Raw genomic sequence first — 57,255 nt, 5'->3', positions numbered from 1 at the left:
ATCCCAGTCGTAGCGACCGTCCCAGCCCGGCGACGGCACCAGCCCCAGCCCCTCGCGACGGTTGGGGAAGCGCCCGGTCACCTGCCAGCCAATGCCCTGCTGGTCGGCGAACACCAGATTGAGCGCGGCGGCGCGAATCTCCCGGGTCGCCTCGAAGGCCTGGTCCACCGACTGCGCGCGGGACAGGTCGAAGAAGGCGTCCAGCGTGCGATCGGCTTCCAGCTGCGTGGTCTTCAGGGCCAGGCCGTAGCCACTACCGAGCTGCAACGGTTGCAGCGGGTGCTTGCGCTCGCCGAGTACGCTGTTGAGCAGCGGGCCGTTGCGGGTCTCGAAAATGGTCTCGCGGATCGGCCGCTCGCCCTTGACGAAGTAGGTCTCGTGGCGCTCGCGGGCCGGCAGCCATTTGCCGTCGGCCAGGTACATCAGCCGCGAGCCTTCGCGACGCACCTGCTCGAGATAGAGGTCCTGGTTGTCGCCCATGACCATGGTCATGCCCCAGCCGAGCTTGCCGTTGAAGCCCGCCACCACGGCGGGGACGCCTGCGATGGTGACACCCGCCGCCTGGAACTTCGGTGCGCGGATCTGCATGAAATTCCAGTACGAGGGCATCGACAGCGGCAGGTGCGTGTCGTTGGCCAGGATCGGCTTGCCGCTGCGTGTGTTGCTGCCGGCGATGGCCCAGTTGTTGGAAGCCGCCATGCCGGCCGGCGTCAGAGCCGCCAGCGGCTGTGTGGCACGTTCGAGTGCCGCCAGCCCGGGCACATTGCCACCCAGCTTCAAGCCCTTGAGCTTGTCCGCCTCGTCGAACGGCAGCACCTCGTCCGGGTAGATGGGCAACAGCCAGGCCAGCTTGTCGCTGCCCACTTTCTGCGCCATCAGCAACGCGGCGACCTCTTCCTGCAGGTTCTGCGAAAGGCCGAAATTGAGCAGACAGAACACCAGCACCGAATCCTCGGGCTTCCAGTACTCCGGTTTGTAGCCGGACTCGGCGAGGTCCATCGGCAGCTTGTCGCGATGACGATACAGGTAGGCGTTCACGCCACGGGCGTACACCTCGAAGAACTTTTTCATCCTCGGCGAGGATTCACGGTACAGCAGCTCGGCGCTCTGGCGCAGATTGACCGCCCGCATGAAACGGTCGGTCTCCAGCACGCCCGGGCCGACCATTTCCGCCAGGCGGCCCTGGGCCATCAACCGAAGGCTGACCATCTGGCTCAGTCGATCGGTGGCGTGGACGTATCCCATGGCAAACAGCGCATCGTGAAACGACGAGGTTTCGATCAGCGGCATGCCCATGGAATTGCGCCGGATGCTCGCACTGCCCGCCAGTCCGGTCAGCGGTTGAATGCCCTGTGCCGGCGGCAGACTGGCGCTGTAGCGGTTATCGAGATAGGCCTGACAACCGCCGAGGCCGGCCAGGCCGAGCGCGGCCCCCAGCGTCAGGCGAACCAGGGCGTACGGCAGACGCAGAGACATCGAAGACTCCTGTGCGGGCTTGGCGAGGATGGTGCTAACAGATTAGAGGGCGTACGGCGAAGAAGGTCGGTCAGGCCGCGTCGCGCGATTTTGGCAGAGCCTCGTCGAGCAGCCAACGGGCCGAGCGGCGCGCCTCTGCCTTGTGCCGCAGTTCCAGCGCGCTGAACTGCGCTTCGTGGCGACGGCGCTCGCTCTTGTCCAGGGCCTTCCAGGCGGCATGGGTCGGCACCTGTTCGGTGGCCTCGAACAACTGCTGGAACACCTGACAGCGCGGATGTTGCCCGAGCTCGGCGTCGTAATTGTCGAGCAGCACCTTGATGCGGATGGCGCCCTCGATGAGCGGCAGCTGCTCGTCCAGCAGACAGCTGGCGAGAATCCGCAGATCCTCCGCCAGCGCCGTCTGCTGTTTTTCCTTCAGCTCGGCTTGCTGCCGTTCATTGCGCCAGACACGGCGCCAGAGATACAGCGCATAGCCCGCCAGCGCGGCGATCAGCAGCGTGGCGGCGGCGAACAGGCTCATGGAAAGTGTCATGACAGGCTCAGGCGCCGTGGCACTTCTTGTATTTCTTCTGGCTGCCGCAAGGGCACGGGTCGTTGCGTCCGACGTCCTTCAGCGGATTACGCACCGGCTCGTGGCCATGATTGCAATGCGGACCGTGAACGTGGTGATGGTCATGGTCGTGATCGTGGTTGCAGTCGGGACCATGCACATGGGGCTCGTGACTCATCTGGGTACTACTCCGGAATAAAGTTGCCCGGGATTATCTCGCCATTGCTGGAAATGTGCACGCGTCGCCCGGCCATCAGCCCGGTCTTGAGCTCGCCGGCCAGTCGGTAGTTGATTGGTCGATCCGGTTTTTCCAGCAGCCGCACGATGTACTTCATATGCCGCCACAGGTTGGTATGCACCGGCACTTCGTAATATTCGAAACTGTTGGCGGGAACGGTCAGCCAACCGCTGGACTCGCCGCTGGCCAGCTCCACGTCGTTGAGATGGACGGTATAGATGAGGCCGCGTACAGGCAGGCTGCGATCGTTGGGGTTGTCGATGCGAAAACGCAGCATGAACTGCTGTTCCAGCAGCCGCGCCTTGATGATATCGACCTTGGTGAGTTCGACTTTCGGGTCCTTGAAGTTACCCGAGAACCAGGTCGAACAACCGGCCATGCCGCCAAGCAGCGTCAGCAACACGACCGTTCTTAGAATTCTTATTGTGTGTGCCTGGCAAGACATTCCGGTACTCCAAAGGACGGCCAAGTGTAGCAAGCAGCATCTTCACCGCAATGGGGTGCCGCCGCAAAAATACCAGTCTCAGGCCGCATTATGACAACGTCGTGGCAGGCAGCCGCCCGGACCGCGCGCACCGGCCTGAAGAGCAGTCAACCGGCCAACATCCGCGCCAGGACCAGTCGGGCCTTGCCGATGCCCGCAGCGAGCGCCGCCTCGATCTGCGCCATGGTGATCACCCCGCTCGCCTTGCCCGCAGCCGGATTGACCACCAGCGCCAGGCAGGCGTACGGCAGTTCCAGCTCGCGGGCTAGAGCCGCCTCGGGCATGCCGGTCATGCCCACGATGTCGCATCCGTCGCGCTCCATCCGAACGATTTCCGCCACGGTTTCCAGGCGCGGGCCCTGGGTGCAGCCGTAAACACCGTGACTGCTGAAGGCGAAACCCTCTGCCGCCAGCGCGCCGATCAGCCGTTCGCGCAGCGCTTCGTCGTACGGATAGCTGAAATCGATATGCGTCACATGATCGATGTCACCCTCGAAGAAGGTCTGCTCACGACCATAGGTGTAATCGATGATCTGGTGCGGCACGCAGAAATGCCCGGACCCCATCGCCGCGTGAATGCCACCCACTGCATTGACCGCGAGCACCGCGTCAGCGCCCGCCTGCTTCAATGCCCAGAGGTTGGCGCGATAGTTCACCTGGTGAGGCGGCACACGATGCGGATGGCCGTGCCGCGCAAGGAACAGCACCTCGCGACCGCCATACTCGCCCCGCAGGATTTCCGCAGAGGGACGTCCATAGGGCGTATCGATCAGCTGTGCGCGGTGCAGCTTGAAGCCGGTCAACTGGGTCAGGCCGGTGCCGCCGATGATGGCATGGACAGTCATGGGGATTCCTTGAAAAGAGAACGATCAGTCAATCAGATCGGCAGCCTTCAGCGCGCCGATGGCGTCCAGCCAGCGAGGGTTCTGCTTGTAGTCCGCCGGGCAACCCGCCCGGCCACGCATTCCCGCCAGCGCGGTCGACGGCGTGACCTTCAAGCGCTGCAGCGCAGTCAGCGCCAGCTCTGCGGCCGCACGATCGTTGCAGACCAGCCCCATGTCGCAACCAGCGCCCAGAGCGGATTCGATCCGCTGCGCCGCGTCGCCTGCGACATGCGCTCCGGCCATCGAGAGATCGTCGCTGAAGATCACGCCTTTGAAGCCCAGCTCGTTGCGCAGGATGTCCTGCAACCAGCGCCGGGAAAAACCGGCGGGCTGCTCGTCGACCTGAGGATAGATGACATGCGCCGGCATGATCGCATCGAGCGTGCCACTCAGCGCCATAAAGGGAATCAGATCACAGCGGCGCAGCTCGTCGAGGCTGCGCTCATCCACCGGTATCGCGACATGCGAATCGGCCTCAGCCCAGCCGTGCCCGGGGAAGTGCTTGCCAGTGGCGGCCATGCCGGCGGCATGCATGCCGCGAATAAAGGCGTCGATCAGCGTCACCGCGACCTGCGGTTCACCCTCGAAGGCGCGCGCACCTACCACCGCGCTGCGCTGATGATCCAGATCGAGAACCGGCGCGAAGCTGAAATCCAGGCCCACCGCAAGCACCTCGCTGGCCATGACCCAGCCACAGGCTTCGGCCAGCCTGGGAGCGTCGGTGCAACGCGCTAGTTCGCGCATCGCCGGAAGCCGTACGAAACCCTGGCGCAGCCGCTGCACGCGGCCGCCTTCCTGATCCACCGCCAGCAGCAGATCGGGGCGCACGGCGCGGATCGCACGGCACAGTTCCTCCACTTGTCGCGGACACTCGATATTGCGAGCGAAAAGAATGAGCCCACCCACTTCGGGTTGGCGCAGCAGGTGCCGATCCTCGGCAGTCAGCCAGGTACCGGCGATGTCCAGCATCAATGAACCGTGCATACAGACGCAGATCCTTATTCGAGTTCAGCGGCAACCCAGTTCGGGCAAGGTGCCTCGGTGATGCGCACCTGACAGTGAGGCGGCACCCTGGGAAAAAGTTGCAGCAGATCGGCATTGCGCATACGCACGCAACCGTGGGAAAGCGGCACACTCATAGGTTCGCAATCGGGCGTGCCGTGGATGTAGATGTAGCGGCGGAAGGTGTCGACCTGCCCCATCCGGTTGACGCCCGGCTCGCAACCGCTGAGCCAGAGGATGCGGGTCAGGATCCAGTCGCGCCCGGGAAACGCCGCATGCAGCTCGGGCGTCCAGATTTCACCGGTCCAGCGGCGCCCGCGCAACACCGCCCCTTCGGGCAGGCCATCACCGATGCGCGCACGCACCTGATGCACGCCGCGCGGCGTACAGCCGGAACCATTCTGTTCGCCGACACCGTTACGAGCGGTGGACACCGGAAAGCGCAGACGCAGCTGCCCGCCGGCAAAGCCGTAAAGCTGCTGGTCAGCGATGGAGATATGCAGAAGATCGAGAAAGGCCATGGGCGGCTAGCTTAGCCGATCACCCGGCAGGCTTGTAGCTCAAGCCTTCGCCGGGATGGCCACGGCGTTGCGCCGCGCGATCGGTTGCGCCGCCGCCAGGGTATTGTCATCGATACCGCTGTCGGCACGCATGCCGGCGGCCAGGAACGGCACCATCATGCGCATCACCTGCTCGATGGAAGTCCGAACGCCGAAATCGTTCTCGGAGATCGCACGCAGCGCCTTGATACCGGACATGCTGAATGCCGCAGCCCCGAGCATGAAGTGCACGCGCCAGAACAGCTCGATGGGCGGAATGGCCGGCGCGGCGTCGTGAACCTTGAGCATGTAACGACGGAACACCTTGCCGTACATGTCTTCCAGGTAGCGCCGCAGGTGGCCCTGGCTCTGACTGAAGGACAAGCCCAGCAGGCGCATGAAGATCGACAGGTCGTCGCCGCTACGCGGCTTGACCGCCAATGCCTGCTCCACGAGGATTTCCAGGAGCTCCTCGAGCGTGTCCTTCTTGTCGGTGAGCGCCTCGCGGCGATCCAGCTCACGCTCCAGGCTGGCACAGAACGGCCCGAGGAAACGCGAGAACACCGCCTGGATGAGCGCCTTCTTCGAACCGAAGTGATAGTTGACCGCCGCGAGGTTGACCCCAGCCTTGCTGGTGATCAGACGAAGCGAGGTCTCGGCGAAGCCTTTTTCCGCGAACAGCTGTTCCGCTGCATCAAGAATGCGCTCAACTGTTTCCGACTGCGCCATGCCCCCTCCGAAAGACAAACAACTGTTTGAAACTTACGTTTCACCGACCGGCAAGTCAACCACGAAACGCCGCGTGGCACTAGCGTCATTGTCGCAGACGCACTGCCCAGCCCGCCGGCTGACCCGACATGAAACATTCATTGCCAAGGCCGGATCACTGTATATAATCCCAGTCACTGTATAAAAGAACAGAGACCGACATGATCAAGCTGACGCCTCGCCAGACGGAAATTCTCGCCTTCATCAAGCGCTGCCTGGAAGACAACGGTTATCCGCCAACCCGCGCGGAGATCGCTCAGGAGCTCGGCTTCAAGTCGCCCAATGCCGCGGAGGAGCACCTCAAGGCGCTCGCCCGCAAAGGCGCCATCGAGATGACGCCCGGCGCCTCCCGCGGGATACGTATTCCCGACTTCGAGCCCGCACCTGCCGAAACCGGCTTGCCCATCATCGGCCGCGTCGCTGCTGGCGCACCGATACTGGCCCAGCAGCATGTCGAGGAATCCTGCCAGATCAGCCCCGCCTTTTTCCATCCGCGCGCCGATTATCTGCTGCGTGTGCACGGCATGAGCATGAAGGACATCGGCATTTACGACGGTGACCTGCTGGCCGTGCACACCACCCGTGAGGCCCGCAACGGCCAGATCGTGGTGGCGCGGGTCGGCGATGAGGTGACCGTCAAGCGTTTCAAGCGCGACGGCAAGAAGGTCTGGCTGCTGGCGGAGAACCCGGAATTCGCCCCCATCGAAGTCGACCTCGAACATCAGGAATTGGTTATCGAAGGCTTGAGTGTCGGCGTCATACGCCGCTGAGGAGAAGGTTATGCAGTACCAGACCAGCACTTCCCGGCCCCAACTATCGCTGTTCGACGGTGTCATCGCACAAAGCCTGGCACCTTTCGGCAGCCTTGCACCGCGCAGCAAACCCGAGCAGGAGAAAAAGGATCACCTGAGCGAGTTGAGCCTCAGCGGCAGCAGTCAGCACTGCCATCTGCTGCTCACGCCGATCCTGCGCGAACTCGGCGACGCGACGGACAGCCGCTGGCTGACACTGATCGCGCCGCCCGCCTTCCTTTCACAGAGCTTCCTGCGCAAGTGCGGCCTGAACCGCGAGCGCATCATCCTGCTGCAACCACGCAACGCGGAAGGCGCGCTGGAACTCGCGTGCAAGGCGCTGGCGTCCGGCTGCAGCCATACCGTCATCAGCTGGCTCGGCCAGATCGACGACGCGACACGCAGCAAGCTGCGCAACGCCGCCAGCCTGGGCGGGGCGCAGAGCCTGAACATTCGTCTGGGTTGTTGAGTGGCGGCGGGCACAAGGACGTGCTGCCTGTTGTGAAGTGAAGGCCGAGCCCCGGAGCAGCTGCGCTCAGTGCAGAACGCGCGGCTCGTCTGCATCGTGGTCGAAATCGCCTTCTGTCATCCGACCCGCCATCTGAACGCCAACATTAAACATCGCCTTGGCAATCTCCACATGCTGCCCCTGCAGGAAGAGCTTGGCGTCGTCGGAAAAGTCGAGCGTGACCAACACCTCTTCGTCCTCGGCACGACGAAGCACGATGCGCCCGTCTGGTAGCTCGACGATTTCCAGAAAAGATGTAGGCATGGATCAGCTCCGCGTGAAAGGCCGCCATTGTAGCAGCCGGTCGCCGTCGCGGCAGCCTTTGGCGCTTCAGGCCACCAGTCCGGCGCGCTGCTGGGCGCACACCTCGTGCGTTGCGCCCCGAAAATGACGTGCCCAAGGCGGATCGGCAACGTAGCATGCGCTGAAAAAAGCGCGCGCATCTCTGCGCCGGGACAAGGAATCGTGCATGACCACCCGCACCTTGCTGCTCACCGCTCTGGCCATGCTGGCGTTCGCCGGCAACTCGATCCTCTGTCGGATCGCGCTGCGGGACACCGCCATCGATCCAGCCAGCTTCACCGGCCTGCGGATAGTCGCCGGAGCGCTCACTCTATGGCTGCTGTTGCGCGTCGACAGGGCCGACCAGCCCCTAGGGGGTGACTGGGTCGGTGCCATGGCGCTGTTCGTCTACGCGGCCTGTTTTTCCTTTGCCTATATCGACCTGGACGCTGGCGCCGGCGCACTGCTGCTGTTCGGTGCCGTACAGCTGAGCATGCTTGCCTGGGGCTTGCTGAGAGGCGAGCGTTTCAGCGCCGGGCAGCTCGCCGGCCTGCTGCTGGCGGTCAGTGGATTGGTGATCCTGCTGCTCCCGGGGAGCAGCACCCCGCCCTTGGATGGCGCTTTGCTGATGATCCTGTCCGGCATCGCCTGGGGCGTCTATTCGCTCCGTGGACGTGGTGCAGCCACACCGCTTGCAGCCACTGCGGGTAATTTTCTCCGGGCGGTTCCATTGGCGGCGGTGCTCTGCCTGCTTTCGCTGGGCCAGCAGACGTGGGATTGGCCGGGCGTGGCCTACGCGCTGCTTTCCGGGGCGCTGACGTCAGGGGTCGGCTATGCCATCTGGTACGCCGCCCTGCCCGGTCTGGCGGCGATACAGGCCGCCAGCGTGCAACTCAGCGTTCCGCTACTGGCGGCCATTGCCGGTGCCGTGCTGCTGGGCGAAGCGATGACCACAACGCTACTGTTGGCCGGCACCGCGATTCTGGGCGGCATCGCCCTGGTCCTGCGCATCAGGCATCGCCATTAGCCCGGCGTCGCCGGTTACCACTCAGTGAGCGATTCGCGAAAGCGCAGCGCCAGCCCCTTGAGGTTCTGCCGCCACGCTTCCAGCTCGGCGCGGGTCAGCGGCGGAGTCTCGTCCTCGACGGTGACCGCCTCGATCAATGGCTGCCGCGGATCGGTCTTGGCCTTGGCCGGGGCGCGCGGCGGCTGGAACAGCTGACGATAGGCGGCCAGCAACTGCCCGAGCCAGGTACTCGGCTGTTCCGACAGTTCCAGCAGCTCGGCGAGCTCCGGACTCGGCGCGGCCTCTAGAACGCTGCGCGTCAGGAACGCCTCCACCACCGGCGCATCGGCGCCCGGCGAGCGATAGTAGCCGGCGATCTCGTGGCAAAGGCCGAGCAACGCGCCGTACAGGTGAAACAGACACGCCTCGCGCTCGGCCTGGATAAGCCCCTGAGAGTTCATCGAGGCAGTCTCTTCGGCCTTGCGCCAGCTTTCCAGCGAGAGGCCTGCAAAGAAGATCTTCTGGTTGGTACGGGTGTAGAGCTCGTGAGCCATGGCATGCTCTCCGGAAGAGAATGTGCAGAGAATGGACCTTCGACGAACGCCGCACCAGAGCGAACGACGAACAGACGGCGTGGGCGTGAGGCAATCAACCCGACCGACTCGCCTGGCGAGTCGGTCGAGCCAGGATCAGCGCTTGTCTTCGACCTGCCACTTGCCGCCGTCGTAGAACGCCTTCCAGCCGGTGGGCTTGCCATCCACTTCGCTCTGCACGTACTGCTCCTTGGTCTTGCGGCTGAAGCGGATCACCGCCGGGCGGCCGTCCGGGTCCTGCTGCGGTGCCTGGAGCAGGAAGTGGTACTTGGGATCGATCTCGTCCTTGTGGGGAATCAGCTCTCGCACCAACGGCGCGCGGGTCTCGCGATTCTTCGGGAACTGGCTGGCAGCCAGGAACAACCCGGAAGCGCCATCGCGCAGTACGTAGGTATCGTCGACCTTCTCGCACTTGAGCTCCGGCATCTTCACCGCATCCATCTTCGGCGGCGCCGGCTCGCCATTCTTCAGCAGCTTGCGGGTGTTCTTGCATTCGGCATTGGTGCAGCCGAAGAACTTGCCGAAACGACCGGTCTTGAGCTGCATCTCGCTGCCGCACTTGTCGCATTCCAGGCTTGGCCCCTCGTACCCCTTGATACGGTACTGACCTTCCTCGATCTCGTAGCCGGAGCAGTCCGGGTTGTTGCCGCAGATGTGCAGCTTGTGCGTCTCGTCGAGCAGGTAGGCATCCATCGCGGTGCTGCAGATCGGGCAGCGATGCTTGCCCAGCAGCACGCGGGATTCGGACTCACCCTCGTCATCCGCGGCGATCTCGTCACCCGGAATGAGGTTCACCGTGGACTTGCAGCGCTCCTTCGGCGGCAGGCTGTAGCCGGAACAACCAAGGAACACGCCGGTGGACGCGGTGCGGATCATCATCGGCCGGCCGCAGACCTTGCACGGGATGTCCGTCAGGGTCGGCTGGTTGGCACGCATGCCATTCTCGCTGGACTCGGCGACCTCGAGCTTCTTGCGGAAATCACCGTAGAACTCGTCCAGCACATGCTTCCAGTCGCGCTCGCCCTGGGCGACGTCGTCCAGATGCTCTTCCATGCCAGCGGTGAAGCCATAGTCCATCAGGTTGTTGAAACTCTCGGAGAGGCGTTCGGTGACGATGTCGCCCATCTTTTCCGAGTAGAAACGGCGATTGTGCAGCGAGACGTAGCCCCGATCCTGGATGGTGGAAATGATCGCCGCATAGGTGGATGGCCGGCCGATGCCGCGCTTCTCCATCTCCTTGACCAGACTGGCTTCGGAATAGCGGGCCGGCGGCTTGGTGAAGTGCTGGCTCGGGTCGAGCTTGAGCAGCTTCATGGCGTCGCCCTTGCTCATTTCCGGCAGCACGTCGTCCTCGCCAGCCTTGCTCTGCTGCGGCATGACCTTGGTGTAGCCGTCGAACTTGAGGATGCGCCCCTTGGCACGCAGCTCGAAGTCACCGGCCTCGACCGTCACGCTGGTGGACAGGTACTGCGCCGGCGGCATCTGGCAGGCGACGAATTGGCGCCAGATCAGCTCATACAGGCGCTCGGCATCGCGCTCCATGCCGGACAGCTGGTTCGGCCGCAGGTTGACATCGGACGGGCGAATCGCCTCGTGCGCTTCCTGGGCGCCCTCCTTGCTCGAATACAGGTTCGGCTTTTCGGGCAGGTACTTGTTACCGAACTCGCCTTCGATGAAACCGCGCACCATGCTGATGGCGTCGGCCGACAGGTTGGTCGAGTCGGTACGCATGTAGGTGATGTAACCGGCTTCGTACAAGCGCTGGGCCATCATCATGGTCTTCTTCACGCCGAAGCCGAGGCGATTGCTCGCCGCCTGCTGCAGGGTCGAGGTGATGAAGGGCGCCGAAGGCTTGCTGCTGGTCGGCTTGTCCTCACGCTTGGTCACGCTGTAGCTGGCGCCCTTGAGCTTCTCCAGCGCAGCATTGGCCTGCGCCTCGTTCAGCGGCTTGAACGCCTCGCCCTTCTCGCGGGCGACTTCGAAGCGCACCTTGGCCTGCTGGGCAGTCGCCAGGTCGGCATGAACTTCCCAGTATTCTTCCGGGACGAAGGCGCGGATCTCGCGCTCGCGCTCGACCACCAGTTTCACCGCCACCGACTGCACGCGACCGGCAGACAGGCCGCGGGCGATCTTCGCCCAGAGCAGCGGCGAAACCATGTAGCCAACCACCCGATCGAGGAAGCGCCGCGCCTGCTGGGCGTTGACGCGATTCAGATCGAGCTCGCCCGGTTGGGAAAAGGCCTCCTGAATCGCCTTCTTGGTGATCTCGTTGAACACCACGCGCTTGTAACGGCTGTCATCGCCACCGATGGATTCACGCAGGTGCCAGGCGATGGCCTCCCCTTCTCTATCCAAGTCGGTCGCGAGATAGATGGTGTCGGCTTCCTTGGCCAGGCGGCGCAGCTCCTCGATGACCTTTTCCTTGCCGGGCAGGATCTCGTACTTGGCCTTCCAGCCATGTTCCGGATCGACGCCCATGCGCGCGATCAGTTGACGCTTGGCCTTCTCCTTGGGCGACAGCGCAGGCGCTTCGGCCGCCGCAGCCTTGCCGCGCTTGACCGGCTCCTTGTTGGCCGAGCCGCTGGTGGGAAGGTCGCGGATGTGGCCGATACTCGACTTCACCACGTACTGGTTGCCCAAATACTTGTTGATTGTCTTGGCCTTGGCCGGTGATTCCACGATGACCAGCGATTTACCCATGGAGAGGAGAGTTCCTGAATCTAGAGGTGAACAGAGGCGGCGCCTCCGGCAGTTTGAATACCCGTGCCGTCGGTAATCGGCAAGGCATCAGCGAACGTTCGTGCGCGTTTTGCGAACGGGGCGGCTCTGCAGGATATTCCTGCTCGGCTCGGCCTGGCGCGGACCAGAGCGACGATTCGAGGCCATGAACCGGACGCCGGGGTTAGCGCTCTGTCTAAAAAGCACCGCTATATATAGTGGCGATGGAGCTGAGGTCAAGCGCGGCACTGGTAGCCCTGTGCCAGCTCAATCCCGAAAAACGCTGGGCTCGGCTTCGATCAGCGCGAACCTCGGCACCGTTTCACCGTTGACCTCGACCGTCTCGGTAAACATCGACAGTGGCCGCACCCAGAGTCCGCGCTCGCCATACAGCGCCTGGTAGAACACCACCAGCTCCTCCGTCTCGGAGTGCCGGGCCACGGCGAATACGCGATACTCCGGCCCCTTGTAATGGCGATAACGCCCCGGCTGCAACTGCATGCCTACCTCCACACAAATACAAAAAAGAAAAACCGGGGCACCAGGCCCCGGCTTCCATGCACCGGCTGACAATCATATTCCCGCTCAGTCGCGAGATTGGCTGTCAGCCTAGCGCAGTCATTTGCATCTGTCTGTTAGACGCGTTCGAAGACCGTACTGATCCCCTGGCCCAGACCGATACACATGGTGGCGACACCGAGCGTACCGTTGTTCTGCTTCATCACGTTCAGCAGGGTGCCGGAGATACGCGCACCGGAGCAGCCGAACGGGTGACCCAGGGCGATGGCACCGCCGTGCAGGTTGACCTTCTCTTCCATCTTGTCGAGCAACTTGAGGTCCTTGAGCACCGGCAGGGCCTGTGCGGCGAAGGCTTCGTTCAGCTCGACGTGGCTGATGTCGTCCATGGTCAGACCGGCACGCTTGAGGGCCTTCTGGGTCGACGGAACCGGGCCGTAACCCATGATCGCCGGGTCCACGCCCGCCAGTGCCATGGCACGAACCACGGCCATCGGCTGCAAGCCGAGGTCCTTGGCGCGTTGGGCCGACATGACGATCATGCAGGACGCACCGTCGGTGATCTGCGAGGAGGTACCAGCGGTCACGGTGCCGCCCTTCGGGTTGAACGCCGGCTTGAGCTCGGCCAGACCCTCGAGGGTGGTTTCCGGGCGAATGGTCTCATCGTAGTCGAAGACCTTGAGGAAGCCGTTCTCGTCGTGACCTTCCATCGGGATGATCTCGTCCTTGAACTTGCCTTCCTGAGTCGCTTTCCATGCCAGCTGGTGCGAGCGGTAACCGAACTGGTCCTGGGCTTCACGCGTGATGCCGTGCATCTTGCCGAGCATCTCGGCGGTCAGACCCATCATGCCCGACGCCTTGGCCGCGTGCAGCGACAGCTGCGGGTTCGGGTCGACGCCATGCATCATGCTGACGTGGCCCATGTGCTCCACGCCACCGATGACGAACACGTCGCCGTTGTTGGTCTGGATCGCCTGCACGGCGGTGTGCAGCGCGCTCATGGACGAACCACACAGACGGCTCACGGTCTGGCCGGCGCTGGTGTGCGGAATGCGGGTCAGCAGCGACGCCATGCGGGCGATGTTCCAACCCTGCTCGAGGGTCTGGTTCACGCAGCCCCAGATCACGTCCTCGACCTCGGCCGGGTCGATCTTCGGATTGCGCGCCAGCAGGCCGTCGATCAGCTGTGCGGACATAGTCTCGGCGCGGGTGTTACGGTGCATGCCGCCCTTGGAGCGCCCCATCGGGGTGCGACCGAAGTCGACGATGACTGCATCTCTTGGATTCAGGCTCATGAATTCTCTCTCCCTCGATTAACCGTAGAAGCGCTGGCCGTTGGCAGCCATCTCGCGCAGCTTCGCGGTCGGGTGGTACAGCGGGCCCAGGTCGGCGTACTTGTCGGCCATCGCGACGAACTCGGCGACGCCGATCGAATCGATGTAGCGCAGCGCGCCACCACGGAAGGGTGGGAAGCCAATGCCATAGATCAGGCCCATGTCGGCTTCGGCAGCGGTCTCGACGATGCCGTCTTCCAGGCAGCGCACGGTTTCCAGGCACAGCGGGATCATCATGTAGTTGATGATGTCCTCGTCGGACAGCTCGCGCGTCTCGGCGACGATCGGCTTGAGCAGCTCGTAGGCCTGCGGGTCGACGACCTTCTTCGGCTTGCCCTTCTTGTCCATCTCGTAGGCATAGAAGCCCTTGCCGTTCTTCTGACCGAGGCGGTTGGCGTCGTACATGACGTCGACGGCGGTGCGGGTATCGTCCTTCATGCGATCCGGGAAGCCTTCGGCCATCACGTCACGGCCGTGGTGGCCGGTGTCCATGCCGACGACGTCCATCAGATAAGCCGGACCCATGGGCCAGCCGAACTTCTCCATCACCTTGTCGGCACGAACGAAGTCGACACCGTGCGCGATGGCGCGGGCGAAGCCGCCGAAGTACGGGAACAGCACGCGGTTGACCAGGAAGCCCGGGCAGTCGTTGACCACGACCGGGCTCTTGCCCATTTTCTTGGCGTAGGCGACGGTGGTGGCGATGGCGGTTTCGCTGGTCTTCTCGCCGCGGATCACCTCAACCAGCGGCATCATGTGCACCGGGTTGAAGAAGTGCATGCCGCAGAAGTTTTCCGGACGCTTGAGCGCCTGGGCCAGGTAGCTGATGGAAATGGTGGAGGTGTTGGAGGCGATGATCGCGTCCTCGCGTACGTGCCCTTCCACCTCGGCCAGCACGGCGTGCTTGACCTTCGGGTTCTCGACCACGGCTTCCACGACGATGTCGACATTGCCGAAGTCGCCGTAGGACATGGTCGGACGAATCGCGTTGAGCGCCTGCGCCATCTTCTCCGGCGTCAGACGGCCCTTCTCGACACGCTTGCCGAGCAGCTTGGAGGCTTCGTCCAGGCCCATCTGGATACCCTCTTCGCGGATATCCTTCATCAGGATCGGCGTGCCCTTGACGGCTGACTGGTAGGCGATGCCGCCACCCATGATGCCGGCGCCGAGTACGGCTGCCAGTTTCACGTCGCGGGCCTGCTTGTCGTAGGCCTTGGCCTTCTTCTTCAGTTCCTGATCGCTGAGGAACAGGCCGACCAGGCTCTGTGCAACCGAGGTCTTGGCCAGTTTGACGAAGCCGGCGGCCTCGACTTCGATGGCCTTGTCACGGCCGAAGTTGGCGGCTTTCTGGATGGTCTTGATAGCTTCGACCGGAGCCGGATAGTTCGGGCCGGCCTGGCCAGCCACGAAGGCCTTGCTGGTTTCGAAGGCCATCATCTGCTCGATGGCGTTGAGCTTGAGCTTGTCCAGCTTCGGCTGGCGCTTGGCCTTGTAGTCCAGCTCGCCGGAGATGGCGCGCTTGACCAGGTCCAGGGCAGCTTCCTGCAGTTTCTCCGGAGCGACGACGGCATCGACCGCGTGCACCTTGAGGGCGTCTTCGGCACGGTTTTCCTTGCCGGAGGCGATCCACTCGACGGCGTTGTCCACACCGATCAGGCGCGGCAGACGCACAGTACCGCCGAAGCCCGGGTAGATGCCCAGCTTGACTTCCGGCAGGCCGACCTTGGCGGTGGTGGACATGACGCGATAGTCGGCAGCCATGCACATCTCGAAACCGCCACCCAGGGCGATGCCGTTGATGGCGACCACGGTGGGTACGCCCAGGTCTTCGAAATCGCTGAAGATCTTGTTCGCTTCGAGGTTGCCGGCAACCAGCTCTTCATCGGGCAGCTTGAAGTTGTCGACGAATTCGGTGATGTCGGCACCGACGATGAACACATCCTTGCCGCTGGTGACGATCACGCCCTTGACCGAAGCGTCGGCCTTGATGGCATCGACAGCCTGGCGCAGATCGTTGAGAGTGAGGCGATTGAATTTATTGACGGACTCACCCTTGAGGTCGAAATTCAATTCGACGATGCCGCTCTCAAGAGCCTTAACCGTGATGGCTTTACCTTCGTAAATCATCAACTGATCTCCAGGTATGGAAGCTGAACGTTACGTGTCTCACGTCTTCGGCCCTGACTCGACCGCGCCTCACGGCGAACGACACCCACCGACACGATAATCCGGGTGACCGGCATCTGCTCTGGCAAACGCTCGATTCATACGCCCGTTTGATTTGGGTCGGCACACCTTCGGGGAAAAGCGCAGCATTGTCAATCGGCTGCTTTGCCTAACCGAAAGTGACCTGCAAGCGGACATTTCGCGACTACCCGGTCATCATCGACAGCGCCGATCCGCCTGCATTCACCCTATCCATGGCCGCGTTGCTCGGCGGTCGGCCCGGCGGAAACCGTGCCGTACCAACCGGGTCAATCCTAGACGCAGCCGAGCAGGTACACTGCCGCATTTCGTTGCATGCCATGTGCGGCCAACGCACCACCCAATCCGGAGTACTGCATGTCCCAAGCCCCCATCGCCCGCGCCGACACCGGCACCGACCCTTACCGCTGGCTGGAGAATCGCGACGCCGAGGACGTGCTGGCCTATCTCAAGGCGGAGAATGCCTATCTCGAGGAGCAGCTCGCCGATCAGGCCGAACTGCGTGAAGCCCTCTTTCAGGAGATCAAGAGCCGCATCCGCGAAACCGATCTGTCACTGCCCTCCCCGTGGGGGCCGTGGCTGTACTACCAGCGCACCACCGCAGGCGACGAGTATCCGCGGCACTACCGCTGCCCGCGCCCGCTGGATGGTTCGCTGACCGTCGATGAAAGCGCCGAACAGCTGCTGCTCGACCCCAACGAGCTGGCCGGCGGCGGCTTTCTTTCGCTGGGTGCCTTCAGCGTCAGCCAGGACCACAGCAAGCTCGCCTACAGCCTCGACCGCGAGGGCGACGAGATCTACCGGCTGTACGTCAAGGACCTGGCCAGCGGCGCGGTCACCGAGCTGCCCTTCGACAACTGCGACGGCAGCATGACCTGGGCCAACGACAGCCAGACCCTGTTCTACGGCGAGCTTGACGACACCCACCGCCCACACAAGATTTACCGCCACCGCCTTGGCGATACGGACAGCAGCGAGGTTTATCACGACCCGGACGGGCGTTTCTTCGTGCATTGCTACCGCGCCAGCTCCGAGCGCCAGCTGGTCATCCTTTCCCACAGCAAGACCACCAGCGAAGCCTGGGTGTTGTCGGCGGACCAGCCGGAGGGCAGCTGGACCTGTCTGGCGCCGCGCCAGGAGGATCACGAGTACTTCCCCGATCATGGCCTTTACGAAGGCCAGTGGCGCTGGCTGATCCGCAGCAACCAGGCGGGCATCAACTTCGCCCTTTATCACGCCAGCGAGGCCGAGCCAGGCCGCGAGCACTGGCAGGAGCTGGTCCCGCATGATGACGCGGTGATGCTCGAGGATGTCAGCCTGAACGCCGAGGCGATCACCCTGACCCTGCGCGAAAGCGGCCTGCCGGTGATCGAGGTACGACCGCAGGGCGTCCAACCCTATCGCCTGCAATTGCCCGATGCGGCCTACAGCCTGCACGTGCAGAACTCGCTGGAATTCACCAGCACGGTGATCCGCCTGCGCTACGAGGCGCTGAATCGCCCTGCGCAGGTCCGCCAGCTGACCCTGGCCGACGGCACGCAGGAGGTGCTCAAGGAAACCCCGGTGGAAGGCCCCTTCGATGCGGACGCCTATGAAAGTCGGCGCATCTGGGCCACAGCCCAGGACGGTACGCAGGTTCCCATCAGCCTGGTCGGCCGCCGCGACAGCTTCGGCAAGCCCGCACCGCTCTACCTCTACGGTTACGGCGCCTACGGCCATAGCCTGGACCCCTGGTTCTCCCACGCGCGGCTGTCGCTGCTCGACCGCGGCTTCATCTTCGCCATCGCCCATGTGCGTGGCGGCGGCGATCTCGGCGAGGCCTGGTACCGCGCCGGCAAGCTGGAGCACAAGCCGAACACCTTCAACGACTTCATCGCCTGTGCCGAGCAGCTGTTGGCCGACGGTTACACCACATCGCCACGCCTGGCCATCAGCGGCGGCAGTGCCGGCGGCCTGCTGATCGGTGCCGTGCTCAACCTGCGCCCGGAACTGTTCGGTGCGGCGATCGCCGAGGTGCCCTTCGTCGACGTGCTCAATACCATGCTCAATGCCGACCTGCCGCTGACGGTGACCGAGTACGACGAATGGGGCGACCCGAACCAGCCCGAGGTGCACGAACGCATCCGCGCCTATGCGCCCTATGAGAACGTCCGGGCCCAGGCCTATCCGCCACTGCTTGCCGTGGCCGGCTACAACGACAGCCGCGTGCAGTACTGGGAGGCCGCCAAGTGGGTCGCCAAGCTGCGTGCCACCCGCACCGACGACAACCTGCTGCTGCTCAAGACCGAGTTCGGCGCAGGTCACGGTGGCATGAGCGGACGCTACCAGGCGCTCAAGGACGTGGCGCTGGAGTACGCCTTTGTGCTCAAGGTGTTCGGCATGGCCTGATCGGACCATGCCTGCCGACCTGCGGTGGCGAACAGGCGGCTCCGGCAAGAGTCATTCATTGAGAATGTCTTCGTCGGAGCCCCCCCCATGAACAACTCTTCCAAGCACCTCGAACAGAACGTCCACGGCTGGGAGCGCGCCATGTCCCTGGCCGGCGGCCTGTACTTCCTCGCCAAGGGTCTGCGCCGTGGTGGCCTCGGCGGCCTGCTGCAACTGGGCATCGGCGGGATGGCCGTTGCCCGGGGCGTGACCGGCCACTGCGAGGCCAAGCGCGTGTTCAATGAAGTCAGCGAACAGGCGGGCATGGCCGAAGGGCGCTCGCACCATATGCCGTTCGAGCGTTATGACTCGAGCAAGGAGCAACTGCAGGCCAACGCCGCAGCTGCCACCAACGGCACCACGGTCACCGGCAACGACGATCTGAAAAGCCCGCCCGCCGGCGTCTGAACATCGCCCTGCGGGCCTGTGGCAAGCGGACTTGTCCGCGAACGAAGCTGCCAGGCGACCATGAGCCCGGCGAGTCGACCGCTCGCCGGACGCCGCGAGTTCAGCGCTGCTTCACCGCCTCATGGGCAGCGATCAACTGGTCGACGACGCCGGGGTCGGCCAGCGTCGAGGTATCGCCCAGAGTGTCGTAGTCGTCCGTGGCGATCTTGCGCAGCAGGCGGCGCATGATCTTGCCGGACCGCGTCTTCGGCAGCCCCGGCGCCCATTGGATGGTATCCGGCACCGCGATCGGACCGATCTCGTGCCGGACCCACTGCTGCAGCTCCTGGCGCAGCGTGTCGCTGGGCTCGGTACCAGCAACCAGAGTCACGTAAACATAGATGGCCTGGCCCTTGAGCGGATGCGGCACGCCAACGGCCGCGGCTTCGGCCACCTTCGCATGCGCCACCAGGGCACTCTCGATTTCGGCGGTGCCCATGCGGTGTCCGGAGACGTTGAGCACATCGTCGACGCGCCCGGTGATCCAGTAGTAACCGTCCTCGTCGCGGCGGGCGCCGTCGCCGGTGAAGTACATGCCGCGGAAGGTCTTGAAGTAGGTATCGACGAAACGGTCGTGGTCACCGTAAATGGTGCGCATCTGCCCTGGCCAGGAGTCGAGAATCACCAGATTGCCCTCCGCCGGGCCTTCCAGCAGGTTGCCGAGATTGTCCACCAGCCCCGGCACTACGCCGAACAGCGGCCGCGTCGCCGAGCCGGGCTTGAGCGCCGTGGCACCGGGTAGCGGGCTGATGAGGATGCCGCCGGTCTCGGTCTGCCACCAGGTATCGACGATCGGGCAGCGCGACCGACCGACCGTCTCGTAGTACCAGTGCCAGGCTTCCGGATTGATCGGTTCACCCACCGTGCCGAGCAGGCGCAGGCTCGAACCGTCGGCACCCTCCATCGCCGCCGGCCCCTCGGCCATCATCGCGCGGATTGCCGTCGGCGCGGTGTAGAGGATGTTGACCCGGTGCTTGTCGATGATCCTGGCGATGCGGGTGACGTCCGGATAGTTCGGCACGCCTTCGTACATCAGGGTCGTCGCACCGTTGGCCAGTGGGCCGTAGATCAGATAGCTATGACCGGTAATCCAGCCGATGTCAGCAGTGCACCAGTAGATATCGCCGGGGCGGTAGTCGAAGACCCGCTCGTGGGTCAGCGCGGCGTACAGCAGGTAGCCGCCGCAGGTGTGCAGCACGCCCTTGGGTTTCCCGGTGGAGCCCGAGGTGTAGAGAATGAACAGCGGCTCCTCGGCGCCCATTTCCTTCGGCGCGCAGACCTCGCCAGCCACGCGCATCAGGTCGTCGTAGGAGACGTCCCGGTGCGGGTGCCAGCGAATGTTCGCTCCGGTGCGGCGCACCACGATGATCTTCTGCACGCAACGGGTCTGCGGGTTCGTCAGCGCCTCGTCGACGTTCTCCTTCAGGGCGATGGTCTTGCCGCCACGTATGCCCTGATCGGCAGTGATCACCACCTTCGAGCTGCCATCGATGATGCGCCCGGCCAATGCCTCCGGCGAGAAGCCGCCGAACACCACCGAGTGGATCGCACCGATGCGCGCGCAGGCCAGCATTGCCACCGCGGCCTCGGGAATCATCGGCATGTAGATGGTCACCACGTCACCGCGGTGCACATCCTGGCCACGCAGGGCGTTGGCGAACTTGCAGACCTCCTGGTAGAGCTCGCGGTAGGTGATCTCGCGGTGCTCCGAGGGGTCGTCCCCCTCCCAGATGATCGCCACCTGATCGCCGCGCTCGGCCAGGTGCCGGTCCAGGCAATTGGCCGACACGTTCAGCGTGCCGTCGGCAAACCACTTGATATCGACGTGATGGTCGTCGAAGGAGGTGCGCTTGACCTCGCTGAAGGGCCGAATCCAGTCCAGCCGTGCCGCCTGTTCACGCCAGAATCCTTCAGGGTTGATCACCGACTGCTGATACATGGCCCGATAAGCGGCCTCGTCGGTCAGGGAGTGCTTTGCAGCCTCAGGGGACACGGGATACAGGGACGCAGCACACATGGCAGTCACCTCGGGTTATCTGGTTATTTTCCGGTCGCAGCCTTGTCTCGCAGGCGAACCCTCACCACCCGATCGATCCACCCTTCCCGTGCGGATCGCCAACCACGCGCCTGTCAGACGTCTGCTTCAGCCGATGCCGAATACCGCAGCGGCCGCGACTAGCGGCCACTCTCCAAGCATAGACACTGTTTCGCGGCCATTTGCCGAGGGCTGCTGTCTCAATTCGTAACAGCCATCGCCGGGAGCCCCCATGTCAGCACCAAGCAATGCCCTGTTTCGTCAGCTGCAGCGGATCCCCCAGAGCATCGTCTTCTACCCCACCGTGATTCCGGCCGGCTACTTCATGCTGGGCGGTCTCGTCCTGCTCTTCGAAACGACCGACCTGGCTCACGCCTGGCGAAACATGCTGCCGCCCGGCCTGGCAGAGGCGGACAACGCCCGGGAAATCCTCGGCACGCTCATCACCAGCATCATTTCGCTGACCGTGTTCAGCTTTTCCATGGTCATGGTCGTGCTCAACGGGGCCGCCTCGCGACTGTCCCCGCGCGTGCTGCCCGGGCTGATCAGCGATCGGCGCAACCAGCTGATCCTCGGCAACTACCTGGGCTGCATCCTGTTCTTCCTGCTGATGATCGCCTTCATCAACAAGAACGAACCCGATAGCCTGCCTGCGTTCGGCGTGCTGCTCGCCGTACTGATGGGCCTGGGCTGTATGGCCCTGTTCGTCGTATTCATCCGTTCCATCTCGCAGTCCATCCAGGTGGACTGGATCGTCGGCCAGCTCTACCGCAGCGCCTGCCATAACCTGGCGCAGCGTTGCGAGCGCCTGGGGTCGATCACCGCGGCGCCGGATGACCGCGACTGGTACTGCATCGAAGCGGTCACGCCCGGCTATCTGCGCGAGGTCAACGAGCAACGCCTGCGGGAGCTCTTGGGGCCGGACGATCTGCAGGCAGTGCTACAGGTGGAACCCGGGTTCTTTCTGGTCGAAGGGCATCCGTTGCTCAAGGTCAGCGCCGAACTGGATGCCCGGCGAACCCGACAGGTACTCGACTGCTTCGATTTCCACGATGAAGAGTTCGCCGGCGCCAACGTTTTCTATGGCATGCGGCAGATGACCGAAATCGCGGTAAAGGCCATCAGCCCGTCGATCAACGATCCGGGCACGGCAATACGCGTGCTCAATCTGCACGGCGTGTTGCTCGGTCGCCTGGGTGGCGTCCCGCCGCTGGACGTGGGCTGCATCGACAATGGCAAGCCCAGGCTGTTCTATCCACAGCTGAGCCCGCAACGACGGCTGACGCTTATCCTCGACCCGATTCGTACCTATGGCAGCAATGACCCGGCGATCGTCATGGCGCTGATGCAGTGCCTGAAGACTGCCTTGCACGGGCAGGCCTCCAGCGACCAGTTGGAGGCCTACGTGGATGAATTGGCGGCGCTGCGCGACGCCGCGGATACGGACCTGCGGAACGACCGTGACCGCCGTGCGGTCAACGATCTGCTGGAGCGCATCAACCGCCTGCATGACGAACTGGCGCCGCTGGCATTACTGCCAATTCCGGCGAAAAGCTGAAGGCCAAAAAAAAAGCGGCCTCAGGGGCCGCTCGGTCAACCATCCGGTTGGAATACACACTTGTCCGATCACGCAGATAGACGCCGCCATTCTGTGCAGCCAGCGCCGTGGCCGAAACTGCACATTGGTCTAACAGACCATTGGCGGGCTTGCCTCAAGGCGCAGAGTTGGCTGCCTGGGCCGCCTCGATGAGCTCCTTGCCGATCTCGCCCTCGAACTTTTTCCAGGCCGGTTGTACCGCCTCGCGCCACTTGGCACGCTGCTCGTCGGTCAGCACCAGAATCTCGCTCTTGCCCGAGTCGATGACGCCCTGCTTGGCCTTCTCGTTCAGCGCCTCGGCCTGGCGGTTCACCTCCACGGTGACCTCGTCGATGATCGCTTCCAGCTCGCCGCGCACCTCTGCCGGCAGGCCGTTCCAGAACCTGGTGTTGGTGATCAGCAGGTAGTTGCCGATGCCGTGGCCGGACTCGGTGATGTACTTCTGCACCTCGTGGTACTTCTGGCTGTAGATGTTCGACCAGGGATTGTCCTGGGCATTGACCACGCCGGTCTGCAGGCCCTGGTAGATCTCGGCGAAGGCCATCTTGCGCGGCACCGCCCGCAGGGCGGTGTACTGGGCGGCCTGCAGGTCCGAGGGCTGTACGCGGAATTTCAGCCCGCGGGCGTCGGCCGGCTCGCGCAGCGGCTTGTTGGCGGTGAAGTGGCGCATGCCGTTGAGCCAGTAGGCCAGGCCGGTGATGCCCTTGTCCTCCATGGATTTGAGCATGGCGCGCCCCTTGTCCGACTGCTGGAAGCGCTGCGCCGCGGCCATGTCGTCGAACAGGAACATCAGGTCGAACAGCTGCAGCTGCTTGGTGTACTGCTCGAGCTTCGACGGTGCCGGCGCCAGCAGCTGCACCTCGTTCATCAGCAGTGCCTCCATCTCCTTGCCGTCGCCGTACAGCGAGGAGTTGGCGAATACCTGCACTTCCACCTGGCCGGGCAGGCGCTCTTCCACGAGCTTCTTGAACATCAGCGCGCCCTGACCCTTCGGCGTGCTGTCGGCGGTGATATGGGAGAACTTGATCAGGATCGGATCGGCCTGGGCGCCGAGGACGCTAAACAGCGCCGAAGCGGCGAGCAGACGGGTGATGCCACGGGTGAGTCGTGCCATGGAGAGCTCCGTTTTGTAGTTGTGTGAGCCATGCAGCTGGTCCGACTCTACCCCGCTGCCCCCTCGGGCTGAATTGCTAATTGGCCAAGCGCGACTTCGCGTTTGGCGAAGGCCGTGACGCGATCGCGCCGCCGAACGGCTTCGTTCAGGCCTGGCCTTCGCGAAGCGTGAGGTGCTCGAGCATCTGCCGGGCAGTCACCGACAGGCTTTCCAGATTGCGCACGCCGAGCTTGAGTTCGCGCCGCGCCCAGACATCGGTCAGCGGCACCATGGCCACGTCCAGCGCCGGCAGGTAGTTGCGCACCACTTGCTCGGGCAGCACGCCGATGCCCATGCCGGTATGGATCATCCGGCAGATCGCCTCAAAGCTGCGTACCTGAATGCGCAGGCGCAGCGGCGTACCCATCAGCTGCGCCGACTGCTGCAGCAGGGCATGCAGTGAGGCGTCCTGCTGCAGGCCAATGAAGTCGAAGCCTGCCGCCTCGCGCAGTGCAATGCATTCGCGGCCGGCCAGCGGATGCTCACGTGGTGTGACCAGCACCAGCCGATCCTCGCGGTAGGGAAACACCTGCAGGTCCTCGGCCGGCATGTGCCCGGCGAAGATGCCGATATCGGTCAGCCCCTCGCGCAGGGCGCGCAGGGTGTCACTGCTGACGCGCTCCTCCAGGTCGATCTTCACTTCCGGGTGCTGGCGAGCGAAGGCGCTCAGGTCTTCGGGCAGGAACTCGATCACCGCCGAGGTGTTGGCGTGGATGCGCACATGGCCCTTCACGCCCTGGCTGAACTCGCTGAGGTCAGCGTCCAGCTGCTGCAGGTTGTCCAGCAGGTTGCGCGCGTGGTGCAGCAGCGCGTGGCCGGCCGGCGTCAGCTCGACGCCCTTGGGCTGGCGATAGAGCAGGCTGACGCCGAGCTGCCCTTCCAGATCGCTGACGCGCTTGCTCACCGCTGCCAGCGCCAGATGCTCGCGCTCGGCGGCGCGGGTCAGGCTACGGGTCTCGGCGATGGCGACGAACAGCCGAAGGGTGACGAAATCGATGCGGCGCATGGGCAGGCTTCCGTATTCGCGGGTGACGAAGCATGCACCTATTCCCCCCGCTATTCCACGGCCGCACGTCTCCTGGCTTCGTGGAGCGCGAAGCCATGCTTGGCCAACGACCAATTGTCCGCTGCCGATGGGTCGGTCATGCTCGGCACCATGAATCAACCGGCACAGGTGTCGTGATGAGCGAACAGACAGACAAGAGCCTGCCGCTGCAGGGCCTCAAGGTGATCGAGATGGGCCAACTGATCGCCGGCCCTTTCGCCAGCAAGCTGCTCGGCGAATTCGGCGCCGACGTGATCAAGATCGAGCCCCCCAGGGTCGGCGACCCGCTGCGCAAGTGGCGCAAGCTCAAGGACGGCACCTCGCTCTGGTGGCATGTGCAGTCGCGCAACAAGCGCTCGGTGACGCTGGATCTCAAGGCCGCGGAAGGCCAGGAAATTGTCCGCCGGCTGGTGGCCGAAGCCGACATTCTGGTGGAGAACTTCCGCCCCGGCACGCTGGAAGAATGGGGCCTGGGCTGGGATGAGCTGTCGAAGCTGAACCCTCGGCTGATCATGCTGCGCATTTCCGGCTACGGACAGACCGGTCCCTATCGCGACCTGCCGGGCTTCGGTGTGATCGGCGAAGCCATGGGTGGCCTGCGCCACCTCTCCGGCTATCCGGGCCAGCCTCCGGTGCGTGTCGGCGTCAGCATCGGCGATTCGCTGTCCTCGCTGTATGGGGTAATCGGCGTGTTGCTCGCCCTGCAGGAGCGCAACCGTAGCGGCCAGGGCCAGGAGATCGACGTGGCGCTGTACGAGTCGGTGTTCGCCATGATGGAAAGCCTCGTGCCCGAATACGACGCCTTCGGCTATGTACGCGAGCCGGCTGGCAGTGCCCTGCCCGGCATCACGCCGTCCAATTCCTATTTGTGCAACGACGGCGCCTACGTGCTGATCGCCGGCAATGGCGACAGCATCTACAAGCGCCTGATGACCCTGATGGGCCGCCAGGACCTTGCCGATGATCCGCGCTTTGCCCACAACGACGGCCGCGCCCAGCACGCCGAGCTGATCGATGCCGCCATTGGCGAATGGACCATCCAGCACAGCCGCGACGAGGTGATCGAAGCACTCAAGGGCGCCCGCGTGCCGGCCGGCTATCCCTACACCGCTGCCGATATCGTCAAGGACCCGCACTACCTGGCGCGGCAGATGATCGAGCAGGTGCAGACCTTCGCCGGCCCGCTCAAGGTACCGGGCGTGCTGCCCAAGCTGTCGCGCACGCCAGGGCGCATCGGCGAAGGCGGCCCGCAACTGGGCGAGCACACCGACGATGTGCTGGCCGGCCTCGGCCTCACCGATGAACAACGCCAGGGCCTGCGCGAACGCGGGATCATCTGAACGCCACGCAGGGTGGACAAGGCGAAGCTTGTCCACCAGCCAGCAAGCCACAACGGTGGATGGGTAGAGCGTCATCCACCCTACGAAACCCCAGGACTCCCCATGAGCAAACGCCTGTATATCCAGGAAGTCGCTACCCGCGACGGCTTCCAGATCGAAGCGAACTTCGTGCCGACCGAAGCCAAGATCGCTCTGATCGACCGCCTCTCGCAAACCGGGCTGGCAAAGATCGAGGTCACCTCCTTCACCTCGCCCAAGGCCATCCCCAACCTGCGCGACGCCGAGGACGTGATGCGCGGCATCCGCCGTGCGGAGGGCGTCGAGTACACCGTGCTGGTGCCCAACGTGAAGGGCTGCGAGCGCGCGCTGGCCTGCGAGGTGGACGAGATCAACCTGGTGATGTCGGCCAGCGATACCCACGGCCTGGCCAACCTGCGCATGACGCCCGCACAGTCGCTGGTGCAGTTCCGCGAAATCATTGAAGTCACTCGCGGCAGTGGCGTGTTCATCAACGCCTCGCTATCGACCACCTTCGGGTGCCCCTTCGAGGGCGACGTGCCTGAGCGGCGCATCTATGAGCTGGTGCAGCGCCTGCTGGAAATCGGCGTGCAGGGCATCACCCTCTGCGACACCACCGGCATGGCCGACCCGGCGCAGGTCGAGCGTATCTGCCGCGAAGTGCTGAACAGCTGGCCACAGGCAGTATTCACCGCACACTTCCACAACACCCGCGGCATGGGCCTGGCCAACGCGCTGGCAGCGCTGAACGCCGGCATCGACCGCTTCGACGCCTCGCTCGGCGGACTCGGCGGCTGCCCTTACGCGCCAGGCGCAAGCGGCAATATCTGCACCGAGGACTTGGTGCATATGTTCCAGCGCATGGGCCTGAACACCGCCGTCGATCTCGACCGCCTGCTGCAATGCGCCGCCGACCTGCCCCAACTAGTCGGCCACGACGTGCCGGGCGCGGTACTCAAGGCCGGCAAGGCCGATCGCCGTTATCCGAAACCGAAGTGGATGCAGGAAGCCGGCGTTTGAACGCGTGCGGAGCGCCTGTTGGACGGTGTGTCGGCATGAGCGGTGTTTCAGCCGGAACTGGCACAACGCAAGGCCGCCCCTTACGGCAGGATTGAAAAATGAGGTGATGGTCTTGTTGTGAAGCAATACTGTCGGAACAGGCGAGACCTGCAGCAGAACAAGGCCGATAAGACAATGATTATCTCTGTGAACGTTTGAATGCTTGGCCCCTGCTGCACGAACTACAGACTAGCCAGGGTGCAGGCTCATTTCGACCCACCGCAATTCCAGCAAGACATGAAATTATCAGGATTGCTTTCCTCGCAATTTTTACACAACCATTCGACTTCAACACCTGAATTATTTGATTCTTGTTCGTACTGATAGCGCCCAACTAATCTGGCAGCTGTTTCAAATTGTTCAGAGGGCACCCAAAGCTCAGGGCGTATTGGTCTATGAAAAGAAACAATTGAACGAATAGAGCCTTGATATTCATTAATTATCCTTGTGGCAATGCCGCTGCTTTGCAGATAGCTTGCTATAAGATTTACCTGAACCAGGCTGTCAGCCTCTAATAGCTTTCGCACAATTGAAGAACCTAAGGTTTGGTTAAGGGGGGGTTCTAGCCCGTCCCAGTGAGCGAAGCGAACGAACCAGTTGTTAGAGGCTCTGCACGTTGCGCCTGCGAGCAGCAATGTAGGTGCCTAAGAAGCCTAGCAGTGCATGAGCTAAAAACTGAGTAAAGCCAAGCCACCAGTAAATAGGTTCAGAAAGCATATAGGCTGTGATGGCGAATAATAATGTAGCCCCTATGCCATGGTAATAAGACAGCTGCTTGGCCTTTAGTGATGCTATGTATCCGACTGACATAGGAATTATTAAGAAATACACTGCATACAATAACATTGAGCCAAGGATGTACAGGTTTGTGTTACCAGATGACGAAAGAGCCCAAAGTGTCAGCTGCACCAAAATCAACGGAATCAAGAGCCCGACAGCAAAAGCGAGAGCCAAGGTTTTGATATCGATTAGCTTGAAAGCGTGCGCGGTCTTCAAGTTTGAAAGTGCCTCTAACGTTTGGTTAAGGGGCTGGCGTTAGCCAGTCCCGAGTGAGCGAAGCGAACGGCTTGAACCACTTGTTATAGGATTCACGCAAGCTTTGATCTTGCAATGAACTCAATAACGCCAGACATCATATTTTCAACCTGCCCAAACTCATATTCGGAATATCTTCCGTGCGCAGCTTTGTTTCGTAGATCCAGCCACATCGTTACTGCTTTTTGATCTAGCTTTGAGTAGATTTCTTCTTTTGCGAGATCACTGTTTAGGCGGTCTGCTTTTTTGGGAATGGCTCTATCTCCGGTTTCAACCACTACGTCTATGCCGTTATGGATGCATAGCTGGCGCAAGTGCTCTTCCAATACACTGCCAATAATTACTGCTGCTGGATCTTTGTAATTTTGGCTAAGTAGATGTTGAGCCATCTCCATAAAGTCTGAAAATAGTTCGGCGGATACAAGCTCTTTGATAGATAGAAGCCAGTCTCCGGAAACTTCATCTTTTATGGCTTGCAAGATAGATATGCCGGCCTCGGCATTAGAGGGATGTGTGTCGCTTAATGCTTTATCAGCTTCATTATAGAAGGTATGGCCTTTGCCATATAGCCGCTCAATGAAAGAAAGAAGTGCAGACCTGAAGCCCTTCATCTTTCCAGAGTCCACGTAGTCCCCAAAACCACGAGAGTTCCGTGTGGTTGCGAGCACCTGGCTACCTTGAAAAATCAATTGGTCAATTCGTTGAATCAGTCTTTCTTTCAATGAGGTCTCCCTTGATTCCTATAACGCTTGGTTAAGGGGCGGGCTTTAGCCCGTCCCAGTGAGCGAAGCGAGCGGTTTGAACCACTTGTTAGGTCTGCGATTTTGCTAGTTGCTTAAATGCAGGGCTTGAACCCGTACGTGTTACGCCACATTCAGTGCGAGCATATGCACACTTTAAAGAATGCTTCGGATCGCTAGAAAATGGTGGTTGTCCGTATATGGTTACTGAACTTCTCGGCTCTAGACGCCTTGGCCAAGGTTGACCATCGATAAGCACTGGATTTCCGTAAGCGCCTCTTTTATCTGTGTTTCGATAAAAAACACCCGCCTCAGCAATAGTGACTGCAAAAGAACTTAGATTGGTGATTTCAATACAGAAAGTCAGGCGGGGATCAGCATCGCCGAAAGGTATAGCATGTTTGGGCCTTACTCTTAGCTTTACCCTTGAGTTATCGAGTGCTTGCCAAGTGTTCATAACGCCGAGCACTGCTATCGCAAGAGTGATTCCTTCAACGATGTTCATGTTTTCCTTTGCCTAACTATAATTAGACACCAGGTGGTGTATAAGACGCCGAACGGGCTTGGCGTATAACATTCCGTTCGCCTTTCTCTTCGAGCCTCTAGCTAGGGCCTCTCGGGGACGCCGGATGTTTATACACCAGCTCCGGGAAGCATGAAATTGATGTCATCAAACACTGCCTCGCCTACGACCTTCCGCCCCCGTCCACCATTGCCGTGTCGATAAGGCGTCGAGATTTCATGCCCTGTAGAGCTGCAAAAAAGAAGCTGGCTAGCACAAGCGCCAGGCCTAGCAGAGCCCTAGAAAAACCAACCACTGCAGGCCAGAGACACGGTTAGGTCTCGCCGTCCGCAGCATCTAGCAACAGGCTCAATCCCCCTGACAGAACTGCAGAATCGCGTCGGCCACCCCCTGCGGGGCTTCGCGCTGGGGGAAATGGCCGACGCCTGGCAAGAGCTGTCGGTGGTATGGGCCGCTGAACAAGGCCTCACGCCCGGCCGAGGTTTCCGGTGCGTTGCAGGTATCGGCCTCGCCGTGCAGCACCAGCGTTGGCACGGCGAGCACCGGGGCCGGTTGCAGCAGCGCCTCGTCCGATGCATAGGCAGGATCGCCGTCGACGAAGCCCCAGCGGTGGCGATAGGAATGCAGTACCAAGGCAGCCCAGTCCGGATTATCGAAAGCTTCCAGGGCCTGGATGAAATCAGCCTCGGCGTACCAGCCGGCCGGTGACCAGGTATCCCACAGCAGCCGCGTGAAGGCCGCGCGATCCTCAACTACCGTCTGCTCGCCGCGCGGGGTGGCCATGTACCAGTGGTACCAGTAGTTGCGCGCCTGGCTGAGCGAGATGTGCTGGTTCGGGTCATTGGTGCCGTAGCCCACCGCGAGCATTACCAGCCGTGCGGCGGCGTGATGGCGCAGCCCGCAGGCATTGGCCACCGCCCGCGCGCCCCAGTCATGGCCAACCAGCACCGGCTGGTCGAGGCGCAGTGCGTCGATGAAATCCAGCAGGTCGCGCCCCAGCGCGGCGAGCTGACCGCTGCGTGGGGTCAGCGCGTCGCGAAAGCGTGTCTGGCCGAAGCCGCGCAGCGTCGGGCAGAGCACGCGGTAGCCAGCTGCGGCCAGGCGCTCGGCCACGGGCTCCCAACCTTCGGGGCAATCCGGCCAGCCGTGCACGAGCACGGCCACCTGCTGGCCGCGGGGGTTCCATTCGAGATAAGCGATATCCAGCACGGGTGTGCTGACCGTGGCGTAACGACTCATGCCGGCGTCTCCTTGCGCGCTTTGGTCGGTCAGCATAAGCCTGGTTTCAGGCATAAAAAAACGGGCCGGTCACATCGGACAGGCCCGTTCGTTCTTCGCCGCTTGGTGCCTCTGGAGGCTCAAGAGCGGTTGGCCGCCTGCGCCGCTTCGATCAGCTCGGCGCCGATCTCATTCTCGAACTTCTTCCACACCGGTTTCATCGCCTCGCGCCACTGGGCGCGTTGCTCGGGGGTCAGTTCGATGATTTCGGTCTTGCCGGAGGCGGCGATGGCTTGGCGCGCCTGCTGGTTGAGCTCGTCGGCCTGGCGGTTCACCTCAGCGGTGACCTCTTCCATGATCGTTTCCAGCTCGCCGCGCACGTCTTCCGGCAGGCCGTTCCAGAACTTGGTGTTGGTAATCACCATGTAGTCGATCAGGCCGTGGTCGGAGGCGGTCATGTAAGGCTGGACCTCGTGCACCTTCTGGCTTTCATAGTTCGACCAGGTGTTCTCGGTGCCGTTGACCACGCCGGTCTGCAAGCCCTGGTAGACCTCGGCGAAGCTCATCTTGCGGGGGTTGGCGCGCACCGCCTTGAACTGCTCGTCGAGCACTGCCGAGGCCTGTACGCGGAACTTCAGCCCACGGGCATCCTTCGGCTCGCGCAGCGGCTTGTTCGCCGAAAGCTGCTTCATTCCGTTGTGCCAGTAGGCCAGACCGGTGATGTTCTTGTCCTCCATCGCGCGCAGCAGCGCCTTGCCCTGCGGGCCGCTCTGGAAACGATCGGCTGCCGCCAGGTCGTCGAACAGGAACGGCAGGTCATAGATCTGAATGGCCTTGGCGTAATGCTCGAACTTGGCCAGCGAGGGCGCCAGCATGTGCACGTCACCGAGCAGCAGGGCTTCCATTTCCTTACCGTCGCCGAACAGCGAGGAGTTCGGATACACCTCGACCTTCACCTTGCCCGGCAGGCGTTCCTCGGCGAGTTTCTTGAACAGCAGGGCGCCCTGCCCCTTCGGTGTGTTGTCCGCCACCACATGGGCGAACTTTATGGTCACGGGGTCGGCATGCACCAACCCGGCGACGGTGAAAGAAAGCGCGCAGGCGAGTGCCTTGAGCTTGTTACTCAGCATGGAAGTACCCTCTTGTTTTTGTCGATTGGTACGTTTCGCGGGCAAGCGTTGCGGTCAGGGCACCGCTTGCCCGGCACGTTGCAGCAGGCGACGGGCACGGCCGATGACGGGGGCGTCGACCATCTGTCCGTCCACCACGAATACCCCATCGCCGGAAGCTCCAGCGGCGAGGATGCGTTGCGCCCAGTCCAGTTCCGCGGCACTGGGCATCAGGGTTTCGTGCACCACGGCCACCTGGCTCGGGTGGATGCACAGCAGGCCGCCAAAGCCCATGTCACGCGCGTCGGCAGCGGCACGGGTCAGGCCATCGAGGTTCTTGATGTCGGGAAAGACGCTGTCCAGCGGTGCTGCCAGCCCGGCCAATCGCGACTGCAGCAGCAGCGCATAGCGTGCCTGGTCAAGCATGCGCTCGGCGCCGGCGGTGCCATTGGCCAGGCCGAGATCGAGGCCCAGGTCCAGCGCGCCGAAGGACAGCCGCTCGACACCCTGGGCGTGGGCAATTTCCGCCAGATTGGCCAGCCCGCGGGCACTTTCGACGATTGGCCAGACCGGCTTGCCGCAGCTGGCCGCCAGCGCAACCTGCACCGCGCTTTCGACCTTCGGCAGCAGCACGCCGGTGACGCCGGCATGACGGGCACAGAGCGCCAGGTCCGCGGCCTGCTCGGCATGGGTTGGCGCGTTGATGCGCACCAGCAGGCGCGCCGCCGGGTTGGCCGCGAGGAAGGCATCGAGGTTGCCCCTCGCCTCTGCCTTAAGGTTCTCCGCGACCGCATCCTCGAGGTCGACGATGACCGCGTCGGCGCCGCTCGCCAGCGCCTTGGGAATGCGCTCCGGACGGGTCGCCGGGACGAACAGCGCGCTACGGATGATCGATGAGTTCATGGGCTGGCTCCTGGGCACGCTCATACCGCGCCCTGCTCGTGCAAGCGCTGAATGTCGCCGGGGGCGTAACCCAGCTCGGCCAGCAGGCTGTCGGTGTGCTGGCCCAGCGCGGGGATGGGGTCCATGCGCGGGGCGAAGGCACTGTTGCGCCCCGGCGGCAGCAGCGCAGGCAAGCGACCGGCCGGGCTGTCCACCTCGCTCCAGCGCTGGCGCGCCTTTAGCTGCGGATGCGCCCAGACACCGGCCATGTCGTTGACATGCGCATTGGCGATGGGCGCAGCATCCAGCCGGGCGATCACCTCTTCGGCACTCAGGTGGCTGAACGCCTCGACGATGAGCGCACGCAATTCGGTGCGATTATCCGAACGCCGGGCGTTGCTGGAGAAGCGCTCGTCCTGCGCCAGTTCCGGCTGCAGCAGCACCTTGTCGCAGAACGCCAGCCACTCACGCTCGTTCTGCAGGCCGAGCATCACCGTGCCGCCGTCGCCGGTGGGAAACGGGCCGTAAGGGTAGATGGTGGCGTGGGCGGCGCCGGCACGCGGCGGCGGCGTCGCGCCCTTGTAGGCGTAATACAACGGGTAGCCCATCCACTCCACTAGGCTTTCGAGCATGGAAACGTCGACGCGGCTGCCCTCGCCCGTCTTGTCGCGCAGCATCAGCGCCGAAAGCACGCCGGTGTAGGCGTACATGCCCGCGGCGATGTCGGCGATGGAGCAGCCGGCCTTGGCCATCTCGGTTTCACCCGGCCCACCGGTGACGGAGAGAAAGCCGCCCTCGCTCTGGATCAGCAGGTCATAGGCCTTCTTCTGCTCGTAGGGGCCGCCCTCGCCGTAGCCGGAAATGTCGCAGACGATCAGCCGCGGAAAGCGCTCGTGCAGCGCCTCGAAGGACAACCCCATGCGCGCGGCGGCGCCCGGTGCCAGGTTCTGCACCAGCACGTCGGCCTTGGCCAAGAGCTGGTCGAGCACCTGGGCAGCGGCGTCCTGCTTCACGTCCAGGCTCAGGCTTTCCTTCGAGCGGTTGGTCCAGACGAAATGCGAGGCCAGGCCGTCGACCCGCTCGTCGTAGCCGCGGGCGAAGTCGCCGGCACCGGGCCGCTCGATCTTGATCACCCGTGCGCCGAGGTCGGCCAGCTGGCGCGTGCAGAACGGCGCGGCGATGGCGTGCTCGAGGCTGACCACGGTGATGCCATCGAGTGGGCGGGGTTTGACCTGGGTGTCGTTCATGTTCGGTTCCTGCAAATTCGGCGTAGGGTGGAAATCGCCGAAGCCATTTCCACGCGTTTGTTCCAGCCCCTGGGGCTCTGGCGCCACATTGGTGGATAAGGCTTCGCCGTCATCCACCCTACGATTCAGTTCAGGCCAATGCGCCCAGCCGCTGCAGCTCGCGCAGGCGCCAGACCGTATCGATCAGCGCGCCCGCCTCGTCATCGCTGCGCGCCGCGGAGAACTGCACCAGGTGGCGGAACTTGTCCTCCAGCTCGGCGCGGCTCAGCGTGTTGCCCGGGTCGCCCTTGGGTTCGTCGATGGCGCCGTGCAGCGTGCGGCCATCGGCGGTGGTCACTTCGACGCGACCGAGCCAGCGTGCCGGGTAGGCGCCGTCCACCTCGGGATCGAGCGTCATCGAGATCTTCTCGCGGAACTCGCCGACGCGCGGGTCGCTGAGCGCATGGCTGTGGAATTCGGTCAGGCCGGCCTTGCCGTACAGGGCGATCAGCCCCAGCACGGTGCCCATGGAGAATTTGGCTTGATGCACCGTTTGCGGCACCGTCACGCGGCCGAGCACGTCGATCGCGCCCTGGTGTACGCGGGTGGTGACCGAGGCGATGTCATCGGCCCCGAGCCCTTCGCGCTGCATCAGCGCCAGCAGCGCATCGGCCGCCGGGTGGGTATGGCGGCAGGAGGCGTGGAACTTGAACGAGGTTTCCGCCAGCGCCCAGCGCATGCCGAGCCGGTCGGACAGCTTGCTCGGCTCGGCATCGCGGGACATGCCCGCCGCCATGCCCTGCTCGCCTTCGAGGACGTTCTGCGCGCCGGTCAGGCCATCGGCGGTCAGGTAGGCGGCGAGCAGGCCATCGGCAGCCGCCTTGGCGGTGTGCAGTTGCTTGGAGTCCGCCGCGTCACGGAGAAACTCCCACAGCCCCGCCGCTTGCGTACCGGCGCTGCCGAGCAGATGGGTGAACTGCTGCTGGTCGAAATCCATCAGCTTGCCAACGGCCACCGCCGCGGCCAGGGTGCCGACCGTCGCGGTGGTGTGGAAGATGCGGTAATGCGAGCGGCCGAGGAACTCGCCGATGCGGATGCCCGCCTCGTAGCCGGCCACCGAGGCCACCAGCAGCTCGCGGCCGGACTTGCCGAGATCCTGCGCCGCCGCCAGCGCAGCGGGAAACACCACCGTGGCCGGGTGCAGCACGGAACTGTTGTGCAGGTCGTCCTGCTCCACCAGATGCGAGCTGGCGGCATTCACCAGCGCGGCGAAATAGGCCGAGCTGCTCTGGCCGTTGACCAGAATGCGCGCCGGCCCGTCGGCCGGGCCCATCTTCTGCGCGTAACGCTCGAACAGCGGAATCGGATGCGAGCCGGCGCTGGCCAGGGCCGAGCCGAGCCAATCGAGAAAGAGGTCTTCGGTGCGGGCGAGCACCGGTTCGGGGATCTGCTCGTAGGCGAGCCCGGCGAGGAATTCGGTCAGGGCACGGGTGTGCTGGCTCATGCGTTGGGCTCCAGCGGATTCTCTAACGAATTGGACAGTTCGATGAGGTTCTGGTCGGGGTCGCGCAGGTACACCGAGCGGATCGGTCCGGTCGCGCCGGTGCGTTGCACCGGACCTTCGACGATGGCGACCTGCTGCGCCTGGAGGTGGGCGATCACCTCGGCCAGCGGTGTGGCGACGATGAAGCAGAGGTCCGCCGAACCCGGGGTCGGCCGCTCGGCCTTGGGCTCGAATTCGCGCCCGGCCTGGTGCAGGTTGATCTTCTGGTTGCCGAAGGCCAGCGCCTTGCGCCCTTCGCCGAAGGTCACCGCCTGCATGCCGAGCACGCGGGTGTAGAAGTCGATCGTTGCCTCGAGGTCAGCGACGGTCAGCACCAGGTGGTCGAGATAGCTGATATTCATGACGCACTTCCCTTTTTCGTAGGGGTGGAAATCGCGAGCATTTCCACCACCCGTGTCGCCTGTTCGATATGCGTGGAAAAGGCTTCGCCGTTTCCACCCTACGTCTGGCTCCGTCAGAACGAACGCGGCAGCTCGAGCAAGTGCTCGGCCACGTACGAAAGGATCAGGTTGGTGGAGATCGGCGCCACCTGGTACAGCCGCGTCTCGCGGAACTTGCGCTCGACGTCGTATTCGTTGGCGAAGCCGAAGCCGCCGTGGGTCTGCAGGCAGGCGTTGGCGGCCTCCCAGCTGGCCTTCGCTGCCAGGTACTTGGCCATGTTGGCGGCCGCCCCGGCATTGCGCCCGGCGTCATATTCCTCGCAGGCGCGCCAGCGCATCAGGTCCGCGGCCTCGATCTCGATATGCGCTTCGGCGATCGGGAACTGCACGCCCTGGTTCTGCCCGATGGGCCGGCCGAATACCACGCGGTCGCGGGCGTACTGCGCGGACTTCTCGACGAACCAGCGGCCATCGCCGATGCACTCGGCGGCGATCAGCGTGCGCTCGGCATTCAGACCGTCGAGGATGTAGCGAAAGCCCTTGCCCTCCTCGCCGATCAGGCTACTGGCGGGAATCTCCAGGTTGTCGAAGAACAGCTCGTTGGTCTCGTGGTTGACCATGTTGGCGATCGGCTGCACGGTCAGGCCGTTGCCGATGGCCTCGCGCAGGTCGACGAGGAAGATCGACATGCCCTCGGACTTGCGCTGCACCTCGGCCAGCGGCGTGGTGCGTGCCAGCAGGATCATCAGGTCGGAATGCTGGATGCGCGAGATCCACACCTTCTGCCCGTTGATGACGTACTTTTCGCCCTGGCGCAGGGCGGTGGTCTTGATCTTGGTGGTGTCGGTTCCGGTGGTCGGCTCGGTGACGCCCATGGACTGCAGGCGCAGCTCGCCGCTCGCCAGCTTCGGCAGGTAGTAGCGTTTCTGCTCCTCGCTGCCGTTTCTGAGCAGCGTGAACATGTTGTACATCTGCCCATGAATGGTCCCGGAGTTGCCGCCGCAACGGTTGACCTCCTCGAGAATCACCGAAGCCTCGGCCAGACCCAGGCCGGAGCCGCCGTATTCTTCCGGAATCATCGCCGAGAGCCAGCCGGCCTCGGTCATGGCGGTGACGAAGGCTTCCGGAAAGCCCTTTTCCTCATCGATCCTGCGCCAGTATTCGGCGGGAAATTCGGCACAGAGGGCGCGCACGCCTTCGCGGATGAAGCTCAGTTCTTCGGTCTTGTTCGGGGTCATCTCGGTTTCTCGCTTGTGCGGCACGCGGCCTCAACGGTGGATAAGGCTGCGCCGTTATCCACCCTACGATTCAGTCGAATTCCACTTCGGCTTTCTGCGCCAGGCCGTTGTGGTCGCCGGCCCAGAGTTCGGCCTTGCCCGACGCGACGATGCGGCCGCCGACCTCGAACGGCTGCGGCGCGATCAGCGGGCGCAGGCCGCGGTAGGCGAAGCGGCGCAGGCGGGCGTCGGGATTGGCGCGGCAGAAGGCGCGCAGGTTCAAGGTTGCGATCAGCGGGCCGTGAACGACCAGGCCGGCATAGCCTTCGGTCTCGGTGACGTAGGGCCAGTCGTAATGGATGCGATGGCCATTGAAGGTGACCGCCGAATAGCGGAACAGCAGCGTCGGCGTCGGTGTGACCGCCTCGCGCCAGCCTCCGGCGACCATGGGTTCGCCACTGCTGCTCTTCGGCGGGCTCGGCTCGCGGTAGACGATGTCCTGCTCCTCGCGGATGGCCAGGCGGCCGTCCTGCAGGTAGTCGTGCTGCACGGTAACGAACAGCAACGCACCGGTGCGGCCGTGCTTCTCCTCGATGTGCTTGATGGTCGATACCCGCCGGGCCTCGCCACCCGCTTCCAGCGGGCGGAAGAATTCGACGCGGCCACCGGCCCACATGCGGTTGCGGTTGTCCGCCGGCGGCAGGAAGCCACCGCGTGCCGGGTGGCCGTCCTCGCCCAGCCCGTTTTCGGCAATCGGGTCCTGGAAGAAGCACCATTGCCACAAAGGCGGCAGCGCTTCGCCATGGGCGGGAGTGCTTTCACCGAAGGTCGCGGCGATGCGCATCAGCAGGTTGCGGCTGAGCTGGTCGTGGACTTCTTCGCTGCGGCCAATCCAGGCAGAGGTATCGGTCATCGTCGGGTTCCGCTGTTGTCTTGTTTTGCCGCAGGATGCTACGAAGCCGGCGTTCCGAGAATTTGTATTTACCGACACCGGCGTTCGGCTAAGCTGAACGCCCAACCCAAGCCGAGGCACCTCATGCATTTCGATCTGGCCGATCTGCGCCTGTTCATCCATATCGCCGAGTCCCCCAGCCTGACCCAGGGCGCGCGCCGCGCGCACCTCTCACCGGCAGCCGCCAGTGCACGTATCAAGGCGCTGGAAGCTCAGTTCGATAGCCGCCTGCTCTACCGCGACAGCCGCGGGGTGGAGCTGACGCCGGCCGGACACAAGCTGCTGCAACATGCGCGGCTGATCATGCGCCAGGTGGACTATCTGAAAAGCGAGTTCGCCGAATACGGCACCGACTCGGCCGGTCACATCCGCATCTTCGCCAATACCACGGCCGTAACCGAATTCCTCCCGGAGGTGCTGGCCGGATTTCTCGCCGAGCGCCCCGGCGTCACGGTGGACCTGCAGGAGCGCCTGAGCCGCGACATCGTGCGTGGTGTGCTGGACGGCAGCACCGACATGGGCATCATCGCGGGCCCGGTGCAGGCCGAAGGGCTGCAGGTATTGCACTTCAGCACCGACCGCCTGCTGCTGGCGGTACCGGTCGGCCATCCGCTGGCCGGGGAAGCACAGGTCACGCTGCGCCAGACCCTGGCCTATCAGCACATCGGCCTGCACGAGGGCAGCACCCTGCTGACCTTCCTGCGCGATCAGGTGGAAAAACTCGGCGGCCAGCTCTCCCTGCGTATCCAGCTCTCCAGCTTCGAGGCGGTCTGCCGGATGATCGAGGCCGGTGTCGGCATCGGCATCATTCCCGAATCCGCGGCGCGCCGGCACAGCCGCACCATGCAGCTGGCCCTGGTAACACTGGACGAACCCTGGGCAGTGAGAGAACGCAGTATTCTGGTCCGTGAGCTGGACGCCCTGCCCGGCAGCGTGCGTGCGCTGATCGCGACCCTGGTTCCCGGTGACAAGGCCTGAGCGAACGTTACGCCCCCGATGCTGCCGAAAGGCGGGTAGCCCCGCTTCGGCGGACCATCGCAGGGAGCCCCAATGTCCGCAGTCACCAACAGGCTGTTTCGCCTGTATCACCGCGTCACCGGTAGCATCGCCTTCTACCCGACTCTGATCGCGGTCGGCCTCGCCAGCCTGTGCGTCGTCACCATCGTTCTGGAGATGACCTGGCTACAGCCTTACAAGGAAGACCTCGATCTGGGGCTGGTGAAGAACGCCGACAACGCCCGTCTGATTCTCGGCACCCTGGTCGGCGGAATCATTTCGCTGATGGTGTTCAGCTTCTCGATGGTCATGGTGGTGCTCAACTCGGCCGCCTCGTCACTCTCGCCACGGGTGATCCCCGCATTGATCAGCAGCCGCAGCCACCAGGTCGTGCTGGGCGTCTATCTCGGCACGATCATCAATTCACTGATGCTGATCTCGACCATTCAGGAAGGCGACGACATTAACGTACCGAGCCTGGGCATCTTCCTGGCGCTGGGGCTCGCAGTCATCTGCCTGTGCCTTTTCGTCTACTTCATCCGTTCCATTTCGCTCTCCATCCAGGTCGATTTCATCCTCAACCGCGTCTACAAACAGACTCTCGCTCAGCTGCGCACGCGCCGTCGTCAGCTGCAAGACAGCCATGGCGCGGCTTGGCCGGACGACGCGCAGTGGTCCGTCGTGCGGGCGCGGCGCTCGGGGTACTTCAAGGCGCTGAATGTCACAGCCGCCCACGACGTTCTCGACGAGCACGACGCGCGCATGACGGTGCAAGTGCATTACGGCTTCTTCGTCATGCCCGGGCACCCGCTGATGCGCATCGAACGTGAACTCGACGATGACTGCACGAACCGTCTGCTCGACTGTTTCGACTTCTACGTCGAGGAGTATGCGCACCGACACTTCTTCTTCGGCTTCAAGCAGATCGTCGAGATCGCCGTGCGCGCGCTGAGCCCGGGTATCAACGACCCGGGAACCGCGATCAAGGCGATCGACATGCTGAGCGTGCTGCTGGCCGAGCGCATGGAGATGCCCGACCATGAGGTCGCTCACGCCCAGGATCGACCGCGGATATTCATCCGCGAACTGAACCTGCACCAGCTGCTGCAGATGACCTTCGGCCCTCAACGCCGCTATGGCGCGGACGATTTGCAGGTTTTGCAAGCACTGCTGCAGGCCTGCAAGAACCTGCTCTACGCCGCCAAGGACGCTGACACCGAACGAGTGCTGCTGCGCCACGCCCAGGCGGTGGTCGACCAGGCAGCGATCAGTCTGAGCGGCGCGCTCGACCGTCAGGCGATGGTCGAGGCCGTGCGGTCGTTGAATCAGGCCGTGCGTCATGCCGAGCCCCTGCAGTGCGCCACGTTGCGGGAATCCTGAATGCCGTCCGCTGCCAAATGCACAACGCAGGGGTGCCGCCGACTCGCACCATTTCGCCATCCATTGCGAATTTATTCTGAAATCAGCAAGTTAGGTGGCGCCATCGGCCAGCGCCCGACGTACCTGGACTTGCCTTCGCCGGCTTCGCTGCCTAGGGTTACCGCATGACGTCCTTGATCGCTCCCATCAGTTCACTGCTCGCCGGCGTGGCTCTGCTGCTGCTCGGCCACGGGCTACTCAACACACTCCTGACCCTGCGCGGCGTGGCCGAAGGCTACTCGACGGGGATGGTCGGCCTGCTGATGTCCGGCTATTTCGCCGGGTTCCTGATCGGCACCTGGCTGGCACCATCGCTGATTCGCCGCATCGGCCATATTCGTACGTTCTCCTTCTACGCCTCGGTGGCCGCCACCGCCGTGCTACTGCACGTGATGCTCGTCAATCCGTGGGTATGGCTGGTCCTTCGCCTGGTCTACGGTATCGCCCTGGTCACGCTCTACATGGTGATCGAGAGCTGGCTCAACGCCCAGGTGAGCGGCGAGAAGCGCGGCCAGGTATTCGCCGTGTACATGGCAGTCAACCTGGGTGCGCTGGCGGCGGCTCAGCAACTGCTGGGGCTCGACAGCCCGATGGAATTCACCCTGTTTGCCCTGGCGACCATCCTCATCGGCGGCGCGATGATGCCCATCACCCTGACCCGCCAGCCGCAGCCGTCGCTGCCGGACATTCCGCCCACCGATCTGCTGCAGCTCGCACGCATCGCGCCGCTGCCGCTGATGGCGGCCGGCATCTCGGGTTTCGTGCTGGGGGGCTTCTGGGGTCTGGCACCGGTGTATGCCAGCGAGATCGGCTTCGATGCGGCAGGCGTGGGACTGCTGATGAGTGTCACCATCCTCGGCGGGGCCGTGCTGCAGTGGCCGATCGGGCTGTTCTCCGACAAGCACGAGCGGCGCACCGTGCTGCTCTGGGTAGTGGCGCTGGCGGCCGTTCTCGCGCTTGCCGTGGCACCTCTGATGGCCAGCCCGCTGCTGCTGGGGCTGATGTTCGTCTGGGGTGGCCTGGCGTTTTCCATCTATTCCATCGCCGTTGCGCAGATGGTCGATCAGCTCAATCCCGACGAGATCCTTTCCGGCTCCAGCGGCCTGCTATTGGCCAACGGCTTCGGCGCCGCGCTGGGCCCGGTGGCAGCCGGCGGCCTGATGCATCTGGTCGGGCCCATCGCCCTGCCGCTGTTCTTCGCGGTGGGCCTGGGCGTACTGGCGTTCTATGCCTTCTACCGGCCGCGCAAGGTGTTCGATCTGGTGACCGAGCCGCACGGCCACTTCACGCCGATCCTGCGCACCAGCCCCACCGTCATGGAGCTGATGCCCGACACGCCGGAAGACGCCGCCAAGCATGAGCCGGCCAACGAAGTCGAGCTGGATGACGTGCCGCCCGCCGAGGCAACGCCCGACGTGCGAACCGGCACCTGACCTCAGTAGTCGATCCGACCTCGCCCCGCCTTGATCGCACCTCGCCGGCTCTTGCCTTCGAGCCGGCGCGTCTTCGAGCCGAGGGTCGGTTTGGTCGGGCGGCGGGCCTTCTCCACCTTGCCGACGCTGCGAATCAGCTCCGCCAGCCGCTCGAGCGCATCGAGGCGGTTCTGTTCCTGAGTGCGATAGCGCTGCGCCTTGATGACGACCACACCCTCCGCGGTGATGCGGCTGTCGCGCAGCGCCAGCAAACGTTCTTTGTAGAACGCCGGCAGCGACGAGCCCCGGATGTCGAAACGCAGGTGCAACGCGCTGGACACCTTGTTGACGTTCTGCCCGCCGGCACCCTGGGCGCGTATCGCGGTCAATTCGATCTCGGCATCCGGCAGCTGCACGGTATTGGAAATTTCCAGCATGGAGTGCGCCATGGACGATTGAGCTGGCGATTGTCCTACGCCGTGCCGAACCACGACATACTTTTTCGAAATTTGCCGATCAGGTGCCGCCGGCGCTTCGGCTAAGGTAATTTCCCCGCCCCCAGGGATCTGCACATGGACTCGATCACCCAGGCCTTACTCGGCGCCAGCGTACAGGGCGCGATGCTCGGACGCTGGCAAGGCCGCAAGGCGCTCGCCTACGGCGCCGTGCTCGGCACCCTGCCCGACCTCGACGTGGTCATCGACTACGGCGATGCAGTCGCCAACATGACCTATCACCGCGGCTTCAGCCATTCGCTGTTCGTCCTCAGCATCGTGGCCGTGTTGCTGACCTGGCTGATCAGGCGCTTCCGCCCCGATGAGCGATACTCCGGCACCCGACTGTTCCTCACCATCTGGCTGGTGCTGGTCACCCATGTGTTGCTGGACGCCTTCACCAGCTATGGCACCCAGCTGCTATGGCCGCTGACCACCCCACCGATCGCCTGGTCCAGCATCTTCATCATCGACCCGCTCTACAGCGTGCCGCTGCTGATCGCGGTGCTGGCCGGCGCGCTGTTCGGCTTGCATGGCCGCACGGCCCGATGGCCCGCTTACGCGCTGGTGCTGACCACTTGCTACCTGGGTTTCACCCTTGCCGGCAAGCAGATGGCCGAACAGCGCGTGCAGGCCAGCATCACCCGCCAGGGCATCGAGGTCGAGCGGATGTTCAGCACACCGACGCCCTTCAACAGCCTGCTCTGGCGGGTGATTCTGGTAGATGGCGAGCACTACTACGAGACGCTGGTGAGCTGGTGGGACGACGCGCCACCGGCGCTGGTGCGCCTGCCACGCAACGCCCACCTGGCCGATGCGCTGGACGGCTCACCTCAGCATGAACGGCTGCGCTGGTTCAGCGGCGATGTGCTGCGCTACGACGTGGACGGCGACCAATTGCTGGTGACCGATCTGCGGCTGGGCATGACCGGCTTCCATCCGTTTCGCTTTCCGCTGGCCGAACGCAGCGCCGAGGGCTGGCAGCTGGTGGAACGCCCCGAACGCCTGCCGGCCAATCGGGGCGATATGCGCCGCCTGGAGAGCATCTGGCAGCGCATCTGGCAGCAGGAACCCGCGCTGCCCCTGGCCGCCTGGGCGGCCGAGCTGAACGGCAAGGCGATCAGATAACGCGGCTCGTGCGCGAGCCGCGTCTGCCGCGCGCCGTCAGGTACGGAACTGGCGGACCAGCTCCTGCAGCTCCACGCCCAGGCGAGCCAGCTCGGCGCTGGCACCGGCGGTCTGCTCTGTGGCACTGGCGCTCTGATCGCCGATATCACGCACGCGCGTCACGCTTTCGGAAATGTTCTCGGCTACCGCGCTCTGCTGCTCGGCTGCCGCGGCGATCTGCTGATTCATCTGCTCGATGGTGGACACCGATTCGGTGATCCGACCCAGCGCGACGCCCGCCTCGTTGGCCAGGTCGACGGTGCGCTGAGTGAGGCTGCGGCTGCTCTGCATCTGCTCGACGGCCTGCTGTGCAACCCGCTGCAGATTGGCGATCAGCCCTTCGATTTCCTCGGTGGAATCATGGGTACGGCGCGCCAGAGCCCGCACCTCGTCGGCCACCACGGCGAAACCGCGGCCCTGCTCGCCGGCACGGGCCGCCTCGATGGCCGCGTTGAGCGCCAGCAGGTTGGTCTGCTCGGCAACCGCGCGAATGACTTCGAGCACGCTGCCGATCCGCCCGCTTTCGGCGTGCAGCGCCTCGATCGCATGGGCGGACTGATCCACCTCACCGGCCAGATTGCCGATCTGCCCCACGGCGTCCTGCACCACCCGATCACCCTGGCGCGCCTGCTGATCCGCCTGACGCGCGGCGATGGAGGCCTGCTCGGCGTTGCGTGCGACTTCCTGCACCGTGGCCGCCATTTCATGCATGGCAGTGGCGACCTGCTCGGTTTCCACCCGCTGGGTCTGAACGCCGGCACTGGTCTGCGCAGTCACGGCGGAAAGCTGGTCGGCTGCCGCGGCGATCTGGCTGACGCCACCGCCGATGCGACCGATCAGGTTGCGCAGGCTTTGCGTCATGCCGTGCATGGCGTCCTGCAACTGCCCCACCTCGTCACGGCGCGAGCTGGGCTGGGAGTGCGTGAGGTCGCCGCTGGCGACGCGCTGCGCTTGCTGAACGGTGGTGCGCAGGGGGCCGACGATCATCCGCGAGATCATCGTGGCAGCCAGCAGGCCAACGAAGATCGCCAGCGTACCGATCACGCCGAGCAGCAGGTAGCTGCTGCGGCGCTGTTGCTGCATGGCATTGCTCGCGTTGTCCAGCGCCTCGTTCGCAGCGGCGATCACCACCTCGGACTGTTGCGCCATCGAGCCTTCCAGGGCGATTCGCTCGGCGCGATTCTGGCGGAATTCGTCGAATGCGCTGCGATAGTGCTCCAGCTCCACCAGCGCCTTGTCCATGGAGGCCTGCTGATCGTCGTTCAGCCAGATCTTCAGATTGCTGCCGATGGCAACCACGTTGGCGTGCAGCTCGCTCCAGCTCTTGGCGGCCGCATCGGAACTGTTGGCCACGAACAGATTTTCCTGGGTCCGCATGTCGAGAATCTGCTTGGTCAGGCCCGAAGTCGCCTCGGCCACCGTCAGCGGGTCGCTGCCCTTGAGGCGATCCCCCTCCAGGCGCAGCACGCGCACGGCGTCGTACATGTCCAGCTCGATGAACTCGAACTCTTCGCGGCTGACCTGCGCGGCATCCTGCATGCGCGTGCGCAGCGCCATGCCGCGTTCGATCAGCTGCATGTAGCGGTCGAACTGTCGGCCGTACTCGTCGGCGGCCTGCTGGATTCGCGTCAGGTAGGCACGCTCCTGCGTGCTCGAAGTGGCGGCCAGGCCGGTCAGTTCGGAACCGAGTCGCTGCAGCGATGTGTGCAGCGCGTCGGCCGAGGACTGCTGACGTGTCAGCGCGTAGTCACGCTCTGCGCCGCGCGCCGCAAGAATCGACGCATTGACGCTGGACAGCTGCTCGATCTGTTGCGCCCGACCCAGAATCTCGTCGACCGCAACGAAGCCGGTCACCGCGACGCCAAGCGTGAGCAGCAGTACCAGACCGAAGCCGCAGATAAGCTTTTTGGCAACCGAAAGATTGGTGAATAGGTTCTGCACTGGTTCCATCAGAAAGGTTCCACAAAAAGGGGCACGCTCGGGAAGTCGGCAGAGATTACTAATAGTTGAGTGTGGCGTCAGGATATTTTTGGCGCCTTAAGACTGGCGGTCGCCGCCTGGCTCGGGGCGGCGAAACGATCATCGGCAGGCGAAACGGCGATGGCCCGGTACTGCGTGAGACGATCAGTGCTGCAGATGCCCATACAGGCGTGCATAAAGCCCGCCCTCAGCGATCAGTTGCTGATGATCGCCATCCTCGGCGATGCGCCCACCGTCGAACACCAGCACTCGATCGGCCTGTTTCACCGCCGAGAGGCGATGGGCGATGATCAAGGTGGTGCGGTCGCGGAGGAACCGGTTCAATCCCTGATGCAAGGCGTATTCGGTCGCGGCATCGAGGGCCGAGGTCGCTTCATCCAGGATCACCACCTTGGGTTCGGCGAGCACCATGCGCGCCACGGCCAGCCGCTGCCGTTGACCGCCGGACAGTCGCACACCGGAGCGCCCGACGATACTGTCGAGCCCGTTCGGCAGCTGGCGAATGGTATCGGCCAGTTGGGCGATCTCCAGCGCCCGCCAGCACGCCTCATCGTCCCGCTCGCGCCCCATGGTGAGGTTGGCACGCACGCTGTCGTTGAACAGCGCCGGATGCTGCAGCACGACCGCCACATTGTCGCGCACCGTGGCCAAGCCGATTTCCTCGAGCGGAATGCCGCCGAACCGAATCTGCCCCGATTGCGGCTGGTAAAGCCCCAGCAGCAGCTGCACCAGGGTGCTCTTGCCACCTCCGCTGGCACCGACGATCGCGACCTTTTCCCCCGGCGCGATGCTCAGGTTCAACCCCTCGAGGACCGCTTCGTCCTGGTAGGCGAAGTGCAGGTCGCGCACATCGATCGCCACCGTCGCCTGATCGGCGAATGGGTTGCGGCCGCCGACATATTGCGGCTCGTCGGCGCGCGCCAGCAGCTGATTGATCCGCCCCAGCGCCCCGCCGGCCGCGTAGAACGCGTACTGCAGGCTCAGCAGTTGCTCCACCGGGCCGATCATGAACCACAGGTAGCTGAACACCGCGAGCATCTGGCCGATCGACAGGTCGGAAAACAGCACGGTCAGCATCGCCGCGGCACGGAACACGTCGATGCCGAACTGGAACAGCAGACCGCTGGCGCGGTTGGAGGCGTCGGTCTTCCATTGCGAAGCGACGGCGTAGTCGCGGACCTCCCGTGCGCGTAGCCCCAGTCGACCGAGGAAGAATCCCTGGCGGTTGCCGGCACGCACTTCCTGTATCGCATCGAGGGTTTCGGTAAGCGCCTGGGTGAAGCGCGAGGTGCTGTCGTTCTCCAGCTTCTTCAGGTGCTTCACTCGCTTGCCCAGCTGCACAGTGGCGTAGATCACCAGCGGGTTGAAAAGCAGGATCAGCAGCGCCAGCTGCCAGTGCATCCAGACCAGGATCGCCGCTGTGCCGATGATCGATAGCACCGCCACCAGCAGACGGCTGAGGGTGTCACCGATGAATTTGTCGATGGTCTCCAGATCGGTGACCAGATGGGTCGCGACCGTACCGCCGCCAAGGCTCTCGTACTCGCCAAGGGCAATGCGTTTGAGGCGCTCGATCAACCGCACGCGAATGCGGTAGACGATGTCCTTCGAAAGCCGGGCGAACAGCCGCGCCTGCAGGACGTTGAACACGAGCGCCGAGGCCCGCAGCAGCAGGGTTATGCCGAGCATCAGGCCGATGTAGCCGGCCGCACTTTCCCAGCTGGCGGGCAGAAAGCGATCCATCACGCGCAGTGCCGCATCGCCGGTGCCGAGCAGGACTTCGTCTACCAGCAGCGGCAACAGCAAGGGGATCGGCACGCTGCAGAGCGTGGCCAGAACCGCGACCAGGTTGGCCAGAATCAAGGCCTTGCGGTGGTGCAGCGCAAGGCGGCGAATCTCCGCCCAACTGAGCTGGTCAGGCATGCGCGTTGTGCTCCAGCCAGCGGCCCAGGAATGGAGCCAGCACCGTCAGAGGCTGATAGCCATTGGTGAGCAGGGCCAGCTGGCCCTGGTGCTCGGCGAGCAGGGTCGGGAACCCGGCGATACCAAGATTCTCGACCCAGCTGAAATCCGCTGACGTTTCGGCCTTGGTGGACGGGTCGTCATAGCTTTCGGCGAAGCGCTCGCGGGAGAGCCCGGCCGCCTCGGCCAGCTCCACCAGCAGCGCGGCTTGCGTGACATCACGCCCCTGCTGGTAGAAGGCCTGCTGGATCAGCAGCGACAGCGGCCAGACCCGGCTTTCATCGAGCCCGCGCGCGGCGACCAGGGCTCGGCAGGCGGGTTCGGTGTCGTAGATCAATCCGGCCGGTAGCCCCGTGTCGAAGTCGAATGACTGGCCGGTGGCAGCGTGCACGGCCTGCCAGTACGGCAGCGTGCGCGAGCGCCCGGCCTCATCCATCGCGACCTGTTCTCGGCGCAGGCCGCCGACCCTCAGCACGAGCGGCACGCCGTGCTCCGCGGCCTGCTCGGCAAGCCCCTGCAGCACGGGAGCGAAGCCCCAGCACCACGAGCACATGGGATCCATCACATAGATCAGTCGGGCCACTTCGTTACTCCCCTTAACTGCTTGGCGTGCTCGCGGGCCGGCGTGAATCAGCGTCACTGCTCCCGCGGATCACGGCCGATGGGGTGAGGCTGGTTGCGCTGGCGGGCCAGTTCGATCTGCTTCTGCCGTTCGCGCGCACCGGCTCGCGTCTTCTCGCTCAGAGTGTCCCAGCAATGCGGGCAGCTGATACCCGCAGCGTAGTGCTCCGATTGCCGGTCTTCCACGGACAGCGGGGCGCGGCAGGCATGGCACAAGTCGAACTCACCGGCACTGAGGTCGTGGCGAACGGTGACCCGGTTGTCGAACACGAAGCAGTCACCCTTCCAGCGTGACTGGGCCTCGGGTACCTCTTCCAGGTATTTGAGAATGCCGCCCTTGAGGTGATAGACCTCTTCGAACCCTTCGCCGAGCATGTAGCTCGAGGCCTTTTCGCAGCGAATGCCACCGGTGCAGAACATGGCGACCTTCTTGTGCTTCGCCGGGTCGTAATGCGCCTTGATGTAATCAGGGAATTCGCGGAACGACTTGGTCTGCGGGTCGATCGCGCCCTCGAAGGTACCGATCGCCACTTCGTAGTCGTTGCGGGTGTCGATCAGCAGAACCTCGGGATCATCGATCAGCGCATTCCAGTCCCGCGGCTCGACGTAGGTACCGACCCGCTGATTGGGATCGACACCGGGTACGCCCAGCGTGACGATCTCCTTCTTCAGCTTCACCTTGGTGCGATAGAACGGCTGTTCGTCGCAGTAGGATTCCTTGTGGTCGATGTCAGCCAGGCGAGGGTCGCGGCGAAACCAGTCGAGCAGCGCATCGATCGCCTCGCGGGTGCCGGATACCGTACCGTTGATGCCCTCCTCCGCCAGCAACAGGGTGCCCTTGATGCCGTTTTCGGTAAGCGTCGCGAAGAGAGGGTCACGCAAGGCGACGTAGTCCGGCAGCGATACGAACTTGTAGAGCGCTGCCACAACGATTTTTCGTGTCATGGGGTTTTCCACCAGTGGTCACCCGCGTAAAGGGTGGACCGGATACAAACGAAAGCGCCGGCGTGGGCCGGCGCGAGCGCGATTCTAGCAAAGAACATCCGGGATGTTTCCCGTCTGTTGTCGCCTCTATTTATGCCCACCGGCGCAAACCGGTGATGCCGGAGCCACACGCTGCTGGGCCCATTCTTCCGGCGTGTAGGTGTGCAGGGCGAGTGCATGGATCTGCTGCATCAGCGGGCCCATGGCGGCGTAGGCTTTCTGGTGACGCTTGACCGAGTTCAGACCCGCGAACTGCTCGCTGACGATGACCGCCTTGTAGTGCGTCTCCAGGCCGCGGCTGTGAGTGTGGCTTTCATCGAGCACTTCCAGGTGTTCGGGCTGCAGAACCTGCAGGGCGTTTTGGATCAGATCGAGTTTGCGCATTGCCTGCTCTCTCAAGGCTTCTGTTTTTCGAGTTCGGCCGTCATGTCGGCCAACAGCTTGTTCACTTCCGGCACCGCGCTTTCGAGTTTGGCCTGGGTTAGCTGGGCAGACCGTGCATTGAGCTCCGGCAACTTGGCGAGCATCTTCTTGCCCAGTGGCGACTGATAGAAATCGATCAGCTGATTCAACTCGGTTTCGGAAAACTGACTGGTATAGAGGGACACCAGATCGGGCTTCAGCTTGTCCCAGCCTATGGCCTTGTCCAGCGCGGTGTTGGCCTGGGCCTGATAGCGCTCGAGCATCGCCTTCTTGCTCTCGGGCGCCTGAGCCTCGGCGAAACGCTGCGCGAACATCTGCTGTACTTGTGCATAGACAGGTACTGCAAGCCGATCGGCGCTCGCCAGCTTGAGGAAACGTTCCGCACTGCTGGCGTGGCTGGCGGTGTCGGCCAATGCCGAAGAGCTGATGCAGAAAAACAGCATTGCACAGCGCAACGCCTGGGTACGTAAGGTTGGCATTGGAAATCCCTTGGGAAGGCGATAGGTAGCCCTCAATGGACACATTCTGCGCCGAGAGTTCCAATGCCTCAAGCAACGACCGGCGGGCTATGGAACCGCCGGCACCGCAAGGCGGCCTAAACCAGCAATATCGAGCAGGAGCATGGCATGACGCGTATAGAAACCGACAGCCTGGGGCAGGTCGAAGTACCGGAGCAGGCTTACTGGGGCGCCCAGACGCAACGTTCGCTGAGCAATTTCGCAATCGGTGCCGAGCGCATGCCGGTCGAGGTGCTGCATGCGCTGGCGCTGATCAAGAAGGCGGCAGCCAGGGTCAACAACCGCATCGGCGACCTGCCGCCCGACGTCGCGCGACTGATCGAACAGGCCGCCGACGAGATCCTGCATGCCCAGCACGACGACCAGTTTCCGCTGGTGGTCTGGCAGACCGGTAGCGGCACGCAGAGCAACATGAACGTCAACGAGGTCATCGCCGGTCGCGCCAACGAGCTGGCCGGTGGCAAGCGTGGCGGCAAGTCTCCCGTGCACCCCAACGACCACGTCAATCGCGCGCAAAGCTCCAACGACTGCTTCCCCACAGCGATGCACATCGCCGCTGCCAAGGCGGTCCACGGTGAGCTGCTTCCCGCTTTGGCCGAGCTGTCCGGCGGGTTGGCGGAACTGGCCGCGCGGCACAACAAGCTGATCAAGACCGGGCGCACCCATATGATGGATGCCACGCCGATCACCTTCGGCCAGGAAATGTCGGCATTCGTCGCTCAGCTCGACATAGCCGAGCGGACGATTCGCCAGTGCCTTCCGGCTGTTTATGAACTGGCGCAAGGCGGCACCGCAGTAGGTACCGGTTTGAACTCGCCGCATGGCTTCGCCGAAGCGATCGCAGCCGAGCTGGCCGCCCTGTCCGGCCTGCCGTTCGTCTCGGCACCGAACAAGTTCGCCGCCTTGGCCGGCCACGAGCCACTGGTCGCGCTCTCCGGCGCGCTGAAGACGCTGGCGGTCGCCTTGATGAAACTCGCCAATGACCTTCGTCTGCTCGGCTCAGGACCTCGCGGAGGCTTCGCCGAAGTGCGATTGCCAGCCAACGAGCCTGGCAGCTCGATCATGCCTGGCAAGGTCAACCCGACCCAGTGCGAAGCGCTGTCCATGCTCGCCTGCCAGGTGATGGGCAACGACATGACCATCAGCTTCGCAGCGAGCCAGGGTCATCTGCAGCTCAACGTGTTCAAGCCGGTGATCATCCACAACCTGCTCCAGTCGATTCGGCTTCTGTCCGACGGCTGTCGCAACTTCAATACCCACTGCATCGCCGGCCTCGAGCCCGACCCGGCACGCATGGCAGAACATCTCGAGCGCGGTCTTATGCTGGTCACCGCGCTGAATCCGCATATCGGCTACGACCGAGCGGCCGAAATCGCCAAGAAGGCCTATGCGCAAGGCACCACCTTGCGAGAAGCAGCGCTGGAGCTTGGCTACCTGACCAGCGAAGAGTTCGATCAGTGGGTGCGGCCGGAAACGATGCTCGAATCGGGGCAACGGGAGTAACGGACGCTGCTGATGATCGGACGTCGGTCATTTGAGCGATCCTTCCTGGTTCGGCGAGCACGGCAGGCGCGGACCACCCCCGTGCCGGTGCTCGCCAGTGTCGTCGGACTCCAGCCGCAGCCGTCGATTCGATGATCGCTCGACCTAGGTGAATGCGGCGCAACCAACAGTGACAGCAACTACAGCCAGGTTGATGCCTACCTTTCGACCCGCCAGCGGTTCAGCCGCTCGGCCCAGGTGAGCATCCTCGGCGAGCGGTGCTGTTGCCGCCAGGCTTCGGCGACACGTCGCAGTGCTTCACCCTGGGTCGGACTCAGCTGGACTGCGTCGCCGAGCTTGTGCATGCCCACCTTGTATTTCATCGCCACAACGAACCCGGCTAGCGTTTCACTTGCCTGCTCGCCAACGATGGTGACTCCCAGAATGCGGTCGTGGTCGTGCTCGGTGAGCACCTTGACGAACCCCTGCTCGGCGCGTTCGGCAACTGCACCGGGAAGGGTCGCCAGGTCCAGTCGGGTAGTCTGGAACTCGAGCTTCAACGCCCCGGCTTCGTGTTCGGTCAGGCCCACCGTAGCCATCTCCGGCGAGGTATACACGGCCCGAGGCAGGACTCGATCGCTTACCACGAACCGCTTGAGCCCGCCGAACAGCGCGTTGACCGCTGCGTACCAGGCTTGGTGCTCCGCCACATGCGGAGCACCGTACGGCCCGGCGACGCTACCCACCGCGTAGATATTCGGGTAACGCGTGGCCAGATACTCGTCCGCTTCCAGCGTACCGTCATCGCCACAATGCAGCTTCAACTCGTCCAGCCCCAATCCTTCGACATCGGCGTATTGCCCGAGCATCAGCAACAACCGATCAAAGGGCAGCGATTGCTCTTCGCCCTCGCCTGCCCGGCAAATCAGCCGGTGCTCACTGCCGGTCGACTCGACCCGCTGCGCCGTCAGTCCAAGGCGCAGGTCGATGCCGGCGGCAATCAGTGCAGCGGTCAGCGCCTGGGCAGCTTCAGCATCTTCCTGGTCAAGCAGGCGCTCGTCGGGGCTGACTACGGTGACCCTGGAACCCATGCGCTGAAAGAGCTGGGCGAACTCGCAGGCGCCTGCCCCGCCGCCGAGAATGAGCAGGCGGTCGGGCCGCTCGTGCAATTGCAGCAGCGTGTCGCAGGTCAGGGGCTCGACTGCGTCCAGACCGGGGATCGGCGGTAGCCACGGCCGGCTTCCAGTGGCAATGACGACCGCCCGGGTGGTCAGCGTGCGGCCTTCCACCTCGACCGTCCAGGGCGAGCTCAGCCGTGCTTCGCCTTCAACCACCTCGACGCCATGCCGCGTGCAATCGTCGACCGATGCGTGATGCCGGGCGGACTCGGTCAACTGGCGGACCTGCATCATCAATTCGCCAAACGCTTCGACGGAGGGCTGGCCGCCGTGCCTCGTATGAAGTTCGTTTGCCAGGCGTCGAAATGCTTTGGTTGGCACACCGCCCTCATGCATGGCAACGCCACCGAGGCGCTCGCGCTCAACCAGACACACCCGCGCCTTGTAGGTCGCCGCTATGCGCGCCGTCGCCAGCCCGCCCGCACCGCCACCGATTACCACAAGGTTGTAATCGAAGCGCTTCGGCTTGCGCCAGCCGCGGTAGACCTTGCGAGCCTTGTAATAGGTGAGGAGCCGCGTGGCGATGACCGGGAACACCGCCAGCAATACGAGCGTGCTGATGATGCTCGGCGACAGGATGTCGGACAGCGCGCGCACGGCGACCAGCTTCTCGCCCGCGTTAACATAGATGGCATTGCCGGGCAGCATGCCGAGTTGGGTGGTCCACCAGAAGGTCCAGACCTTGATTCGCGTCAGACCCAACGCTGGGTTCAGCAGCACGAACGGTACGATGGGGATCAGTCGCAACGAGACGAGGTAGAAGGTGCCATCGCGCGTCAGCCCCTTGTTGATCCCGGCGATCTGCTTGCCGAATCGCTTCTGCACCCAGTCTCGCAGCATGAAACGACTGATGAGCATGGCCACCAGTGCCCCCGCATTCGAGGCGAAGGATACGAGCAACGTCCCCTCTATCAGACCGAACAGCGCCCCGGCAAGCAAGGTCAGCACCACCGTACCGGGAAACGACAGCGCCGTAAGCGCCGCGTAAACAACGAAGAACACCCCAGCAGCCCACCATGGATGATCCTGGACTTTGGCCTTCAGGGCGCCGCTGTGGGCCTTGATGGATTCGAGGGTGAGGTACTCGCCGAGGTCGAAAGCGAAGAAACAGACCACTGCGACAATCAGCAGAGCCACGATGATCCATCGGCTGGCTTTCATCCGTGCACGGCCTTAGTAAACCGTGAAACGGAACGGTAAGGGACGCGGGTAAGGCCGTTTGCGGGATTAACGAAAGCGAAAAGCATCGGGATGGTGTTCTCCATTAACGTCCTGTTGGAGCTTCGAGGCGCGCCGGCGTTCCAGCAAATAAGCAATATGGGCGGGACGGCATGGCCTAATGACCGCGTTACTTCGAACTTCGCAATCCCGCTCGCGTCAGCTCGACGGCCCGCGACTGTGTTGTCCCACCGTGTTGGAGGCGCGACTCTCAAGGTGCGTAGACTTGCCGACCGTTCAAAAGCCGTTGAGCCGCAGCTACAGATCCGCGCAGATTTCCAAGCTCCGCGTACTTGACCGATAACCGGGCGCCCGGTGACGGGACGTATCGTCGCTATATGAGTCAAAGTTCTTAGACGAAGTCGTGCACGTTTCTCTCGCTGCGCTACCGGGAGCTGATCCGCATGATGCATACCACTTACAACGTCTCTCTGGTCGTACTGTCGGTCATCATCGCGATAGCCGGCTCCTACACCGCCCTGGACCTCTCCAGCCGCACACGAGAGACCGAAGGCTGGCCTCGACAGGCCTTCGTCGGCGCCGCTGCCCTCTGCATGGGCGGCAGCATCTGGGCCATGCACTTCGTAGGCATGCTGGCATTCGGCATGCCGGGCATGCAGGTCCGTTATGACCTGGCGTTGACGCTCGCATCCTTTGCGGTGCCTATCGCAGTTACCGCCATCAGCTTCTTTGCCGTAAGCAAGCGCGGCATTACGCCCCGAACGCTTGGCTTGGGTGGCCTTTTCATGGGACTGGGCATCGGTGCAATGCACTACATCGGCATGGCGGCAATGGTCGTAGATGCCGAGCTCAGTTACGCCACCGGTTGGGTGGTACTGTCGTTCATCATCGCAATCAGCGCCGCGACGGTAGCGTTGTGGCTATCAGGCCGAGGTACCAGCCTGTCAGGGCAGGCGCTGTCGGCTGCGGCGATGGGAGTCGCGATCTCCGGCATGCACTACGTGGCCATGATCGGCGCGCATTTCACGCCATTGGACGACGCCATGAGCGCCACGCATGGCGGTGACCTGGATATGTTATCGCTGGCTGTTGCGATATCCGCGGCGACCTTCATCGTTCTGTTTTTTGGGCTGGTGGCCTCGATGTACGACAGGCGTCAGGCGCGTCGTAGCTGGCAGGAGGCTTCGGCCCTGCGCCTGAGTGAAGAGCGATTGCGCGAGTTGTACAGCAAGACGCCTCTGCCATTGCACTCCCTGGATCAGGATGGGCGTCTCGAATCGGTAAGCGATGCGTGGCTATCACTGGTGGGCTACCGCCGGGAGGACGTGATCGGCAGACCGCTCGTGTGTTTCATGACCGAGGCATCGTCTCGTCAGTTCCTCGAGCATGACTGGCCGTCGCTGCTCGAAACTAGCGAATGCCGAGACGCGGAGTACCGCTTGGTCGCCAGAGCCGGAACGTTCGTCGATGTGCTGGCCTCGAGCAGGGTGGAACGTACATCTACCGGGCCGCTTATCCTCGGCGGGCTCATCAACGTGACGGAACGCCGGCAGGCTGAAGCGGCCTTGCGGCAGGCGCAAAAGATGGAGGCGATGGGCAAGCTGACCGGCGGCATCGCCCATGACTTCAACAATCTCTTGGCCGTCATCGGTGGCAGCTTCGAACTGTTGCGCAAACGGCTGCCGCCGTCAGATCCCCGTACCGAATCACTGATCGAAAATGGCTTGCAGGCGACTCGCCGAGGTGCGGGGCTTGTGCAACGTCTGTTGAGCTTCGCGCGTAAACAGGAGCTGCGACCAAGCGCCGTCGCACTGCCAGATCTGGTGATTGGGATGCGAGAGCTCTTGAAGCGCTCGGTGGAAACCAACATCAGCATCGATCTGCGTTTTCCGCTAGATCTGCCACAGGCGTACGTCGATGCGAACCAGCTGGAGATGGTCCTGATCAACCTGGTCGTCAACGCCCGGGACGCCATGCCGGACGGCGGATCGATCTGCATCGAGGGACAGTCCCGAACAGCCGCCGAAGCCGGAAGAATCGATGCGCCCGGCTACGTCATTCTTATCGTTCGAGACGACGGTATCGGTATGGAGCCGGAAGTTCTTGCCCGCGCTACCGACCCATTTTTTACAACCAAGGGCCCCGGCAATGGCACGGGGCTGGGTTTGTCGATGGCCCATGGCCTGGCCGAACAGTCCGGGGGTCGTCTGCAGATCCACAGCCGCCCCGGCAAGGGCACCACAGTGGAAATCTGGCTACCCATCGCCACAGAGCGCCAGGCCGAGCAAACGCCGGACCGTGTCGAACCTGGCCCCGGCCCTCAGCTAACTGCCTCTGCCGAGCTATCGCTGTCGGTCCTGGTCGTGGATGACGATCCCCTAGTGTTGGACAATACGGCTTCGATGCTCGAGGATCTCGGCTGCCAGGTAACCGCGGTCAACAGTGCGGAAACGGCATTGGGTCTACTTACCCAACGTGTTGCTTACGACATTCTGATAACGGACCACATGATGCCTGGCATGACCGGCGCTCAACTGGCAGACCGGCTGCGAAACGAGCGGCCAGAGCTGCCTGTCCTTGTGGTCAGCGGCTACGCCGATCTCGCCGATAGCCCACGTCAGCTTCAAGTCCTGGCCAAGCCGTTCACCCAACAGACCCTTCTGGACGCCATTCAGCAATCGATAGGGCCTTCAGGCAAGGGCGCTGTTGTGGTGGACTTTCACCAGAAGCGATAGTGGGAGTCGCCTATCGCGGCGGGCCCCATTCCTACAGCGCAAGGTCTGGCTAACGAGTACGAGAGCTTCATACGTTCCGAAGCAGGCTCTGCTCAGCCGTGACGCTTGCTGTGGAGGACGACGGGGCGTAGTCACACTGCGTGTCCATCTATCGGAATCGTCGACGACTCAAGCACGTCACGCTGCCGAACCATCAACTCAAACGGCAGCCCCTTCGATTTGTTGCATGACGAATGCCGCGCATCGGACGCAGCCGTTCATTCATTCGAGCTGACCGGGATGAGGAATCTCCCCGCTCTGCCAGCCAGTGAATATGCCAGGTGGCACGAATGGTAATCGTCATTCAGGCAGGATTGTTGACCAGGCCCCCGGGCAGAATCGGAACGAGGTGGAAGAACGAGTACCTTGCCTCTCATCGGTCTTTGGACTTGGTCGGTTACAGCGCAAAGGCAGGCTTGCCGGGCTCATGTTAAATGGTCGACCTTATCGCACCGCCGTAAGCGCTAGCCTCGCTGCGGCAGCCAGGACACCCTTCAACGATATGGCTCCAACATCATTATGCTTGGCCATATGAGCTTGCCTGCTTTCATCCAGCAGCGTCCGCTTAGCGAGCCAAGCTATCACCGACAATGCTGTACCAGTGCAGCAGCCGTACTTTTACCTCAACCGCCGTAGCGCCTTTACAGCCACCGGCAGCATCGGAGCAGCCTGCCTCGGTTCAGGCTCAGTTCTGCGCGGCCGCTTTTCTGCGCTCCAAAAGCAAACCCCCGACCCGCTTACGCGGATCGGGGGTTTGGTGTAGGAGCTTGACGATGACCTACTCTCACATGGGGAAACCCCACAC

General features: G+C 63.4%; 51 protein-coding genes and 1 pseudogene (1 of these 52 only partly in view). 15 read left to right on the top strand and 37 right to left on the bottom strand.

Annotated elements, in window-relative coordinates:
• The 8 genes from ACVRRC_RS21065 to ACVRRC_RS21030 all read right to left on the bottom strand — a co-directional run.
• Positions 1-1,476: the 5' portion of a penicillin acylase family protein gene (locus ACVRRC_RS21065; RefSeq protein ID WP_472997476.1), read on the bottom strand. Its footprint begins 1,062 nt before the window's first position; the window shows 1,476 of its 2,538 coding nt (coding positions 1-1,476); its start codon is at positions 1,474-1,476; its stop codon lies beyond the left edge, outside the window.
• 70 nt (positions 1,477-1,546) lie between these two features.
• On the bottom strand, positions 1,547-2,008 hold the full coding sequence (locus tag ACVRRC_RS21060) for a DUF2489 domain-containing protein (RefSeq protein WP_011912895.1): 462 nt from the start codon (positions 2,006-2,008) through the stop codon (positions 1,547-1,549).
• Positions 2,009-2,015: 7 nt separating this feature from the next.
• Positions 2,016-2,204 carry an SEC-C metal-binding domain-containing protein gene (locus ACVRRC_RS21055; RefSeq protein ID WP_013982487.1) on the bottom strand — a complete coding sequence of 63 codons (189 nt, stop codon included), beginning with the start codon at positions 2,202-2,204 and terminating at the stop codon, positions 2,016-2,018.
• A 7-nt stretch (positions 2,205-2,211) separates the two neighbouring features.
• Positions 2,212-2,709 carry an LEA/WHy family protein gene (locus tag ACVRRC_RS21050; protein WP_011912894.1) on the bottom strand — a complete coding sequence of 166 codons (498 nt, stop codon included), beginning with the start codon at positions 2,707-2,709 and terminating at the stop codon, positions 2,212-2,214.
• A gap of 146 nt (positions 2,710-2,855) precedes the next feature.
• Positions 2,856-3,593 carry an S-methyl-5'-thioinosine phosphorylase gene (locus tag ACVRRC_RS21045; RefSeq protein WP_049324835.1) on the bottom strand — a complete coding sequence of 246 codons (738 nt, stop codon included), beginning with the start codon at positions 3,591-3,593 and terminating at the stop codon, positions 2,856-2,858.
• A 24-nt stretch (positions 3,594-3,617) separates the two neighbouring features.
• Positions 3,618-4,616: a beta-N-acetylhexosaminidase gene (gene nagZ, locus ACVRRC_RS21040; RefSeq protein ID WP_472997475.1), complete on the bottom strand. Its 999-nt coding sequence runs from the start codon at positions 4,614-4,616 to the stop codon at positions 3,618-3,620.
• A 14-nt stretch (positions 4,617-4,630) separates the two neighbouring features.
• Positions 4,631-5,155 carry a L,D-transpeptidase gene (locus ACVRRC_RS21035; RefSeq protein WP_061373453.1) on the bottom strand — a complete coding sequence of 175 codons (525 nt, stop codon included), beginning with the start codon at positions 5,153-5,155 and terminating at the stop codon, positions 4,631-4,633.
• 39 nt (positions 5,156-5,194) lie between these two features.
• Positions 5,195-5,902, bottom strand: a complete 708-nt coding sequence (locus tag ACVRRC_RS21030; RefSeq protein WP_011912890.1) for a TetR/AcrR family transcriptional regulator — start codon at positions 5,900-5,902, stop codon at positions 5,195-5,197.
• Between the two features lie 200 nt (positions 5,903-6,102).
• On the opposite strand from ACVRRC_RS21030, the gene lexA reads away from it, so the two are divergent.
• Positions 6,103-6,711, top strand: coding sequence for a transcriptional repressor LexA (gene lexA, locus ACVRRC_RS21025; protein WP_014596417.1), 609 nt, complete (start codon positions 6,103-6,105; stop codon positions 6,709-6,711).
• 10 nt (positions 6,712-6,721) lie between these two features.
• Positions 6,722-7,201, top strand: a complete 480-nt coding sequence (sulA, locus tag ACVRRC_RS21020; RefSeq protein ID WP_011912888.1) for an SOS-induced cell division inhibitor SulA — start codon at positions 6,722-6,724, stop codon at positions 7,199-7,201.
• Positions 7,202-7,267: 66 nt separating this feature from the next.
• Here sulA and ACVRRC_RS21015 read toward each other — a convergent pair whose 3' ends face one another.
• Positions 7,268-7,504, bottom strand: coding sequence for a hypothetical protein (locus ACVRRC_RS21015; RefSeq protein WP_011912887.1), 237 nt, complete (start codon positions 7,502-7,504; stop codon positions 7,268-7,270).
• A gap of 205 nt (positions 7,505-7,709) precedes the next feature.
• On the opposite strand from ACVRRC_RS21015, the gene ACVRRC_RS21010 reads away from it, so the two are divergent.
• Positions 7,710-8,549, top strand: coding sequence for a DMT family transporter (locus ACVRRC_RS21010; protein ID WP_011912886.1), 840 nt, complete (start codon positions 7,710-7,712; stop codon positions 8,547-8,549).
• Between the two features lie 14 nt (positions 8,550-8,563).
• Here ACVRRC_RS21010 and ACVRRC_RS21005 read toward each other — a convergent pair whose 3' ends face one another.
• The 5 genes from ACVRRC_RS21005 to fadB all read right to left on the bottom strand — a co-directional run bounded on the left by ACVRRC_RS21005 (position 8,564) and on the right by fadB (position 15,816).
• The gene (locus ACVRRC_RS21005; protein ID WP_011912885.1) at positions 8,564-9,082 is read right to left on the bottom strand and encodes a DUF6586 family protein; all 519 of its coding nucleotides are present in this window, start codon (positions 9,080-9,082) and stop codon (positions 8,564-8,566) included.
• Between the two features lie 135 nt (positions 9,083-9,217).
• Positions 9,218-11,821 (bottom strand): type I DNA topoisomerase, encoded by a 2,604-nt coding sequence (gene topA / locus ACVRRC_RS21000; RefSeq protein ID WP_125460479.1) that lies wholly within the window; start codon positions 11,819-11,821, stop codon positions 9,218-9,220.
• Positions 11,822-12,106: 285 nt separating this feature from the next.
• A complete protein-coding gene (locus tag ACVRRC_RS20995) occupies positions 12,107-12,340 on the bottom strand; it encodes a DUF1653 domain-containing protein (protein WP_256517170.1) in 234 nt (77 codons plus the stop codon).
• A 134-nt stretch (positions 12,341-12,474) separates the two neighbouring features.
• Complete coding sequence (gene fadA / locus ACVRRC_RS20990; protein ID WP_472997474.1) at positions 12,475-13,650, bottom strand: acetyl-CoA C-acyltransferase FadA; 1,176 nt, start codon at positions 13,648-13,650, stop codon at positions 12,475-12,477.
• 18 nt (positions 13,651-13,668) lie between these two features.
• On the bottom strand, positions 13,669-15,816 hold the full coding sequence (fadB, locus tag ACVRRC_RS20985) for a fatty acid oxidation complex subunit alpha FadB (protein WP_011912881.1): 2,148 nt from the start codon (positions 15,814-15,816) through the stop codon (positions 13,669-13,671).
• 435 nt (positions 15,817-16,251) lie between these two features.
• Here fadB and ACVRRC_RS20980 point away from each other — a divergent pair, with 435 nt between their 5' ends.
• The gene (locus tag ACVRRC_RS20980) at positions 16,252-18,282 is read left to right on the top strand and encodes a S9 family peptidase (RefSeq protein WP_472997473.1); all 2,031 of its coding nucleotides are present in this window, start codon (positions 16,252-16,254) and stop codon (positions 18,280-18,282) included.
• A gap of 87 nt (positions 18,283-18,369) precedes the next feature.
• On the top strand, positions 18,370-18,729 hold the full coding sequence (locus tag ACVRRC_RS20975; RefSeq protein WP_053527386.1) for a YgaP-like transmembrane domain: 360 nt from the start codon (positions 18,370-18,372) through the stop codon (positions 18,727-18,729).
• A 100-nt stretch (positions 18,730-18,829) separates the two neighbouring features.
• Here ACVRRC_RS20975 and acs read toward each other — a convergent pair whose 3' ends face one another.
• Positions 18,830-20,785, bottom strand: a complete 1,956-nt coding sequence (gene acs / locus ACVRRC_RS20970) for an acetate--CoA ligase (protein ID WP_472997472.1) — start codon at positions 20,783-20,785, stop codon at positions 18,830-18,832.
• A gap of 250 nt (positions 20,786-21,035) precedes the next feature.
• Here acs and ACVRRC_RS20965 point away from each other — a divergent pair, with 250 nt between their 5' ends.
• Entirely contained in the window at positions 21,036-22,361 is a 1,326-nt protein-coding gene (locus ACVRRC_RS20965) for a DUF2254 domain-containing protein (protein ID WP_017246028.1), read from the top strand.
• A gap of 154 nt (positions 22,362-22,515) precedes the next feature.
• Here the strand turns inward: ACVRRC_RS20965 and ACVRRC_RS20960 are convergent, their stop codons facing one another.
• The gene (locus tag ACVRRC_RS20960; protein WP_017246029.1) at positions 22,516-23,514 is read right to left on the bottom strand and encodes a TRAP transporter substrate-binding protein; all 999 of its coding nucleotides are present in this window, start codon (positions 23,512-23,514) and stop codon (positions 22,516-22,518) included.
• Positions 23,515-23,659: 145 nt separating this feature from the next.
• Complete coding sequence (locus tag ACVRRC_RS20955; protein ID WP_048329452.1) at positions 23,660-24,559, bottom strand: LysR family transcriptional regulator; 900 nt, start codon at positions 24,557-24,559, stop codon at positions 23,660-23,662.
• A 176-nt stretch (positions 24,560-24,735) separates the two neighbouring features.
• Here ACVRRC_RS20955 and ACVRRC_RS20950 point away from each other — a divergent pair, with 176 nt between their 5' ends.
• Entirely contained in the window at positions 24,736-25,938 is a 1,203-nt protein-coding gene (locus tag ACVRRC_RS20950) for a CaiB/BaiF CoA transferase family protein (protein ID WP_014596407.1), read from the top strand.
• Positions 25,939-26,040: 102 nt separating this feature from the next.
• Positions 26,041-26,976: a hydroxymethylglutaryl-CoA lyase gene (locus ACVRRC_RS20945; protein ID WP_125856891.1), complete on the top strand. Its 936-nt coding sequence runs from the start codon at positions 26,041-26,043 to the stop codon at positions 26,974-26,976.
• A 245-nt stretch (positions 26,977-27,221) separates the two neighbouring features.
• Here ACVRRC_RS20945 and ACVRRC_RS20940 read toward each other — a convergent pair whose 3' ends face one another.
• The 12 genes from ACVRRC_RS20940 to ACVRRC_RS20885 form a co-directional block, all read right to left on the bottom strand.
• Positions 27,222-27,542 (bottom strand): putative signal transducing protein, encoded by a 321-nt coding sequence (locus tag ACVRRC_RS20940; RefSeq protein WP_472997471.1) that lies wholly within the window; start codon positions 27,540-27,542, stop codon positions 27,222-27,224.
• A gap of 73 nt (positions 27,543-27,615) precedes the next feature.
• Entirely contained in the window at positions 27,616-28,011 is a 396-nt protein-coding gene (locus tag ACVRRC_RS20935; protein ID WP_045157786.1) for a hypothetical protein, read from the bottom strand.
• 92 nt (positions 28,012-28,103) lie between these two features.
• On the bottom strand, positions 28,104-28,772 hold the full coding sequence (locus tag ACVRRC_RS20930) for a hypothetical protein (protein ID WP_472997470.1): 669 nt from the start codon (positions 28,770-28,772) through the stop codon (positions 28,104-28,106).
• Positions 28,773-28,860: 88 nt separating this feature from the next.
• Complete coding sequence (locus tag ACVRRC_RS20925) at positions 28,861-29,295, bottom strand: hypothetical protein (protein WP_472997469.1); 435 nt, start codon at positions 29,293-29,295, stop codon at positions 28,861-28,863.
• A 366-nt stretch (positions 29,296-29,661) separates the two neighbouring features.
• On the bottom strand, positions 29,662-30,552 hold the full coding sequence (locus ACVRRC_RS20920) for an alpha/beta fold hydrolase (RefSeq protein WP_472997468.1): 891 nt from the start codon (positions 30,550-30,552) through the stop codon (positions 29,662-29,664).
• Between the two features lie 119 nt (positions 30,553-30,671).
• Positions 30,672-31,661: a TRAP transporter substrate-binding protein gene (locus tag ACVRRC_RS20915; protein ID WP_472997467.1), complete on the bottom strand. Its 990-nt coding sequence runs from the start codon at positions 31,659-31,661 to the stop codon at positions 30,672-30,674.
• Between the two features lie 54 nt (positions 31,662-31,715).
• Positions 31,716-32,543: an HpcH/HpaI aldolase/citrate lyase family protein gene (locus ACVRRC_RS20910; protein WP_045632134.1), complete on the bottom strand. Its 828-nt coding sequence runs from the start codon at positions 32,541-32,543 to the stop codon at positions 31,716-31,718.
• Between the two features lie 20 nt (positions 32,544-32,563).
• Entirely contained in the window at positions 32,564-33,769 is a 1,206-nt protein-coding gene (locus ACVRRC_RS20905) for a CaiB/BaiF CoA transferase family protein (protein ID WP_472997466.1), read from the bottom strand.
• 130 nt (positions 33,770-33,899) lie between these two features.
• Positions 33,900-35,252 (bottom strand): MmgE/PrpD family protein, encoded by a 1,353-nt coding sequence (locus ACVRRC_RS20900; protein ID WP_472997465.1) that lies wholly within the window; start codon positions 35,250-35,252, stop codon positions 33,900-33,902.
• Entirely contained in the window at positions 35,249-35,653 is a 405-nt protein-coding gene (locus tag ACVRRC_RS20895) for a VOC family protein (protein ID WP_472997464.1), read from the bottom strand. Before ACVRRC_RS20895 ends, ACVRRC_RS20900 begins: the two co-directional genes overlap by 4 nt.
• Before the next feature lie 113 nt (positions 35,654-35,766).
• On the bottom strand, positions 35,767-36,930 hold the full coding sequence (locus ACVRRC_RS20890; protein ID WP_254162978.1) for an acyl-CoA dehydrogenase family protein: 1,164 nt from the start codon (positions 36,928-36,930) through the stop codon (positions 35,767-35,769).
• A gap of 70 nt (positions 36,931-37,000) precedes the next feature.
• The gene (locus tag ACVRRC_RS20885; protein WP_014596399.1) at positions 37,001-37,822 is read right to left on the bottom strand and encodes an HTD2 family dehydratase; all 822 of its coding nucleotides are present in this window, start codon (positions 37,820-37,822) and stop codon (positions 37,001-37,003) included.
• A gap of 123 nt (positions 37,823-37,945) precedes the next feature.
• Between ACVRRC_RS20885 and ACVRRC_RS20880 the strand changes: the two genes are divergently transcribed.
• The 3 genes from ACVRRC_RS20880 (at position 37,946) to ACVRRC_RS20870 (ending at position 41,709) form a co-directional block, all read left to right on the top strand.
• A complete protein-coding gene (locus tag ACVRRC_RS20880; RefSeq protein ID WP_019406661.1) occupies positions 37,946-38,839 on the top strand; it encodes a LysR substrate-binding domain-containing protein in 894 nt (297 codons plus the stop codon).
• A 72-nt stretch (positions 38,840-38,911) separates the two neighbouring features.
• On the top strand, positions 38,912-40,237 hold the full coding sequence (locus ACVRRC_RS20875) for a DUF2254 domain-containing protein (RefSeq protein ID WP_472997463.1): 1,326 nt from the start codon (positions 38,912-38,914) through the stop codon (positions 40,235-40,237).
• A 164-nt stretch (positions 40,238-40,401) separates the two neighbouring features.
• On the top strand, positions 40,402-41,709 hold the full coding sequence (locus ACVRRC_RS20870) for an MFS transporter (protein WP_472997462.1): 1,308 nt from the start codon (positions 40,402-40,404) through the stop codon (positions 41,707-41,709).
• Between the two features lie 2 nt (positions 41,710-41,711).
• Here the strand turns inward: ACVRRC_RS20870 and arfB are convergent, their stop codons facing one another.
• Positions 41,712-42,125 (bottom strand): alternative ribosome rescue aminoacyl-tRNA hydrolase ArfB, encoded by a 414-nt coding sequence (arfB, locus tag ACVRRC_RS20865; protein WP_013982457.1) that lies wholly within the window; start codon positions 42,123-42,125, stop codon positions 41,712-41,714.
• A 135-nt stretch (positions 42,126-42,260) separates the two neighbouring features.
• On the opposite strand from arfB, the gene ACVRRC_RS20860 reads away from it, so the two are divergent.
• Positions 42,261-43,310 carry a metal-dependent hydrolase gene (locus ACVRRC_RS20860; RefSeq protein WP_048329476.1) on the top strand — a complete coding sequence of 350 codons (1,050 nt, stop codon included), beginning with the start codon at positions 42,261-42,263 and terminating at the stop codon, positions 43,308-43,310.
• A gap of 36 nt (positions 43,311-43,346) precedes the next feature.
• On the opposite strand, the gene ACVRRC_RS20855 is transcribed toward ACVRRC_RS20860, so the two are convergent.
• Together ACVRRC_RS20855 and ACVRRC_RS20850 are read right to left on the bottom strand one after the other, a co-directional pair.
• A complete protein-coding gene (locus ACVRRC_RS20855) occupies positions 43,347-45,299 on the bottom strand; it encodes a methyl-accepting chemotaxis protein (protein ID WP_472997461.1) in 1,953 nt (650 codons plus the stop codon).
• 174 nt (positions 45,300-45,473) lie between these two features.
• The gene (locus ACVRRC_RS20850) at positions 45,474-47,192 is read right to left on the bottom strand and encodes an ABC transporter ATP-binding protein (RefSeq protein WP_350424498.1); all 1,719 of its coding nucleotides are present in this window, start codon (positions 47,190-47,192) and stop codon (positions 45,474-45,476) included.
• On the opposite strand from ACVRRC_RS20850, the pseudogene ACVRRC_RS20845 reads away from it, so the two are divergent.
• A pseudogene (locus tag ACVRRC_RS20845) lies at positions 47,158-47,265 on the top strand (hypothetical protein); the annotation flags it as partial. The gene ACVRRC_RS20850 and the pseudogene ACVRRC_RS20845 overlap by 35 nt on opposite strands.
• Here ACVRRC_RS20845 and ACVRRC_RS20840 read toward each other — a convergent pair.
• From ACVRRC_RS20840 to ACVRRC_RS20825, 4 genes are all read right to left on the bottom strand, one after another.
• Entirely contained in the window at positions 47,245-47,874 is a 630-nt protein-coding gene (locus tag ACVRRC_RS20840) for a DsbA family protein (RefSeq protein ID WP_472997460.1), read from the bottom strand. The pseudogene ACVRRC_RS20845 and the gene ACVRRC_RS20840 overlap by 21 nt on opposite strands.
• Before the next feature lie 53 nt (positions 47,875-47,927).
• Entirely contained in the window at positions 47,928-48,857 is a 930-nt protein-coding gene (gene trhO, locus ACVRRC_RS20835) for an oxygen-dependent tRNA uridine(34) hydroxylase TrhO (protein ID WP_061373433.1), read from the bottom strand.
• A gap of 126 nt (positions 48,858-48,983) precedes the next feature.
• A complete protein-coding gene (locus tag ACVRRC_RS20830; RefSeq protein WP_013982451.1) occupies positions 48,984-49,280 on the bottom strand; it encodes a BolA family protein in 297 nt (98 codons plus the stop codon).
• A gap of 11 nt (positions 49,281-49,291) precedes the next feature.
• Positions 49,292-49,798 carry a DUF2059 domain-containing protein gene (locus ACVRRC_RS20825; RefSeq protein ID WP_061373432.1) on the bottom strand — a complete coding sequence of 169 codons (507 nt, stop codon included), beginning with the start codon at positions 49,796-49,798 and terminating at the stop codon, positions 49,292-49,294.
• A gap of 147 nt (positions 49,799-49,945) precedes the next feature.
• On the opposite strand from ACVRRC_RS20825, the gene ACVRRC_RS20820 reads away from it, so the two are divergent.
• The gene (locus ACVRRC_RS20820) at positions 49,946-51,340 is read left to right on the top strand and encodes a class II fumarate hydratase (RefSeq protein WP_061373431.1); all 1,395 of its coding nucleotides are present in this window, start codon (positions 49,946-49,948) and stop codon (positions 51,338-51,340) included.
• Between the two features lie 197 nt (positions 51,341-51,537).
• On the opposite strand, the gene ACVRRC_RS20815 is transcribed toward ACVRRC_RS20820, so the two are convergent.
• Complete coding sequence (locus ACVRRC_RS20815; protein WP_472997459.1) at positions 51,538-53,658, bottom strand: FAD-dependent oxidoreductase; 2,121 nt, start codon at positions 53,656-53,658, stop codon at positions 51,538-51,540.
• A gap of 461 nt (positions 53,659-54,119) precedes the next feature.
• Between ACVRRC_RS20815 and ACVRRC_RS20810 the strand changes: the two genes are divergently transcribed.
• Entirely contained in the window at positions 54,120-56,411 is a 2,292-nt protein-coding gene (locus ACVRRC_RS20810) for an MHYT domain-containing protein (RefSeq protein WP_423567404.1), read from the top strand.
• Positions 56,412-57,255 lie beyond the last annotated feature (844 nt).

The sequence above is a fragment of the Stutzerimonas sp. LR2 genome (assembly GCF_055755175.1).
This window is presented reverse-complemented; position numbering and strand designations above follow the sequence as displayed.

Coding starts and splice junctions, on each gene's coding strand:
- ACVRRC_RS21060 (WP_011912895.1), bottom strand. CDS start 2,008: ATGACACTTTCCATGAGCCTGTTCGCCGCCGCCACGCTGCTGATCGCC.
- ACVRRC_RS21055 (WP_013982487.1), bottom strand. CDS start 2,204: ATGAGTCACGAGCCCCATGTGCATGGTCCCGACTGCAACCACGATCAC.
- ACVRRC_RS21050 (WP_011912894.1), bottom strand. CDS start 2,709: ATGTCTTGCCAGGCACACACAATAAGAATTCTAAGAACGGTCGTGTTG.
- ACVRRC_RS21045 (WP_049324835.1), bottom strand. CDS start 3,593: ATGACTGTCCATGCCATCATCGGCGGCACCGGCCTGACCCAGTTGACC.
- nagZ (WP_472997475.1), bottom strand. CDS start 4,616: ATGCACGGTTCATTGATGCTGGACATCGCCGGTACCTGGCTGACTGCC.
- ACVRRC_RS21035 (WP_061373453.1), bottom strand. CDS start 5,155: ATGGCCTTTCTCGATCTTCTGCATATCTCCATCGCTGACCAGCAGCTT.
- ACVRRC_RS21030 (WP_011912890.1), bottom strand. CDS start 5,902: ATGGCGCAGTCGGAAACAGTTGAGCGCATTCTTGATGCAGCGGAACAG.
- lexA (WP_014596417.1), top strand. CDS start 6,103: ATGATCAAGCTGACGCCTCGCCAGACGGAAATTCTCGCCTTCATCAAG.
- sulA (WP_011912888.1), top strand. CDS start 6,722: ATGCAGTACCAGACCAGCACTTCCCGGCCCCAACTATCGCTGTTCGAC.
- ACVRRC_RS21015 (WP_011912887.1), bottom strand. CDS start 7,504: ATGCCTACATCTTTTCTGGAAATCGTCGAGCTACCAGACGGGCGCATC.
- ACVRRC_RS21010 (WP_011912886.1), top strand. CDS start 7,710: ATGACCACCCGCACCTTGCTGCTCACCGCTCTGGCCATGCTGGCGTTC.
- ACVRRC_RS21005 (WP_011912885.1), bottom strand. CDS start 9,082: ATGGCTCACGAGCTCTACACCCGTACCAACCAGAAGATCTTCTTTGCA.
- topA (WP_125460479.1), bottom strand. CDS start 11,821: ATGGGTAAATCGCTGGTCATCGTGGAATCACCGGCCAAGGCCAAGACA.
- ACVRRC_RS20995 (WP_256517170.1), bottom strand. CDS start 12,340: ATGCAGTTGCAGCCGGGGCGTTATCGCCATTACAAGGGGCCGGAGTAT.
- fadA (WP_472997474.1), bottom strand. CDS start 13,650: ATGAGCCTGAATCCAAGAGATGCAGTCATCGTCGACTTCGGTCGCACC.
- fadB (WP_011912881.1), bottom strand. CDS start 15,816: ATGATTTACGAAGGTAAAGCCATCACGGTTAAGGCTCTTGAGAGCGGC.
- ACVRRC_RS20980 (WP_472997473.1), top strand. CDS start 16,252: ATGTCCCAAGCCCCCATCGCCCGCGCCGACACCGGCACCGACCCTTAC.
- ACVRRC_RS20975 (WP_053527386.1), top strand. CDS start 18,370: ATGAACAACTCTTCCAAGCACCTCGAACAGAACGTCCACGGCTGGGAG.
- acs (WP_472997472.1), bottom strand. CDS start 20,785: ATGTGTGCTGCGTCCCTGTATCCCGTGTCCCCTGAGGCTGCAAAGCAC.
- ACVRRC_RS20965 (WP_017246028.1), top strand. CDS start 21,036: ATGTCAGCACCAAGCAATGCCCTGTTTCGTCAGCTGCAGCGGATCCCC.
- ACVRRC_RS20960 (WP_017246029.1), bottom strand. CDS start 23,514: ATGGCACGACTCACCCGTGGCATCACCCGTCTGCTCGCCGCTTCGGCG.
- ACVRRC_RS20955 (WP_048329452.1), bottom strand. CDS start 24,559: ATGCGCCGCATCGATTTCGTCACCCTTCGGCTGTTCGTCGCCATCGCC.
- ACVRRC_RS20950 (WP_014596407.1), top strand. CDS start 24,736: ATGAGCGAACAGACAGACAAGAGCCTGCCGCTGCAGGGCCTCAAGGTG.
- ACVRRC_RS20945 (WP_125856891.1), top strand. CDS start 26,041: ATGAGCAAACGCCTGTATATCCAGGAAGTCGCTACCCGCGACGGCTTC.
- ACVRRC_RS20925 (WP_472997469.1), bottom strand. CDS start 29,295: ATGAACATCGTTGAAGGAATCACTCTTGCGATAGCAGTGCTCGGCGTT.
- ACVRRC_RS20920 (WP_472997468.1), bottom strand. CDS start 30,552: ATGAGTCGTTACGCCACGGTCAGCACACCCGTGCTGGATATCGCTTAT.
- ACVRRC_RS20915 (WP_472997467.1), bottom strand. CDS start 31,661: ATGCTGAGTAACAAGCTCAAGGCACTCGCCTGCGCGCTTTCTTTCACC.
- ACVRRC_RS20910 (WP_045632134.1), bottom strand. CDS start 32,543: ATGAACTCATCGATCATCCGTAGCGCGCTGTTCGTCCCGGCGACCCGT.
- ACVRRC_RS20905 (WP_472997466.1), bottom strand. CDS start 33,769: ATGAACGACACCCAGGTCAAACCCCGCCCACTCGATGGCATCACCGTG.
- ACVRRC_RS20900 (WP_472997465.1), bottom strand. CDS start 35,252: ATGAGCCAGCACACCCGTGCCCTGACCGAATTCCTCGCCGGGCTCGCC.
- ACVRRC_RS20895 (WP_472997464.1), bottom strand. CDS start 35,653: ATGAATATCAGCTATCTCGACCACCTGGTGCTGACCGTCGCTGACCTC.
- ACVRRC_RS20890 (WP_254162978.1), bottom strand. CDS start 36,930: ATGACCCCGAACAAGACCGAAGAACTGAGCTTCATCCGCGAAGGCGTG.
- ACVRRC_RS20885 (WP_014596399.1), bottom strand. CDS start 37,822: ATGACCGATACCTCTGCCTGGATTGGCCGCAGCGAAGAAGTCCACGAC.
- ACVRRC_RS20880 (WP_019406661.1), top strand. CDS start 37,946: ATGCATTTCGATCTGGCCGATCTGCGCCTGTTCATCCATATCGCCGAG.
- ACVRRC_RS20875 (WP_472997463.1), top strand. CDS start 38,912: ATGTCCGCAGTCACCAACAGGCTGTTTCGCCTGTATCACCGCGTCACC.
- ACVRRC_RS20870 (WP_472997462.1), top strand. CDS start 40,402: ATGACGTCCTTGATCGCTCCCATCAGTTCACTGCTCGCCGGCGTGGCT.
- arfB (WP_013982457.1), bottom strand. CDS start 42,125: ATGCTGGAAATTTCCAATACCGTGCAGCTGCCGGATGCCGAGATCGAA.
- ACVRRC_RS20860 (WP_048329476.1), top strand. CDS start 42,261: ATGGACTCGATCACCCAGGCCTTACTCGGCGCCAGCGTACAGGGCGCG.
- ACVRRC_RS20855 (WP_472997461.1), bottom strand. CDS start 45,299: ATGGAACCAGTGCAGAACCTATTCACCAATCTTTCGGTTGCCAAAAAG.
- trhO (WP_061373433.1), bottom strand. CDS start 48,857: ATGACACGAAAAATCGTTGTGGCAGCGCTCTACAAGTTCGTATCGCTG.
- ACVRRC_RS20830 (WP_013982451.1), bottom strand. CDS start 49,280: ATGCGCAAACTCGATCTGATCCAAAACGCCCTGCAGGTTCTGCAGCCC.
- ACVRRC_RS20825 (WP_061373432.1), bottom strand. CDS start 49,798: ATGCCAACCTTACGTACCCAGGCGTTGCGCTGTGCAATGCTGTTTTTC.
- ACVRRC_RS20820 (WP_061373431.1), top strand. CDS start 49,946: ATGACGCGTATAGAAACCGACAGCCTGGGGCAGGTCGAAGTACCGGAG.
- ACVRRC_RS20815 (WP_472997459.1), bottom strand. CDS start 53,658: ATGAAAGCCAGCCGATGGATCATCGTGGCTCTGCTGATTGTCGCAGTG.
- ACVRRC_RS20810 (WP_423567404.1), top strand. CDS start 54,120: ATGATGCATACCACTTACAACGTCTCTCTGGTCGTACTGTCGGTCATC.